Origin of the sequence: Actinokineospora sp. PR83 (genome assembly GCF_021056305.1) — a bacterium.
Lineage (GTDB): Bacteria > Actinomycetota > Actinomycetes > Mycobacteriales > Pseudonocardiaceae > Actinokineospora > Actinokineospora spheciospongiae.
Genome location: NZ_JAJCXD010000065.1, coordinates 1 through 56,683, shown reverse-complemented (window position 1 = coordinate 56,683; position 56,683 = coordinate 1). Strand labels below are relative to the sequence as shown.

Below are 56,683 nucleotides of genomic sequence, written 5' to 3'. Positions count from 1 at the left end.
GGGCGGGCGGTGGGTGAGCCGGACGCATTCCAGGTCAGCCGTGGTGGGGTGCGCGCGGTGGTGGTCGACGACCTGGCGCCGGGTGCCGAGGTCGGGCGGGCGCTGGTGCGCCACGCCGAGGAGCACTGTGCCGGGCTGCGCGGGCCGGGTGGGCGGGAGTTGCCGTCGACGGCGGTCGGGGTGGTGTGGGTGCGGCCCGGGGCCGATCCCACCTGGAGTCGGGACGACCGGCTCTACCAGGCGGTGAACGAGACCGGGTTGGCCGCGTTCACCAGCGGTGAGGCCCGGCACCTCAGCGCGTCCGCGGCGAACCGGATGGCGGGTGAGTTGGCCAAGCGGTTGCGCGCCTACCGGCGGTTGTCCGTCGAGCCCACCCCGCCCGCCCCGGAGCAGGGGGAGCTGCTCGACGGCGGCGCGGTGGTGTCGGACGTGGTGGATGCCGCGCGGGATCGGCCGTTCGAGAGCTGGTTGACGTTCCTGCACCCCTCCCAGCGCAGGCTGGTGACCCGCCGCTACAGCGGTCCGGCGCGGATCAGTGGGCCCGCCGGGACGGGCAAGACCGTGGTGGCGCTGCACCGGTTGCGCCACCTCGCCCGCAGGCACAGCGGGCCGTTGCTGTTCACCACGTTCGTGCGCACCCTGCCGGAGGTGCACGCGCGCGCCTTCCACACGCTGGCACCGGAACTCGACGGCCGGGTGGAGTTCACCAACCTGCACGCCTGGGCGGTGGAGTTCCTGCGCGCCCGGGGCACCGCCGTGCTGCTCCAGGGCAAGCTGGTCGACGCGGCATTCGCCCAGGCGTGGCTGCGGGAGCGGGTGCACCTCGAACCGGTCGAGCCCACCTCCGGCTACTGGCGCGACGAGTTGACGCAGGTGATCGGCGGGCGCGGGGTGGGCACCTTCGAGGAGTACCTGGCGGTGCCCAGGCGCGGGCGCCGCCTCCGCCTGACCGTGTCCCAGCGCGAGGCGGTCTGGCGCCTGCACGACCGCTACCGCGACGAGCTGGCCCGCCGGGGCGCCTGCGACTTCACCGACGTGATCACCCTGGCGGACCGCGAGGTCCGGCGCCGCCCACCGGAGCGCCCCTACGCCGCCGTGGTGGTCGACGAGGTGCAGGACCTCCCCCTGGTCGGCCTCCGCCTGCTGCACCGCCTGGCGGGCAACGGCCCCGACCGCCTGCTGCTGGTCGGCGACGGCCAGCAGCAGGTCTACCCCGGCGGCTGGCGGCTGTCGGAGGCGGGCATCCCCATCCTCGGCCGCGGCGAGGTGCTGCGCGTGAACTACCGCAACCGCACGGAGATCCTCGACTTCGCCCGCCGCATCGAGGCCACCGACACCATCGACGACCTCGACGGCGGCGCGGGCGTGGCCCTCCGCGACGCCGAGGCCGCCCACTCCCCCGGCGGGACGGTCACCACCTGGCGCGGCACCGACGCGGAACTGCCCGCGGCGCTCGTGGGCGCGGTGCGGGCGCTGCGGGTGGACCCGGACCGCACCGCCGTGATCGCCTTCGGCCGGGGGGCGGTGGCCCGCTGCCGCGCGGTCCTGGAGAGGGCGGGCATCGCGGTCACCCCGCTGGAGCGCTACACCGGCGAACCGGACGGCGCGGTGAAGGTGGGAACCGTGCTGCGCGCCAAGGGTTTGGACTTCCAAGCGGTCCTGGTGGTCAACACCGGCGAACCCCCGGACCGCGACGACGAGGGCGGTCGACTGAGCGAGCGGCGGAAGCTGGTCGCCGCCACCAGGGCCCGCGACCACCTGTGGTGGGCCACGGTCACCCCGAACACCTGACCCCGACGAGGACGAGCAGCTCCGACACGCGCGGCTTGCCCCCGAAACCAAGATCATGTCTGATTGCCCGATGGCCACCACCCGCATCCCGTTCCCCTCGGCGCGTCCGGTCTACCACGCCGTTGAACGCTGGCGGGACCACTGCCTCCTGGCCGACGGCACCCTCTTCCCCGAAACCGGCCTCTTCGCCGACGACGACATCGCCACCCTCGCCAACGGTGAGGCCCTGATCGGCGACTACGTCGAGCAACCGGACACCGGTCGGGGGGACTTCCTCACCAAGCTGCACGGCCAGCTCGCCGAATCCCCCTCCGGCACCGTCCGCCTCGCCGCCGAGCTGCTCTACGTGCACCTGCTCATCGCCAGGAGCAGCGCCGTGGGCGGGCAGCGCAAGCTGGAGCTGGTCAACTCGGTGCTGCACATGGCCGGTTTCACCGCGAAGATCCCCAAGGACCTGGCCGCGGCCCTGGACTCCGGTCTGATCAACCCCGGGCAGGGGTTCAACTCGCTGCGCTGGCGCCAGTTCGCCTACCTCGTCGAGGTGTTCACCGCGATCAAGCGCCTGCCCCGCGCCGAGCGGACCGCGACGCTCACCGACCCGGACGCCTTCGTCGCGTTCCTCGACGGCATCGACGACCAGAGCGCGTGGATCCAGCGGTACTCCCTGGAGCACCTGCTCTTCCCCGACACCTTCCAGCCGGTGGTCAGCCGCGATCACCGGCGGGCGATCCTGCAGCGCTGGCCGACGACCGGCGGCAGTGAGTCCCGCAGGCTGGCCGCCGTCAGCGACAGCCTGGCGCCGAACACCGTCTGGGCCGACCAGGGGTTCGTCAACCTCTACCGCGCACCCCACGTCTGGGAGTGGGGGGCGATCGGCGAACGGTGGAGGACGCTGTCGGCTTGGGCGGGCAGGCTGCTGGAAACGCCCGTTGTCGAGGCGGAACGCGCCGACAAGGTTGCGGCCGCCGCTGCGCTGCGGCAGGTCCGGGAGGGCATCGCGCAGGGGTCGACGACCTGGCTCGACGACCTGCGCAAGGCGTTCAAGCAGGCGAACGTGGTCGGCTGGCGCGACAGCGACACCTTCCTCGCCTGGTTGGCGGACGAGTCGCCCCAGGTGCTCCAGGAGCTGTGGACCGACCCCGGCCCGGAGTCGATCGACCGGTTCCGCGCCCGGGTGCCGAAGGCCGCGGCGGCGACCACCGGCGCGTTCCTCAGCATCGCGGCGTTCCTGCTGTCCGCGGTGGACGTGACCGGGTTCCCGCCGTGGCGGGCGATGGCGGTGTCGAGCGCCCTGACCCGCGTCGGCGCGGCCAAGCCGGAGCCGTCGGCCACCGACGGGGAGCGCTACCTGGTCTTCCTGGTTTTCCTGGACCAGGTGCGGGATCTGCTGGCCCGGTCGGGGAAGCCGCTGGCGGACCGGCTCGACGCGCAGGGCCTGGTGTGGGCGCTGGTGAACCACAACCCGCCCGCCGACTGGTCGCACACCCTGGCGGAGGGGTTCCTCGCCTGGCGCGATGGCAAGAAGACCGCCGTCGACCCGACGCAGGAGGAGATCCTGGTCGTCCCCCGGACGACGGTCGACGCGGTCACGGTCGCGGTCGAACCGGAGCACGACCTGGCCGATCTCGCTGCCGAGCTGTACCTGGACCAGGAATTCCTGGACGAGATCAACGTCCTGCTGAAGGACCGCGGGCAGGTCGTCTTCCAGGGGCCTCCGGGCACCGGGAAGACCTATGTGGCGAGGGAACTGGCCAAGTGGTTCACCGGGTCGCCGGATCGCGTCCACCTCGTCCAGTTCCACGCGTCCTACTCCTACGAGGACTTCGTCGAGGGCTACCGGCCCCGGGAGTCCGGCGGGTTCGTGCGGGTCGAGGGGCCGCTGCTGCGGCTGGCCGAGCAGGCGCGCGCGCACCAGGACGAGCGCTTCGTCCTGATCGTCGACGAGCTGAACCGGGCGAACGTGGCGCGGGTGTTCGGGGAGCTGTACTTCCTGCTGGAGTACCGGAAGGAACCGGCCAGGCTGCTCTACGGCGACACCGACTTCACCCTCCCGCCGAACCTGTACATCATCGCCACGATGAACACCGCGGACCGGTCGGTTGCGCTGCTCGACAGCGCCCTGCGCAGGCGCTTCTACTTCGTGGACTTCCTGCCGACCACGGCTCCGGTGTCCGGCGTGCTGCGCCGGTACCTGGCTGATCACCACCCGCAACTGGGGTGGGTGGCGGAGGTGGTGGACCAGGCCAACAAGCAACTCGACGACCCCGCGGTGGCGATCGGGCCCAGCCACTTCCTGCGGCCCGACCTGTCCGAGCAGTGGGTGCGGCGGGCGTGGAAGCACGCGGTGCTGCCGGTGCTGGCCGAGCACTTCCACGGGATGCCGGGGCGGCTGGCGGAGTTCGACCTGGACCGGTTGCGGGAGGAGGTGGACCCGGCCGGTGCGGACGCTGTCGCTGCGGGAGCGCAAGAGGACTGACCTCGACCTGACCGACGCCGAGATCGCTGTGCTGCGCGAGCGGTTCGGCTGCACGGTGGAGCGAGTGGCCGGGCGCTACCGGGTGACCCCCGGTGACAAGGTCGGGAGCTGGACCGGCGGCGGGCTGCACGTCGTCGTGCGGCCCAAGCTGGCGATCGCCCGGGTGCTGACCATGCTGGACTACACCGCGCGCGGCGGCCCGGCCGGGGACGAGCTGTCCGGGCTGGCCGAGCACGACCTGACCTCCGGCGTGGCCGCCCTCTACGCCCGGCTGTGCCACCGGGCCACCCGGCGCGGGGTCCTCTCGGGCTACCGGGAGGCGACCGACACCCTGCACACCGTGCGCGGCCGGGTGGACTTCGCCGCGCAGGTGCGGCGGGCCGCCCCCGGGCTGCCGCTGGCGGTCGACTACCAGGAGTTCGACACCGACGTACCGGAGAACCGGCTGCTGGTCGCCGGGTTGGAGGTGCTGCGGGCGGCGCCGGTCCACGTCCCCGAGGTGCGGCGGGACCTGCACGGCCTGCGGCTGCGGCTGGCCGACGTGCCGCCCGCGGCGGAGCTGTCACCGATCCGGTGGACGCGGCTCAACGAGCACTACCGGCCCGCGGTGGAACTGGCGCGGCTGCTGGTGGCGCACCGGTCGGTGGACCTGCGGCACGGGGGCACCGCCGCGCCCGCGTTCGTGCTGGACATGGGGAAGGTGTTCGAGGACTTCGTCCGGTGCGCGGTCCGGGTTTCCCTCGGCGTGGCGCCGGAAGACTTCCCCGACGGGGAGGACGGACCGCAGCAGACGCTCGACCAGGCCGGGAAGGTGGTGCTGAAGCCGGACCTGGGCCTCGTCGGGGGCGGCGGGCGCGAGTTCGTCGGAGAGGTCAAGTACAAGCGGGACACCGGCGCGGGTAAGGCGGACGACCGGTACCAACTGCTGGCCTACGCGGTGGCCACCGGTTTGCCGGAGGCGACACTGGTCTACGCGTGGGGGCCGCAGGACGTGGTGGAGCACCGGGTGCGCGGCCTGGACGTGACGCTGCACCTGCGGCACCTCGACCTGTCCGTGCCGGAGGCCGAGCTGTTCGCGCGCATCGACGCGCTCGCCGAGCACGTGCGCGGGTGTCGGCGGCGGGCAGGCGCACGATCGCGGGCATGAGGTCCACGGCGACAGTCGGCCTGGCGCGGCGGAGGCGCGGGGGGCGGAAGCCGTGGCCGAACCGGGTGCTGCGGCAGGCGCTCGCGCTGGAGGGGTGAGCGCCTGCCGCGGCCGGGGTGGGATCAGCCCCAGATCGACGTGACCCACTCGGGGTGGTCGATGAACGGGTTGCGGTTGTGCTGGTAGGTGTCGTAGATGACCTGGTTGCGCCGCTTCTCGAAGGCGTCCGGCGGGTCCTGGGCGTTCCACTGCTTGAGCACCGACAGCTTGCCGATGTTCGGGTTGCTGGTGTTGGAGGTGCTCTCGTTGACCTCCAGGTCGGCCCAGCCGTCGCCGCCCTCGTAGCGGACGGACATGTAGAAGATCATCCGGGCGACGTCGCCCTTGACCGCGTTGCGGGGTTCGAAGGAGTCGGCGTCGGTGTAGCTGCCGGAGGCCTCGGCGACGGGGGAGCCGCCGTTGTCGAAGTCCTTGTTGCCGCGGGTGGAGTTGACCGAGACGTCCTCGGGGCGCAGGTGGTGGACGTCGGTGCCGGGGCCGGTGGCGGTGCCGAAGTCGCCGTGGGACTTGGCCCAGACGTGCTCGCGGTTCCAGTCGTCGACGCCGCCGCCGTTGGTGGACTTGGACTGGGAGCGGCCGGAGTAGACCAGGATGACGTTGCCGCTGTTGTTCGGGTCCTGGTCGGTGTTCTTCAGCGCCGTCCACACCGCGTCGTAGCTGAGCTTGGTGACGCCGGTGCTGATGATGTTGTGCAGCGCCGACTCCAGCGCGGGGCCGGTCTTGCCCAGGGCGCTCGCGTAGTAGGTGCTGTCGTAGTCACCGCTGCCGCCGCCGGGGGCGCTGGTCGGTGGGGTGGTGGTGCTCGACGGCGGGGTGCTGCCGCCGACCGTGGCGAAGGCGGTGGTCGAGGTCAGGCCCGGGTGCGAGAAGTAGGCGCTCAGCGTGCCGGTGACGTCGATCTGCTTGCCCAGCAGGGAGGGGTTGGACTTGAGCCCGTAGCCGGAGCGGTGGGCGGTGGAGATCTGCACGTAGATCATCCGGGTGGTGCCGGTCTCGGCCGCGGTGTCGGCGATGGCCAGCGCGTAGTCCGAGGGGTAGTTCGACCGGACCACGGTGTTGGTGGCGGTCGGCTGCCCGACCACGTAGCCGCGGACGGTGGCGGTGCCGCCGCCCTGCTGCGCGATGGCCTGGGCGACGGTGAGCGGGGTGGCGGCGCCTGCGGCAGGGACCTGCAGCGCGACCATGGTGGTGAGGACGGCCACGAGGGCCGAGAACGTGGATAAGAGGGTCCAGCGGCGTTGTCGCACGGGCTTGGGTCCCTTCCCCGACGGCCGACCCACCGGGGTCGACACAAAGTGACTAAGCGTTCACGATCGAGTGAAGGCTGCCACGGGATAACGCTCTATGGCGTGAATTTGGCGCGGCGTTCCGGTGTCGATCAGCGAACCGGGTCGGAAAGGTCCACCCGGACCGGGCCACTCGGCCGAACCCGGTTCGGCAGGAGGGCGGACATGAAAGCGCGGCCCTGCCGTCGGGGGGTGGCAAGGCCGCACCCCCTACGTCGCTCGGGTGCGGGGCGGTGTTACCACCCGCGGCGTTCCCGTTCGACGAGTCCTGTCGGCACACCGGCCCCGGCGGGGGTGACCGCGCGTCGCGGCGGCGCACGCGGGAGGATGCAGCGGCAAGCACAACGAGGTATTGGAGCAGAACATGGCGCTGGAGAAGCCCGAGATCGACCGCCCCGACGGCCCGCCGCCCGCGGAGCTGGTGATCGAGGACATCACGGTCGGCGACGGCGACGAGGCGAAGGCGGGCCAGGTCGTCAGCGTGCACTACGCCGGGGTCGCGTTCTCCTCCGGCGAGGAGTTCGACGCCTCCTGGAACCGCGGCGAGGCCTTCCAGTTCCCGCTCGGCGCCGGTCGCGTCATCGGCGGCTGGGACCAGGGCGTGCAGGGGATGAAGGTCGGCGGGCGCCGCAAGCTGACCATCCCGCCGCACCTGGGCTACGGCGACCGGGGCGCGGGCACGGCCATCAAGCCGGGCGAGACGCTGATCTTCGTGGTGGACCTGCTCGGCGTCCGCTGAGCCGCGCGCTGGTGGGCAGGCTCAGGACCGGGCCAGGTCGAGGCGGTCCACCAGCGCCAGCACCGCGCCCGGGTCCTCGACGTGCGCGTTGTGCCCCAGGCCGGGCAGGGTGACCGGGTCGTCCACGAGCGCGGCGAGGTGGTCCACCGGGGACATCGGGTCGTGCTCCCCCGCCGCCAGCACCACCGGGCAGCGCGCCGCGCGCAGCAGCCCCACCGCGTCCGGGGCACCGACCGCGAACGCCCGCGGGTCGAACGCCGCCCGCCACCGGCCGTCCACCCGGACCACCGATCGCGGGTCCGCGCCCGGGCCCGGCAGCCCGGCCAGCTTCACCGCCCAGGACTCCGCCTCGGCGCGGGTGTCGAACGCGCGGGGCGGGCGGGCGGCGAGCGCGGCGGCCTTGGCCAGGTCGTCGCCGGTCCACTCGACCTTGATCCCGACGCCCACGACGCCTTCGACGTCGAGCCCGAACCAGCCGCTGGCCAGGGTCAGCGCCAGCACCCCGCCGAGCGAGTGCCCGACGACGACGTAGCGGCGGGTGGGGTCCACCTCGACCCCGGCGGCGAGGGCGCCGAAGGTGTAGCGGCGCAGGGGTTCCGCGCCGCCGTGCCCGGGCAGGTCGACCGCGACCGCGTCCCCCGGCCAGCGCTCGACGACACCGTCCCACACGGCCGCGGTGGCGCCGAGACCGTGCAACAGCAGCAGCGTGGGGTGGCCCATCGCGCCATGCTACTCAGCCGGGGGCGACGTGCTCCAGCCAGAAGTCCAGCAGCGCCGCGCCACCGTCGACCGCGATCCCGTTGTCGGGCAGCGGGTTGCGCCGGTGGACGAGCAGCAGAGGTCCGCAGTCAGCCCTGCTCCCGACCCGGGGTGATTTCGCGGTGGATGGCCGCGTGCAGCATGCCCAGGCCGCGGTCGAGGTCGGCGCGGGTGATGGTGAGCGGTGGGGTCACCTTGAGCACGGTGTCGCGGCGGCCGCAGGTCTCCAGGATCAGGCCGCGGTCGTAGCAGTCGCGTTGGATGCGCGCGGCGGCCTCGGGGGTCGGGGTGTCGACGCCGACGACCATGCCGCGGGCGCGGGTGGGCAGGCCCAGGGCCCGCACGTCGGCGGCGAAGCGGGCCATCCGGTCGCCGTGCAGGGCGAGGCGGGCCAGGAAGGCCGGGTCCTCCCACAGGTCGAGCGCGGCGGCCCCGGCGACGAAGGCGAGCTGGTTGCCGCGGAAGGTGCCGGTGTGCTCGCCGGGTTCCCACACGTCCAGCTCCGGGCGCAGCAGCAGCACCGAGATCGGCAGGCCCGCGCCGCCCAGCGACTTCGACAGGGTGATCGCGTCCGGCACGATCCCGGCGTGCTCGAAGCCGAAGAACCGGCCGGTGCGCCCGCAGCCCGCCTGGATCTCGTCGCACACCAGCGGCACACCTCTGGCTGCGGTCAGCTCCCGCAACGCGCGCAGCCAGTCCGCCGACGCCGGGTAGACGCCGCCGTCCATCTGCAGCGACTCGACCAGCACCGCGGCGGGCGGGCCCGCGCCGCCGCTGGGGTCGTCGATCAGGTGCGCGAGCACGGCCAGGGAGTCGAAGCGGCCGGTGGGGCCGTCCTCGTAGGGCAGGAACAGCGTGTCGCCGCCGAGGTGGTGCCCGCCGCGGGCGGCGCGGGAGCCGGTGACCGACAGCGAGCCGTGCGACATGCCGTGGAAGGCGCCGGTGAAGGCCACGACCTGGCGGCGGCCGGTGGCCTTGCGGGTGACCTTGAGCGCGGCCTCGACGGCGTCGGTGCCGGTGGGGCCGCAGAACTGGACCCGGTGGTCGAGGCCGCGCGGGGCCAGCACCACGTCGCGCAGCCGCCGCAGGAAGTGCCGCTTGGCGGTGGTGTGCAGGTCGAGGCCGTGCAGCAGGCCGCCGGAGTTCAGGTACTCGACGAGCCGAGCGACCATCCTCGGGTCGTTGTGCCCGTAGTTGAGCGCACCGGCGCCGCAGAAGAAGTCCAGGAACTCGCGGCCGTCCTCGGCGACGAGGGTGCTGCCGCGCGCCGAGGTGAACACGGCGGGGAACTTGCGGCAGTACAGCCGGACCCGCGACTCCACCTCGTCGAAGACCGACGAACCCGCCGACCCCACCTGCCCGGACTCCACTGCCGCAACGGTCATGCCCGGGGAACGTACTCCTGCCGCCACGGAAAGCGACGATCGGCTACCCAGAGATGCGACCGGCCGCACACCCGGGACGGGGTGCGCGGCCGGTGGGAGCAGCCGGGCGGGTCAGCAGCCGCCGCAGTTGTAGTAGGTGATGTCCCAGTGGTTGCTCTCCAGGTAGTAGATGTTGCCGCTGCCGGAGCGCCACTGGTTGCCGCCGATGGCGGTGAAGTTGCGCTGGATGTAGCCGGTGACGCAGGAGCTCAGGCTGATGTCGATCTTGTAGCCGTTGTAGTGGCTGTAGGTGCCGCTGGCGTGGCCGACCTCGGTGCCGCCGGTGATGTTGACCGCGCAGCCGCTGGCGCTCTTGAACGTCTGCCCGCCCTGCACGGTGGTGAGGTTGATCTGCTCGAACGAGGTGCAGGTGGAGTTCTGCCGGTCGCTGCAGTTGCCGCTGGAGGACCAGGTGATGCCGGAGGAGCGGAACCGGGAGGCGGCGTCGCTGTGGCTGAGCTTGGTGACCTGGATGGAGATCGGGGCGTCGGCCGGGGCGATCACCGGGTCGTGCTCGCCGCCGGTGGCCGACGCCGAGGCGAAGCCGGTACCGAGGGCGAGCGCGGCGACCGCGGAGGCGGCGACCGTGGCGAGGCGGAGCAGGGCAGTGCGCATGGGGACGGGTTCCTTCCGGTGGCAGCCGCCACCGGCCCGGGGGCGCCGGGCCGGGGTGGGGGCCTGCGACGAGGACAGGAGAGCGGGCCGCCGACGGCCCGGTGGTTCACGCGGGGTCCGGGTCAGCCGGTGCGTCGCTCCCAAGGCGGAAGCGTAATGCGCTCCCCCGGGCCCGCCCAGGGGTTCGGCCGGCTATTTTCCAACCGACCACCCCTATGTTTCGGAAGCTAAACCCCAACCGCCGTCCGCCGGTCCGCCCGTCGCCGGTCGAGCACGGCGACGACGAGCGCGAGGGCGATGAACGCCACCGCGCACCCCAGCGCGGTCGCAGCGGCGTGCGAGAAGCTGCCGGTGGCGGCGAGCACGGCGTGGAAGACGGTGCTGAGCACGGCCGTGCCGACGGCGGTGCCGATCCGCTGACCGGTCTGCAACAGCCCGCCCGCCACCCCCGCCATCCGGTTGGGCACCTCCGCCAGGGTGAGCGTGGTGTTCGGCGAGATCACCGCCCCACCCCCGATCCCGGCGACGAGCATCGGCAGGACCATCCACCACACCACGGCGGACCCACCCACCACCAGGGTGATCAGCGCGACCGCCCCCAACCCGACCGCCACCAGGCACAACCCGACGACGCTCAGCAGCCGCCCGAACCGCTCCACCAGCCGCCCGGCCACCGCGGACGACACCGCCGACCCGAGCGCGAACGGCGTCACGGCGAGACCGGACTGCAATGGCGTGAAGCCGAGCCCGGTCTGGAAGTAGAGCGCGAACACGAGCCAGATGCCGGTGAACCCGCAGAAGTACGCCAACCCCAGCCCCAACCCCGAGACGTAGCCGGGTGTCCCGGTGAACAACCGGGTGTCCATCAGCGGCGCCCGGTCCCGCCGCACCACCCGGTGCTCCCACCGCACGAACCCGTACCCCACCGCGAAGGCCACGGGGAACAGCCACCACAGCGAGGCGAAGCTGTCCGCCTCCACCAACGGGAACAGCAGCGCGAGCACGGCCAGCCCCAGCAACCCGGCGCCGACCACGTCGATGTCGGGCCGGTGCCGCCCGCGCACCTTCGGCAGCAACCGCGCCGCGAGCACCAGCGCCACCACCCCGATCGGCAGGTTCACGTAGAACACCCACCGCCAGCCACCGGGATCACCGAACAGCGCGAGGATCACCCCGCCCGCGATCGGCCCCACGGCCGTCGAGATCCCCACCGTGGCACCGAAGATCCCGAACGCCCGACCGCGCTCGGCACCGCGGAACAGGTCCTGGATCAACCCGGAGTTCTGCGGGGTCAGCAGCCCACCGGTGAACCCCTGGAGCAGCCGGGCCGCGACCAGCCACTCCAGACTCGGCGCCGCCCCGGCCAAGGCGCTGGTGAGCACGAACCCGGTGAGGGCGATGAGGAACATCCGCCTGCGCCCCAGCGCGTCCCCGAGCCGCCCACCGGCGACGAGCGACAGCCCGAAGGTCAGCGCGTACCCGGAGATGACCCACTGCACGGCGGAGGGCGAGGCCCCCAGGTCGGCCTGGATGGACGGCAGCGCCACGTTCACGATGCTCACGTCCAGCAGGCTCATGAACCCCGCCGCCTGCGTCACCGCGAGCGCCCGCCACCGCCGGGGGTCGGGCGCTTGGTCGTCATCCACCCACCACACCTACCCACTCCCCCGGGGCCCCACACCCCGGGGAGAGCCGGGCCACCCGGAAGCGCCGCCGCCCCACCAGCCGCCGGCCCAGTGGCCGGCCACGCCGAACCCACCGCGCGCAGCCACGAACCAGCCCGCCAACCGGCGACCTGGCGGCCCGCCACGCCCAACCCCACCATGCGCAGCCGCCAACCGCCCCACAACCGCCAGCCTGGCGGCCCGCCACACCGAGCCTCCCGGGCGCAGCGAAAACCGATCACCCGCGCAACCGCAGGCCCGGCTACGCCAATGCCCGGGTGGGTGGATGTGCTTGGGTGGGGGTAGCGATCATGTGCAAGCCTGCGTGGGCTGTGGGGCATCTCTTCAGCCCCACTCGGTCACACTGGGCGCATGATCGCTGTAGGGGCCCCGCCCAAGCAGATCCACCCACCCGGGCACCACCGACAAACGACCGGCCCTTGAAACCACGGCACGGCCGAGCAGATCCACCCATCCCGGCACCACCACCAAACGACCGGCGCTTTTGAGGTCCTACAGCGCCACAGGCTTCCCACTCGCAGCCGACCGGATCGCCGCCTCGATCGTCTCGGTCAGCACGATCGACTCGGCCACCGCGACCGGCGGCGGCCCGTCGCCGCGCACGCAGTCACGAACCCCGCGGTAGAACGCGAGGTAGTCGCCATCCACCGTGGGAACGACAGTCTCACCACCAGCAGTCATCAGAGTCCCCCACCGATCCTCCCCGTAGACCCCGAACCCCTCCGCGGTCGGCGGGGTGCCCGCCCGAGAAGCAGCCTCCTGCGGGTCCAGCCCCCAACACCGGTAACCCGCGGTCCCACCCGCCACGGCGAAGCGCGGTGTCACCGGCATGGTCACGTTGCTGGCCCGCAGGTACGACCGGACACCGCCCTCGTGGGTGAGCAGGATGGTGGCGTCCTCGGCGACCCGCACCTCCGGCCGCGGCGCCCGGGTCTCGGCGTACACGCTCACCGGGCGGCCGAACAGCACGATCGCCTGGTCGGCCAGGTGGGTGCCGAGGTCGTAGAGGATGTTGGCCATGTCGGCCGGGTCCGGGCTGGCGCGCCAGGCGGAGCGGACCGCCTTGGCGCCGCGCTCGAAGCGGGACTCGAACCGGCCCACCTCGCCCAGGGTGCCGTCCTCGACGAGCTTGCGCACGGTCAGGAAGTCGCCGTCCCAGCGGCGGTTCTGGAAGGCCGTCAGCATCTTCCCGGTCTGCTTGGCCAGCTCCCCCAGCGCCCGCACCCCGCGGGCGGTGGCGGCCACCGGCTTGTCCACCACGACGTGCAGTCCCGCCTCCAGCGCGGCGGTGGCCTGCTCGACGTGGAACCGGTTGGGCGAGGCGACGACGACCAGGTCGACGTCGCCCGCGTGCCGCCACAGCTCGTCGGCCGACGGGTGCACCACCACGTCCGGGTGGCGGTCGCGGGCGGTCGCGGCGCGCTCCGGGGCGCCGGTGACGACCGCGGTGACCCGCAGGCCGTCGACCGCGTCGACGAACGGGGCGTGGAAGGCGCTGCCCGCCAAGCCGTAGCCGATGACCGCCACCCTGGTCTCGTCCGCCATGGGTCCATCCTCCCGCCGCACCGGCACCGGCGACGCCCGCCGCGCCGCTAAGCCAAGTCCACCATGGTGCTCCGGCGGGGCGTGGGATTCTGCGCGGTACTGGGCGAGTCCTCCGACGCCAGGAGGTGGTTTCCCGCTTCCTTACGCCAGGGGCGGGCCGCCTGGTACACGCAGAGCATCGCCCACAGTTCCTGGGTCACCCCGTCGGGGTCCTGCGAGCGCAGGGTCACCGGGCCGGTCTCCAGGGTGTCGAACAGCGCCTCGAACCGCCACCGGCCGCGGTGCAGCGCGGCAAGCTCGGCCACCGGGGCCTGCTCAGGGTCGAGCAGCGTGGTCACCAGGACCGCGTCCGGCACCTCCAGCACCCGCACCGCCACCGACGAGGCCAGCGGGTCGTGGTCGGGGACCAGCCGGGACAGGAACGTCCCGTCCGGGAGGGGGTGCAGCCGGGGCAGCGGGACGGTCGGGCGCGGGCGCCAGAGCAGGTCGGCGCCGACCTCCGCGGCGGTGCGCCAGAGGTCCTGGGCGCGCGCGGGCAGGTGCGAGACGACCAGGGTGCCCGGGCCGAGCGCGTCGAGCGCGGACAGGCCGGGGTCGTCGGGGGCGGTGCCGACGCCGACGTCGACCAGCACCCCCCGCCCGGGTGAGGCGAGCACCGACAGCCGCACGTCCGGCCCGCCGAAGGCGGCGAGGTTGGCCGGGGTGTCGGCGACGGTGACGGCGCCGCCGTCGAGGGTGCACACCCGCAGCCCGCGCCAGCGCTCGTCGGCGGCCCGGCCGGAGCGCTCGTCGGCCGCGCGGTCGGCGAGCGCGCGGCCCTGCAGCAGCCTGCGCATCACCTCGGGGCCGAGCCGCTTGCGCGCCTTGGTGATCGAACCGGTGCTCGGCGCCGAGCGCTTGCCCAGCGGCACGCCCGCCCAGCGCATCCCCGCGGTGAGCCGGGCCAGCACCGCGTCGTAGCCCGCGCCGCCGAAGAGCCACAGCGCCAGGGTGAAGTAGACCATCGTGCGGGCGGGCAGCGACCGGGACCGTTGTTCGCGGACCCCGGCCGCGTCGATCGCGGCGTCGACCTCGGCGGGCGGGAACGCCTCGATCAGCATCCCGATCGCCACCCGGTCGGACAACCGGTCGCGCGCGGCTTTGGCCGCACGTGTCATTCCGCCCACCAATGGACCTCTCACCCGATGTTGCACCAGCGCACTAAGGAAGTAATGAACCTGTCGATCTTGTCGACCAGTGCGGCGACATGAATAGCATCGGGCACGGCCCCAGCGCCAGAGCCCCCGGGACGCAAAACGATTCGCCGCGTCCTACGCTCGTTTCACCCGGCCGCCGCCTGCGCGGCCGGGCGCGGTTTCCCCGGTTACCCCATTCGGCCCGGAAACCGATCTTCGAGCAGGAGTGCCGACATGTTCTCAATCACGCTGACCGCCCTGGTCGCCGCCCTCGCGGCCGCGATCCCGACCCCAGGCCCGGCCCCCGAGGCGCCGCAGACGCGGATCGCGCTCTCCGTCACCGACGCCGGGGGGCGCACCACCACCGCCGAGCTGCGCTGCGGTCCGACCGGGGGCAACCACCCCGCGGCGAACGCGGCCTGCGCGGCGTTGACCCAGGTGGAAGGAGATCTCTCCGCCCTGCAGGTGAACACCGCGCAGGCGTGCACGCTGGAGTACGCCCCGGTCCAGGCCACGGCCACCGGCCACTGGCGGGGGCGGCCGATCACCTTCGACCGCGCATTCCCCAACGCCTGCGCGCTCCTCGGCAGCACCGGCCCGGTGTTCGCGCTGACGCCGGACCCGACAGTACCCCAATCCGAAGTGGACGGTGCTTTCACGGCAATTTAACGCTCATCCCGTATTCACCTTATCGAGTGACACCGACCGGGTGACTGTGCGAAATCGAGGTTACAGTGGTGCGACATTTCCGGCAGTGATCATCGCCACTGTGCGGCCCGTTCCCACTTCCGGAAACCCGATCGTGGTCTCTTCGTCGATCATCCGCACATCCGGAACCCATTGCCTTTGCCGCCGCCCGGCCCCGGTGCTTTCCCGGGGCCGGGCGACCGGGCTCACAGGTGCCGCGCCCACCAGTCCAGGACGGCGGCGAAGCGCTGGGCGCGGTGGCGGGGCGAACCCGAGCGGGTCAGCTCGTGGCCCTCACCGGGGAAGAGGATCATCTCGGTCTCCACGCCGTTGCGGCGCAGCGCGACGAACATCCGCTGGGCCTGCTCCAGCGGGCAGCGCCAGTCCTGTTCGGAGTGGACGACCGCGAACGGGATGGTGATGGCGTCGGCGTAGGTCAGCGGGCTCTGCGCCGCCAGCGCCCCCGCCCCCGACCCGCAGTAGGCCTCGGCGAACCACCAGCCGATGTCGGACGAGCCGACGAACGACTCCCAGGAGTTGACCGCCCGCTCGCTCCACGCCGCGGTGAACCGCTCGCCGTGGTGGGCGGCCAGCCAACCGGTCATCCACCCGCCGTAGGACCCGCCCATCACCCCGACCCGGTCGGCGTCGAGGTCCGGGCGGTCCAGGACGGCGTCCAGCACGGCCAGCACGTCCACCGCGTCGACCGTGCCCATGGCGCCGATGATGGCCCGGCCGTGCCGCTCGCCGTAGCCCGCCGACCCGCGCGGGTTCGGCAGCACGACCGCGTAGCCCGCGTCGGCGTAGACCTGCGCCTCGTCGTAGAGGCCCCAGCCGTAGTACATGAACGGGCCGCCGTGCACGGCCAGCAGCACCGGGTGCGGGCCCTCCCCCTCGGGCAGCACCAGCCAGCCGTGGGTGGCGTAGCCGTCGGGCGCCGAGGCCTTGATCTCCACCACCGGCCGCAGCCCCTTCGCCCGCAGCGGGGCGCCGAAGTCGGTCAGCGTGCAGGTCTCGTCGCCGGTCACCAGCACCAGTTCGCCCGCGGTGTCCCAGGTGGACACCGTGCAGACGATCCGGTCGCCGTCGGCGGCGAAGCCCCGGACCACCGCCTGCTCACCCGCCAGCAGCGCCAGCTCCGACAGCGTGGCGCCGTCGGCGGCCACCGGGACCCGGCGCAGCTCGACCGCGCCCCGGTTGCGCACGCACACCAGCACCCCGCCCCCGGTGACCAGCGGGGCGGGCCCCTCGCAGTCCACGGTCTCCGGGTCGGTCAGCCTGCGCGGTTCGCCGGGGACGCCGTCCAGCCGCAGCGGCACCGCCCACACCCCGGTGTTGCGGGCCACCGCTTCGGTGCCGGGGAAGTCGTCGCCGAGGTAGACCACCATGCCCTCGGCCACGGCCAGCGGGTACTCCACCGTGCCCGCCGCCCTGGCCACCAGCACCGGCGCCCCGCCCTCCACCGGGACGGCGTAGATGTCGCGGCGCAGCGTGTCGGCCGCACCCCAGTCCCGCTTGGCCGCCACCACCAGGTGCTCGCCGGAGGGCGCCCAGGCGGGCCCGGACGGGTCGGCCAGGCCCTCGGTCAGCTTGACCGGCTCGCCGCCGTCGACGTCGACGACGAAGAGTTGCGGTGCCCGGTCCAGCAGGAAGCCCACGTCGTCGAACCGGTAGTCCAGGCGGGTGATCCGCCGCGGCGCCTCGTCGGCGGGGGCGGGGTACTCGGCGCCGTCGGGGGTGGCGGTGCCGTAGCGGCCCGCCTCGGGGACCCGGGCGGTGAACGCGATCCGCCGCGAGTCCGGCGACCACACCGGGGCGCCCGCGCCCATCGGCAGCGCGGTCAGCCTGCGCGCCTCGCCGCCGTCGACCGCGATGACGTGGAGCTGGGCGGGTGCGGTCGCCGACTCCGCGCGCAGGAACGCCACCGCCGCGCCGTCCGGCGACACCACCGGGGCGGTGTCGCGGAAGCCCTGGGTGAACGGGCGCACCGGGCCGCCGTCGAGTGCGACCCGGTGCAGACCGCCGCGGTAGGTGTTGTCCGCCAGGTCCGGCGCGGTCACCGAGACGAGCAGGAAGTCCCCGCTCAGCGCGGGTGTACCGGGCGTGGCCAGCAGTTCGATGTCCTCAGCACGCACCGCGACGACGTTACCCGACACCTGTCGTGGACCAGGACCGTCGGTTATTCCCAGTCGTCCACAGAAGTGGTGGTCAGCCCTGGTGCCGGGCGCTCTCCTCGGCACCGTCCTGGACCGGATCCCCGTCGCCGCCCTCGGCGGGCAACGGCGTGGGCTCGATCCCCTTGGCCTCGTCGCGCCTGCTCTTGATGATGCTGGCGACGGTGGTGATGGTCAGCACGCCGACGATGACGACCAGCGAGAACACGGTGCCGATCACCGGCACCGGCACCGGCTCGCCGCCGTTGATGAACGACAGCGAGTTGGTGTGCAGCGCCTCCAGCACCAGCTTCACGCCGATGAACGCGAGGATCACCGCGAGGCCGATGGGCAGGTAGACCAGCTTGCGCAGCAGCCCGCCGAGCAGGAAGTAGAGCTGCCGCAGGCCCATCAGCGCGAAGGCGTTGGCGGCGAAGACCAGGAACGGCTCCTGGGTGAGGCCGAAGATCGCCGGGATGGAGTCGACGGCGAAGAGCAGGTCGGCGGTGCCGATGGCGACCATGACGATGAACATCGGGGTGAAGAACCGCTTGCCGTCGAGCTTCACCGTGGTCGCGCCGCCGTGGTACTTGTCGGTGACCGGCAGGATGCGCCGCGCGAAGCGGGTCATCGCGTTCTCCTCGTACTCCTCGTCCTCGCCGAGGCCCTCGCGGGAGAGCTTGACGGCGGTGTAGATGAGGAAGATGCCGAAGATGTAGAAGACCCAGCTGAACCGGGCGATGGCCACGGCGCCGACGGCGATGAACACGCCGCGCATCACCAGCGCCAGCACGATCCCGACCAGCAGCACCTTGTGCTGGTGGATCTTCGGGACGGCGAAGGCGGACATGATGATCAGGAAGATGAACAGGTTGTCCACCGAGAGCGAGTACTCGGTGATGTAGCCGCTGAAGAACTCACCGGCGTAGGTGCCGCCCGAGAAGATCCACACGCCCGCCCCGAAGGCCACCGCGCAGGCGACGTAGAACGCCACCCACCGGCCCGCCTCACCCACGGTGACCTCGTGGGGCTTGCGGTCGACGATCACGAGGTCGATCGCGAGCAGGACGAGCAGGCCGCCGATGGTGGCGAGCCATACCCACAGGGGCACGAACATAGGTCATTTCCTCCGGTTTCGGGCACACGCCGTCACCGGAGGTCTCTTCCGCCGATGTGCCACCACGCGGGGGACACGTCGACCACCGACCCCGGGCCCCCCGCGGGAGGCCGTGCTGACGGAGCCGGTGCGAAGGAATACTCCCCTCCGACACATCTTGCCTGGGCGATTCTCCACGCAGGCACCTGAGAACACCACTCGGGGCGGGGCGCCGTTCGTCACATCCCGACCGGTGGAGCAACCTTCCGGGGTGGACGGTGCGCTCCGACACCGCGGCGGCGGCCATCCGTGGCGGGCGCCCACCCGCTGGGAGGTCTCTCAGGAACCGGCGGATACCGTCCGTGACGTGCCCAGGATCCCCCGCCTCCGCACGCGTCAGGTGGTCGTCGCCGCCGTCGTCCTCGTTCTCGCCGCAGCCGGCGTCGTCTGGCTGACCCGTGGCGACTCCGAGGCACCGGTGTCCACCAGGGACGCGTTCGTCGAGCTGCTCAGCGGTCCGAACCGGGATCAGCCGGTGAAGATCGACACCACCCTCTACCTGCCCGAGACCACGCCCGCCCCGGTGGTGATGGTGGCCCACGGCTTCGGCGGCAGCAAGGACAGCGTCGACGCCGACGCGCGCGAGTTCGCCCGCCGCGGCTTCGTCGCGCTCGCCTGGTCCGCCCGCGGCTTCGGCCGCAGCGAGGGCGAGATCGGCCTCAACGCGCGCGACTTCGAGGTCGCCGACGCGAGCGGGCTGGTGAGCTGGCTGGCCGGGCAGCCGGAGGTGAGCAAGACCGGTCCGGACGACCCGGTGGTCGGGGTGACCGGCGGCTCCTACGGCGGGGCGCTGTCGCTGCTGCTCGCGGGCACCGACAAGCGGGTCGACTCGCTGGCACCGGTGATCACCTACAACGACCTCGGCCAGGCGCTGCTGCCCAACTCCGCGACGACCGGGACCGCGGCGCAGTCCCCGGCGGCCAACCCGTACGCGGCCGACGGCGTGTTCAAGCGCTCCTGGGCGGGCATCTTCTTCTCCGCCGGGCTCGGCGGCGGTGCGGGCGGAGGGCTGGGCAACCCCGGTGCCGAGGCCACCGAACCCGGTTCCGAGGACGACGACTCCTCCGGCGGCGCGGTGGGCACCGCCGACCCGGCCGCCGGTGCCGCGGCGGCGACCCAACCCGACCCCGGCGCAGGCGCCGCGCGGGGCGGCTCCGGCGGAGCGCCGGAGGGCGACGCGTGCGGGCGGTTCACCGCCGCGGTGTGCGCCGCCTACGCCCAGGTCGCCACCACCGGCCGGGCCGACCAGCGGACGGTCGAGCTGCTGCGCTCGGTGTCCCCGGCGGCGGTGACCGGCGCCATCACCCAGCCGACGATGCTGGTGCAGGGCGAGCAGGACACCCTCTTCGGCCTCGACCAGGCCGACGCGAACGCCCGGCAGATCAGCGCGAACGGCGCCCCGGTCAAGGTCGTCTGGTACACCGGCGGGCACGACGGCGGCAGGCCGGGCGCGCAGCTGCGCGGGCAGATCGCCGACTGGTTCGACTTCCACCTGCGCGGTCGGGGCGCCGACCCCGGCACGGGTTTCGAGTACGCGGTCGAGGGCGCGCTGCGCGCCCAGGGCAGCCCGTCGGTGCGCACCGTGTCCACGGACGCCTACCCCGGTCTGACCGGTGGGCAGCCGACCACGCGCACCCGGCTGCCGATCTCCGGCCGGGAGCAGGTGGTGGTCAACCCGCCGGGCGGCAACCCGGCGTCGATCAGCGGCCTGCCCGGGTTCGGCTCGCTGCTCTCCGGTTCCTCCCGGCTGGCGGGCAGGCTCGCGGTCGACCTGCCCGGGCAGGTGGCCCGGTTCACCAGCGAACCGCAGACCCAGCAGCTTCTGGTCTCGGGCGCGAGCACGGTGCGGCTGCGCGTCGCCGCGCCCGCGGGCGCCCCGCCGTCACCGGACGGGGCGGTGCTGTTCGCCAAGCTCTACGACGTCGCCCCCGATGGCACCCGCACGCTGCCCGGCTCGGCGGTCTCGGCGTTCCGGGTGCCGTCGCTGCCCGCCGACGGGTCGCAGGCGGAGGTGACCGTGTCGCTGCCGGGCATCGTGCGCCCGGTCGAGGCCGACCACCGGGTGGAGCTGGCCGTGACCACCACCGACCAGGCGTACGCCACCCCGGCCGTGCCCGCGAGCTACACCATTTCCCTGGCCGAGGACGCGGCGCTGGCCGTGCCGGTGGTGGCGGGCACCCGCTCGTCGACCACCGTGCCGGTGTTCCCGCTGGTGGGCATCGGGGTGGTGCTGCTGGTCTGCGCGGCGGCCGTGGTCGGCGGCGCGGTGCGGCGCAAGCGGGCCGACCGGCTCGACCCGGAGCTGGCCGAGGTGCCGCTGGTGATCGAGAACCTGTCGAAGTCCTACCCGGGCGGGCTCAAGGCGGTCGACGACCTGTCGTTCACCGTGCGGCGCGGGCAGGTGCTGGGCCTGCTCGGGCCCAACGGGGCGGGCAAGACGACCACGCTGCGGATGCTGATGGGGCTCATCCAGCCCACCGCCGGGGAGATCCGGGTGTTCGGGCACAAGATCCGCTCCGGGGCGCCGGTGCTGTCGCGGATCGGCTCGTTCGTCGAGGGCGCGGGTTTCCTGCCGCACCTGTCCGGCCGGGCCAACCTGGAGCTGTACTGGGCGGCGACCGGTCGCCCGGTGGAGAAGGCGCACTTCGACGAGGCGCTGGACGTGGCCGGGCTCGGCGCCGCGGTCGAGCGCAAGGTGAAGACCTACAGCCAGGGGATGCGGCAGCGGCTGGCGATCGCGCAGGCGATGCTCGGCTTCCCGGACCTGATGGTGCTCGACGAGCCGACCAACGGGCTCGACCCGCCGCAGATCCACCAGATGCGCGAGGTGCTGCGGCGCTACGCGGCCACCGGGCGCACGGTCGTGGTGTCCTCGCACCTGCTCGCCGAGGTGGAGCAGACCTGCGACCACGTGGTGGTCATGCACCGGGGCCGGTTGGTGGCCTCCGGGAAGGTCGAGGACATCGTGGCGGGCGGCGGCGAGGCCACGTTCCGGGTCGACGACACCGCCACCGCCGCCGAGGCGCTGCGCGGGGTCACCGGGGTCAACGCGGTGACCGTCGAGGGCGAGCACCTGGTGCACGCCGACCTCGCCGACGGGGTGCCCCGCTCCACCGCGCTCGGGGCGCTGGTGCGCGCCGGGGTCGCGGTCGAGCAGGCCGGACCGAGGCGGCGCCTGGAAGACGCGTTCCTGCAGTTGGTCGGAGAGGAGTCGAGCGGATGAGCGGCGAGAGCGCGAACGGCCACGGGCCGGGGGCGAAGGCGGGCGCACCCGGCGGCTGGAAGGTGCCCGGGAGCAGGCCGGGCGAGTCGGTCACCACCGTCTACACCGACCCGGACGCCATCGACGGCCTGGCCAGGGCGGCCGAGGGCGAGTCGACCGGGTTCGACCCGGACGGCTCGGTCGAGGGCTTCCGCTCGACGCGGACGCTGCCGCTGCGGGTGGAGCTGCTGCGCCAGCTCAAGCGGCGGCGCACCCAACTGCTGCTGGGGTTCCTGGTCCTGCTGCCGTTCATCCTGTGGGCGGCGTTCGAGTTCGGCCAGGACTCCGGCAACCGGCGCTCCGGCGGGTTCGTCGACCTGGCGACCGCGAGCGCGCCGAACTTCGTGATCTTCGTGCTGTTCGCGGCGGGCAGCTTCCTGCTGCCGATGATCGTGGCGCTGTTCTTCGGCGACACGATCGCCTCGGAGGCGTCCTGGTCGAGCCTGAAGTACCTGCTGGCGATGCCGGTCCCCCGGCACCGGCTGCTGCGGCAGAAGGCGACCGCCTCGGCGCTGCTGTCGCTGCTGGCGCTGGTGCTGCTGCCCGCGGTGGCGCTGCTGGTCGGGGTCGTGTTCTACGGGACGGGGCAGGCGGTGAGCCCCACCGGGGACGCCATCTCGTTCGGGGACTCGATGCTGGCCCTGGGCGGGTCGGTCGGCTACATCGCGGTGAACCTGCTGTGGGTGGCGGCGCTGGCGCTGTTCCTGTCGGTGGCCACCGACGCGCCGCTCGGCGCGGTCGGCGGGGCGGTGCTGGTGTCGATCCTGTCGCAGATCCTCGACCAGATCACCGCGCTGGGCGGGCTGCGCGACTACCTGCCGACGCACTTCTCCTTCGCCTGGTCGGACCTGATCTCCACCGACATCGACTGGACGAACATGGCCGACGGCGCGTTCTCCGCCGTGGTGTACGCGGCGGTCTTCGGGCTGCTGGCCGCGCGCCGGTTCCGGATCAAGGACGTCACAAGCTGACCGGCGGCGGCCCGACCGGTGCGCGAACCGGTCGGGCCGCCGACCGCCGGATCGCGGGTGGGGAACGCATTCCCGATTCGGGTCACGCGCGGGCGGTCTGGGATGATCACCGCTGTGGACGACGTCGACTACTACGAGCTGCTCGGGGTGCGCAGGGACGCGTCGGCGGCGGAGGTCAAGTCGGCGTTCCGGGCCCTGGCCAAGGTCATGCACCCGGACGCGGGCGGCACGGCGGGCACGTTCCGGCTGCTGAAGTCGGCCTACGAGACGCTGTCGGACCCGGCCCGGCGCCGCGAGTACGACCGGGCCCCGGCCCCCGAGGTGCCCGCGCCCCGGCCGGAGGCCCGGCGCCGCACCCGCACCTCCTCGCCGCGACCGCGGTTCCGCGATGACCCCTCGTTCGTGCCCGACGGCTGCTCGGTGCCGCCGACGGCGCTGCCCTGGTGGCACCTGACCCGCCACCAGCCCAGGATCTCCGCCGGGCCGGGCCACGCGCCCGCGGTGGCGGCGGTCGCCGGGGTGCTGCTGCTGGCGAGCCCGCTGCTGGCGGTCGGGTCGATGTCGGCGGTGGTGCTGGTGTGCTGGCTGGGCCTGCTGGTGGCGGCGGTGGTCGCCGCGGTGCGGCTGGGGCGGGCGTACGCGCGGGTGGAGCGGGTGCGGGAGGCCGCGGCGGCCGAGTTCGGCGACCGCACCGAGTTCGGCGTGCCCGACCGCGAGCCGGTGGCCGAGCGGCTGACCGCCGAGCTGCTGGCCCGCTACCCGGGCAGGCTGCCCGGTGCCCGGCTGTTCCACGGCCTGTCCCGCCCCGGCTCGGTGTTCGCCGACGTCGAACACGCGGTCCTGTGTGGACATCGCTTGGTGCTGGTGGAGTCGAAGCTGTGGCTGCCCGGGCACTACGAACTCGACGCCGACGGTTCGGTGTGGCGCAACGACCACCCGTTCCGGGGTGGGCACAGCGCGCTCGCGGAGACCGTGGCGGCGTTCGCCGAGCTGCTGCCGGGGGTGGAGGTGCGCGGGGCGCTGCTGCTGTACCCGAGCAGGCAGGGCGCGGTGAGCGTGGACGGAACGGCGGTGGCCGGGGTGTCGCTGTCGGTGCCGGACGACTTCGTGCGCGTGGTCGGGGGCTGGCTGGCCGGGGACTGCGCCACAGTGGACCACCACGTGCTGCGGGTACTGCGCGACCGGGTCCCCTCCGAGGCCGCGGCGGTGTGAGGGGCCGCCGGTCAGCGCGGGTGTCCGGTCCTCAGTGGATGCCCAGGGCGGGGGCCAGGGGACCCAGGCCGGGGGCGGTGGCGGTGCGCTCCGCGGCAGCGCGGAGTTTCTTGCGATCCACTGTGGACAATTCTTCTGCGGTGGCCGCCAGCCTGCGCAGGCCCGCCTCGTCCAGGGTGGTGAGCAGGGGCAGGACGTCGGTGGCCAGGTCGTCGTCGGCGGTGATCGGGTGCAGGAAGGCGGGCAGGCGCGGGGTGGTGATCATGGCGAACAGCGCGGGGAAGTGGTCGTGGCTGTCGCTGTGCAGGGCGACGCGGACGAGGGAGTCCTCGTCCAGGGCGGTGACCACCGCGCGCAGGGTGTGGTCGGGGACGTCGCCGACGAAGCGGCCCATGGTGAGGAAGTCTCGGCGGCGGACCAGCTCGTGGGCCACCTCGACCACCCGGCCGGTGGGCAGGGTGCCCACGATCGGGCCCGCCCGGCGCGGGTCGAGGTGGGTGGCCACGTCGGCCAGGAAGGTGGTGCCGAGCCTGCCCGCCAGGTCCAGTGCCCGCTCCGGTTCCAGCACCGAGGCCACCCTGGCGCACATCACCGGGCCGAACGCCCGCTGCGCCACGCTCGCGGTGATCGCGTTGGGGACCAGCCTGCTGACTGCCGCGATCCGCTCGTAGGCGGCCCGGTTGGCGTCGAAGAGCACCTCGGTGGCGCGCTCGCGCACGGCCCGGACGTCGGCGGGCGGCACCCGCTCCAGGTAGCCGAACCGGGCCGGGTCCTCCCCCAGCAGGCGGGCCAGCTTGGCGACCTCGATGCGGGCGGTCACAGGTCCAGCGCCCGGCGGATGAGCCCGCGCAACACCTTGGGCAACTGCGCCAGCGAGGCCTCGGTGGACTCGTCCAGCTCGGCGCGCTGCCGACGGCGGGCCGAGTGCAGCGCGTCGGCCAGGTCGCGGACCGCGGCCTCGTCGAGCGCCTCCACCGACTCGGGCAGGCGCCCCCCGAACCGGGTCCGCAGCAACGCCACCGACTCGTCCACATCGACCTCCCGCGTCCCTGGACCGACCCACCCCGCACCCGCCGGGGTCACTGCACGCAGAACTCGTTGCCCTCCGGGTCGAGCAGCACGATCCAGTTCCCGATGTTCTCGTGGCGCTCGGCGACCAGGGTGGCACCCGCCTCGACCAGCCGCCGCGCGTGCGCGGTGACGCGCTCCCACCGGCCCTCGTCGCGCGGGCCGTCCACGTGCACGTCGAGGTGCACGCGGTTCTTGGCCGCCTTGTCCTCGGGCACCCGCTGGAACAGGACGCGGGGCCCGTCGCGGTCGGGGGCGACCACCGCGGCCAGGTCGCCCCAGCGCTCCGGTGGCATCCCGATCCGCTCGCCGAACTCCTCCCAGGTGGCGAAGCCGGGGGGCGGCGGCTCCAGCTCGTAGCCGAGCGCGAGCGCCCAGAACCCCGCCTGCCGCCCCGGGTCGAGCGCGTCGAACGTCACCTGGAAACCGAGTGCCACGAGCACCACCTCCGGCCCGCGATCCTACGGGCGGGGACCGACAGCGGGCGGGCGAACCAGGGTCCTAGGTCCCTGTCGGCGCCCCGGACCCGGGCATACCCTGCGAGACCCGGTACGCGAGCGGACGTGAGATCCAGGGATGCACGTATTCGTCACCCACGCCCGGCGTGATCTCCCGGCGATCACCCGGCTGCGCGCGGACCTGGAGAGCGGCGGTCACCGGGTGTGGTCCGACGGTGACGTCCTGGGGTCGCGGCGCGGCTGGGACGAGGTGCTGCGGCACGTGCGCGACTGCGCGGCGTTCGTCTTCGCGGTGTCCCCGGAGTCGGTGCGCTCCCCCGCGTGCCTGGCCGAACTGCGCTACGCGCGGGCGTTGCGGCGGCCGGTGCTGGCGGTGACGGTCCACCCGGTGCCCGCGGGCGGGGCGCCGGACGAGCTGGCCGGTGCCGCCACCGTCGACTGCTCCCGACCGTCGCCGCGGACCGCGGCGGCGTTGCGCGCGGCCGTCGACGCGCTGCCCTCGGCCCACCGGCTGCCGGAGGAGCCCGCGCTCCCGGCGGCGCCGACCACCACCGGACCGACCACGGCGAAATCGCCCCCCACGGAGCCGCCCGCCACGAGACCGGCCGCCGTCGGATCGACCGCGACGGCGTCCGCCGAACCGGTGCTCACCACCGCGACGATCACCGACTGCGAGGCGCTGCTCGACCGCGGGGCGCTGGACCGGCGCGCGCAGGCCGAGGTGCTGGCGGCGCTGCGGGCGCGGCTGGCCGACTCCGGCGAGCGGTCCGACGCGTGGCGACTGCTGGTGCGGCTGCGCCACACCGAACTGGAACCCGGGGTGGCCGAGGGCGTGGAGCAGGTGCTGGCCCCCGGCTGGCAGCCCGACCCGCGCGAGCACCACGAGGCCCGCTACTGGGACGGGCAGGCGTGGACCACGCTGGTGTGGCAGGGCGGGCGCGAGTTCACCGACCGCGGCAGGCCGCCGGAGGTGCCCGATCCGCCCCGGCGCCCCGAGCCGCCTGCCCCGACCCCGGCGGGCCGGGCCGTGCTGCGCCCCCGGCGCGCGCCCACCCCGGCCGAGCCGGAGGCACCCCGGCGCCGCAGGCGGTTGTCGGTGCTCGTGCCTGCCGGGGTGCTGGTGCTGGCCGCCGGGGTGACCGGGGGCGTGCTGCTCGACCGCGGTTTCGGGCCGGACGAGAGCATGGCCAACCGCACCGCCCGCAACTTCGTCGACGCGGTCAACACCCACGACCGGGGGACGGTCACCCAGTACGTGTGCAGCCGGGACCGCACCGCCAACGCCCACCTCTACGGCGCGTTCCTCGACACCGCCGACGTCACGCTGGAGAGCGTCGACGCGGCCGGGTCCGACCCGAGGTTCACCATTCTGGCGGCACGAACGGCGGGAACGGCGTCGGTGCGGTTGAGCATCCCGCTCGAGGTGGAGAATGGCGAATGGCGGGTATGCGACATCGGTAAGGCGCTGTCGGGCCGCTGACCGCGCGGAGTTGAAACATGCAGGTGTTCGTCAGCCACGCGTCCGCGGACCGCGACGCCGCCGCCCGGCTGCGCGCCGACCTGGCCCAGCTCGGCAGGCAGGTGGCGCTCGACCGCGGCGAGCCGGTGGGGGTGCGCTGGTGGGAGGGGGTGCTGCACCGACTCCGCCAGAGCGAGGTGTTCGTGCTGGTGCTGTCGCCGGACTCGGTGCGCAGCCCCGGGTGCCTGGCGCAGCTACGGTACGCGCTGGCCCTGCACCGGCCGGTCCTGCTGGTGCCCGCGCGCCCGGCCACCCCGCCCCCGGAGGTCACCGACGCCCCGGTGTTCGACCCGGCCGGGCTCGGCGCGGAGCGGGTGGCGAAGCTGCGGGTGGCGCTGCTGTCGCTGCCCACCACTCCCCCGCTGCCGGACCCGCTGCCCCCGGAGCCGCCGGTCCCCTACCTGGAACCGTTCCGCGACCGCCTCGCCGACCCGCGGCTCGGCGAGGCGGAACTGCGGTCGATCTTCCGCGAGCTGCGCTCCCGGCTGCGCGACGAGCAGGACCGGGCCGGGGTGTGGGCGCTGCTGGTGCTGCTGCGCGCCCGCCCGGACGTGCCCGCGGCGCAGGCCGCCGAGCTGGAGAAGGTCCTGGCCCCCGGCTGGCAACCCGACCCGGAGCACCGCGTCGACCGCCGCTACTGGGACGGGCAGGCGTGGACGACGCTGGTCCGGCACGAGGGCCGCGAGTTCAACGAGCGCCGCGTCCCGCCCCCGGAGGCCACCTGGGCGGGTGACGCCCCGGTCCGCCCCCGCCCGGGCACCCCGCCCCGGCCGCCCGGCCGCGGGCCCGCGGGCCACCGGCCCCTCGGCCGCAGGCGCTGGATCCGGGTGGGCGGCGCCGCCCTGCTGGTGGTCGCGGTCGTGGTGGCGGGCTTCCTGTGGTTCGGCGCCTCCACCACCGACCCCCGCGCGGTCGCCCGCCAGTTCGTCGACTCGGTCAACATCGGCGACACCGACGGGCTGTCGGCGGTGGCCTGCGAGAAGGTCCGCCCCACGGTCCGCGCCACCTTCCTCGGCGGCGGTTTCCACCTGACCCTGGAGAGCGTGGACCCCGGCGCCGAACCACCGACCTTCACCGTGCTGGCCACCGACGCGGCCACGGGCAGCTCCGACCGCCGCACCTTCCCCCTCATCCGCGAGGCCGGCGAGTGGCGCGTCTGCGTGTGAGCCGGGGTCGGGCAGGCGCCGACCGAGGTCAGCGCCTGCCCGAGCGGCGGGTGCGCAGGTAGTCGCCGACCACGGCGGAGCCGAGGCCGTCGATGTCGGGGTTGACCACCCGCCCGCCGCCGCGCCGGGCGACGATGTCGACGAACTCCGCCAGCCTCGGGTCCTCGCCGAGCATGAACACGGTGACCGAGGCACCCAGCTTGGCCAGGGCATCGACCTCCGCGAGCGTCTTGCGGAGGGTGCGCGGGGTGGGCGGGTAGTGGAACTCGGCCTCCCCGTCCGGTTCGAGGTGGGCGGTGGGTTCGCCGTCGGTGACCACCAGCACGACCGGTTTGGCGCCGGGGTGCCTGCGCAGGTGGCGGCCCGCCAGCAGCAGCGCGTGGTGCAGATTGGTGCCCTGCTCCCATACGCCCTCCAGCGCGGTCAGCTCGCCGATGTCGACGGTGGCGGCCTGCCTGCCGAAGGTGATCAGTTGCAGCTCGTCGGACCGGAACCGGGTGCTGATCAGCTGGTGCAGGGCCAGCGCGGTCCGCTTCATCGGCAGCCAGCGGTCGTCCTGGACCATCGACCACGACGTGTCGACGCACAGCGCGACCGCCGCGCGGGCCCGCTGCTCGGTCTCCACGACCTCCACGTCGGCCACCTCGATGCCGATGCGCGCCTCGCCCGCCGAGGCCGAGCGCAGCACCGCGTTGCGCAGCGTGCGGGAGACGTCCCAGGCCTCGGTGGAGCCGAACTCCCAGGGGCGGGTGGCGCCGGTGGGTTCCCCGGCGGCGCCCGCGTTGGCGGTGTCGCGCTCGCCCTTGCGCGAGCGCATGGCGCTGAGCACGTCCGACAGCGCGGTCTCCCCGAGGCGCCGCAGCGCCTTGGGCGACAGTTGCAGCGACCCGTCGGCGGCCCGTTCCAGCAGCCCGGCCCGGCGCATCTCGCGTTCCAGCTCCGAGAGCCTGCGCGCGTCCACCCCGGCCTCGTCGCCGAGCTGGCGCTGCAACGCCTCCAGGTCGATGTCCTCAAGGCGGGCGCCGGGGTAGGACTGGGAGAGCTGTTCGGCGAGCGCGTCGAGTTCGGCGAGGTCCTGCATGGCCTGGGCGCCCTCGCCCATGCCCAGCGGGTTGTTCCCGCGCATCCTGGCCGAGCCGGTCCAGTCCTCCCCCGGCCGCAGCGCGCGCAGGTTCGCGTCCAGTGTGGACACCTGCTCGGCCAGCCGGGGGTCGCCGAAGGCGTTGCCCATCAACTCCGAGAGTTCCGCGCGCTGTTCGGCGCTCATCGAGTTCATCATCCGCTGCGCCGCGGCGGAGCGGGCCGCGAGCGCATCGATGAGTTCCTCGACCGTGCGCGGGTTCTCCGGGAAGAACTCGCCGTGCTCGCGCATGAACGCCTGGAACCGCTCGTCGGTGTCGTCGCCGCGCAGGTGGGCCAGCAGCAGGTCGTTGAGGTCGGCCATCATCCTGCGGATGCGCTCGACGTCCTCGGGGGACATCTGCTCCAGGGCCTGCTTCATGCCCTGGAACCGCGACTCCATCAGGTCTTGGCCGAGCTTGTCGCGGATCTGCTCGTAGGCCGCCCGCGCCTCGTCGGACTGCCAGTCGTAGTTCGCCAGCTCGTTGACCGCGGCGGCGGTGCCCGCGGGCAGCGCGTCGAGCTGCGCCTCCCGGAACCGGGCGTCGTCGGACGGGTCCGGGAACAGCGCCCGCTTCTCCGCGCTCAGCGCGCGGTCGAGCAGTTCGCGGACCTCGGTGAGCGTGCCGTCGAGGTTGTGCCTGCGCTGGATCCGCGACCGCTGCTCCCACAGCCGCCGGGTCAGGTCGTCGAGGCCCCGGGTGCCCTCGGTGCCCCGGCGCAGCAGCTCCTCCAGCGCCGAGCGCGGTGAGGAGCCGTTCATCACGTCGCGGCCGAGCTGGTCGAGCGCGTCGCGCAGGTCGACCGGCGGTGCGAGCGGGTCGGGGCCGTCGTGCCAGGGGCCGTAGTTCCAGCGGTCGGAGGAGCCTGCGGGGTCGGCCGTCACGGTCCGTACACCGCCGCCCCGCCCGCGCCCTCGGAGTCCTTGGCCAGCTTGCGCCCGAGGTAGAGGTACTCCAGCGCCAGCTCCACCGCCATGGCGATCCGGCCGGGCGGGTCGGTCGGCTCGACGCCGAGCCGGGCGGCCACCTCGTGCAGCACCGGCAGCTCCGGCAGCGCGGAGAGCACCTCGCTGCCCGGCACCCGCTCACCGGTGGCCACCAGGTTCCCGTCGACCACGGCGTCGACCAGCGGGCGCAGGTCCAGCCCGGCGAAGCGGTCGCGGGCGGTCTCCGACACCGCGCGGCGCAGCAGGTGGGTCAGGTGCTCCTGCTCGCGGCCCTCCTCGCCGGACTCGAACTCCAGCTTGCCGCGCAGCACCGCGGGTACCGCCTCCAGGTCGATCGGCCGGGCCACCGCCGGGTCCTCGCCGATCAGCGCGGAGCGGCGCAGCGCGGCGGCGGCGACGGTCTCGGCGGCGGCCACGGCGAACCGGGCGGACACCCCGGAGCGCTGGTCGACCGCGGAGGAGTCGCGCAGGTTGCGCACGAACCGGGCCAGCGCCTCCAGCAGCGGCTCGCCCACCTCGGCGACCAGGTCGGCCTCCTGGCGGATGACCTCCACCTCGGCCGCCACCGTGGTCGGGTAGTGGGTGCGCACCTCGGCGCCGAAGCGGTCCTTGAGCGGGGTGATGATCCGGCCGCGGTTGGTGTAGTCCTCGGGGTTCGCGGTGGCGATGACCAGCACGTCCAGCGGCAGCCGCAGGGTGTAGCCGCGGACCTGGATGTCGCGCTCCTCCATCACGTTGAGCAGCGCCACCTGGATGCGCTCGGCCAGGTCGGGCAGCTCGTTGATGGTCACCACACCGCGGTGGGCGCGCGGCACCAGTCCGAAGTGGATGGTCTCGGGGTCGCCCAGGGTGCGGCCCTCGGCGACCTTGACCGGGTCGACGTCGCCGACCAGGTCGCCGACGGAGGTGTCCGGGGTGGCCAGCTTCTCGGTGTAGCGCTCGGAGCGGTGCCGCCAGGCCACCGGCAGGTCGTCGCCCAGCTCGGCGGCGAGCCGGATGGAGCGCGGGGTGATCGGCTCCAGCGGGTGTTCGCCCAGCTCGGAGCCTTCGATCACCGGGGTCCACTCGTCGAGCAGCCCGGCCAGGGTGCGGGCCAGGCGGGTCTTGCCCTGGCCGCGCTCGCCGAGCAGCACCACGTCGTGCCCGGCCAGCAGCGCCCGCTCGAGCTGGGGCAGCACGGTCTTGTCGAAGCCGAGGATGCCCGGCCACGGGTCGCGGCCCGCGCGCAGCGCGGCCAGCAGGTTCTCGCGGATCTCGGTCTTCACGCCCTTGGGCGCGTGCCCCTGCTCACGCAGCTCTCCGACGGTGCGGGGGAGGGCGGCGGGGGGCGTGTTCGCAACGGTCACCCCCGAAACGCTACGCACGATCGGCCGTCCGGTCGACGTGGAGCGCGCTCCAGGTTTCGATCAGCCCTGGTGGGCGCCCCCGTGCCCGGCGTGCGGCGCGTGCCGGGCCTCCTCGCGCACGGCCCGGTAGTGCACCCACTCGAAGGCGATCAGGACCACCAGCACCGCGGTCAGGACCGCCAGGGCGACCAGCACCGGGACCAGCCCCATCAGCGGGGTCAGGCCCACCAGCAGGGCCGCGGCGGCGAGGCGGTGCAGCTTGAACATGCGGTTGCACCGCCAGGAGACGGCCGCCTGGGCCAGCAGGTACAGCGCGGCGCCGCCGAACAACGCCCACAGCGGGGCGCCGTGCAGGTGGTCGGCGGGGCTGTGGCCGTCGGCGCCGCCGAGGTAGCCCAGCGCCTTCTTCAGCCCGAGGGCGAGCATGACCACGCCGACCACGATCGGCAGGTGCAGGTAGGTGAAGGCGGCGCGGGCCATCCGCGCGCGCTCGTGGCCGCTGACCGCGGCCAGCGCCCGCTCGGCGACCATCACGTGGGTGTCGAAGTAGGCCCACCACAGGCACGCCGCGATCGTCAGCCCGAGCACCGCCCCGCCGATGATCGGCCAGGAGATGGGCAGGTGGTTGACCCCGACGCCGATGGCCACGATCGACTCGCCCAGGGCGATGATGACGATCAGCCCGTGCCGCTCGACGAAGTGCGACGCGGAGTTGAGCCGCCAGCCGCGGGCACCGATGACCAGCGTGCCGCCGTAGTCGGCGACCACGGCGGCCACCCAGAGCAGGAGCTGGGCGGTGCCGCTGGTCTGCGCGGCGACGAGCAGCAGCACGGTCCCGGCGACCATGGTGGGGGCGAACCGGATGAGCTGGGCGCGCAGCCCGGCGTCGCCGTCGGCCGCGATCCAGAACAGCACCAGGTGCACCGCGCGCACCAGCAGGTAGCAGAACGCGAAGACCACCGGCCCGTCCAGGCCGCCCGGGATGTCGTCGAACGATTCCGGGATGGCGATGGCGATGCCGAACATGGCCGCCATCGCGCCCAGCATCGCCGTGCGGGCCAGCCCCTCGTCGGCCTTGACCAGGTTCGACAGCCACGAGTAGCAGACCCAGCACCACCAGACGACGGACAGGATCAGCGTCCCGCGCAGCAGCGCTCCCGCGCCGGGCTGGCCGCCGTCGCCGGTGTCCTCCGCCATCAGCGCGGTGACCTGGGTCAGCGCGAAGACGAAGACCAGGTCGAAGAAGAGTTCGAGCGTGGTCGCGGTGGAACTCTCCCGCACCCGCTCCACCCTCGGACGCGGCTGCCTGCCGGTACGCGGCTTGCTCATGGCGGCATGGTGGCACGCCGGCCTCCGGCCGGGCGACCCCGGCGGGGTGCGACCGGGTTTCGGCCCGATAGCTTCCGGGCATGGTGGTGCGTCTGCGGCTGCGCTGGGAACCGGTGCCTGCCGACTGGTCCGACGGGGTGCGGGCGGTGGTGCCGTTCGTCCGGTGGGTGCCGTGGTTCGCCGCGGCGCTCGGGGTGTTCTCGGTGGTGCTGCTGGTGCTGGGCCAGGTCCCGCCGGGGGTGTTCGGGGTGGTGTGCGCGGCGGTGATCGCGGTGCTGCCGGGGGTGGCGGCCGCGGTGGCGTTCCGCCGCGACCCGATCGCGGGCCGGGTCATCACCGCCGACGTCGACGACCGGTCGCTGCGGATGATGACCCTCGACGGCTCCGCCTACAGCGAGGTCGACCTCGCCGAGTTGGCCGACTGGGCCGAGACCGAGCGCAGCTTCGTGCTGAGCACCGGCGGCGGCGCGTTCCACGCGGTGCCCGGGCGCGCGTTCGGCAGCACCGAGGACATCGACGCGTTCCGCGCGCTGCTCGCCGCCACCCTGGGGCCGCGGGAGCGGAGCTGAGCGACGGGGCGGACCCGCGCCTCCCGGTCTCCCCGGCCGTCGCGTACCCTCGGTCCCCGTGTCAACTCCGAGTGCGACATTCGCGGTGTGGGTTTCGGCTTGGTTGAACGGATCCGCCGCAGCGGACGACGTCCTGGACGCCCTCGGGCACTGGGCCGAGCTGCACGACGTGGTGGCCGTCGGCCAGGGGACCGCCGAGTCGCTGGACGTGCCGACGCGCGGGCAGGCGGGTGGCCAGGTGGCCGCCCTGCTCGCGGCGGTGCGCCGCGCGGGCGTCACCGGCGGGCGCCTGGTGCTGCCGGTCCCCGGCGACGTGCGCGGCCTGGGTGGTCGCAGCGAGTTCGCGGGCACCGCCCTGCACGCCGGTGAGGCCGTCGTCCTGCACGGCGCCCCGCTGGGCCTGGTCCCCGAAACCGCCGCCGACGGCGTCCTGCGCTGGACCGCCTTCGACATCGGCGACGCCCCCGCCACCGAGCACCTGCCCCTGGGCGAGGCCGAGCACGAGCTGACCGGCGCCATGCGCGTCGCGGCGGGCGTGCTCACCGGCCTGGGCGTGGCCAAGCACCGCGCGGGCGTCCGCGACGAGATCACCGCCCGGGTGGCCCACCGCTCCGCCGCCCCGTGGCCCGAGGGCACCCCGCCGCGCGCGCTGCGGGTGCTGCAACGGGCCAACGAGGTCTCGGCGATCCTGGACCTGGCGGGCGAGGACGCCCCGGGCGGCGCCCTGTCGTCCTCCTCGGCCCGCCGCCGCGCCGAGGCCCTGCGCCCGCTGTCGGACGCGGTGCGCCTGGCCCGGCTGGCAGCGGTCGACGAGGCCGTCCGCGTCTTCTCCGACCGGCAGAGCAGCGACTCCGTCTGAGCCGCGGTCCGGGGCAACGCCCCACCTGTGCGCGCGGGACCAGCCGGAACCGGCCGAAGCGGCCGATTCCCCACCACCCCCTACCTGCGGCTGCCACAATGATCGATACCGACCGTTGTGGTGTGCTCGGGTGAGGAGTGTGGAATGGCGCAGCCGACCCAGGCAGGTCCGCGCAAGGCCCTGCTGGCGATCTCGATGGTCCTCGGCCTGCTGGTGCTCGTCGTCGCGGTGGTGACCGTGCGCAAGCTGGCCGAGCCGCCGGAGCCGCAGGGCGCGTGCGTGCCGCTGGAGGTCAGCGTCTCCACCGAGAAGGACGAGATCCTCGCCGAGATGGCCGACCGCTACAACGCCGCTGGCCGCCTCTTCGCCGACGACCGGTGCGCCACGGTGACCGCGCACGGCCTGACCTCCGGCACCTCCGCGGCTGCGCTGGCGCAGGGCTGGGACGCCGCGGGCACCGGGATGCCCGCGCCGCAGGTGTGGCTGCCGAGCACGTCGCTGTGGGAGCGCAAGATCAGCAGCGGGGGCAAGCCGAGCGTGGCGCTCAAGCCCGATTCCCCGTCGCTGATGTCGAGCCCGGTGGTGCTGGCCATGCCGAAGCCGATGGCGGACGTGCTGCTGGCGCAGTACCCGCGGCCGGGGTGGAACGACCTCATCCAGTTCTCGAAGAAGCCGTGGAAGGACTACGGGCACCCCGAGTGGGGCCAGTTCGTGCTGGGCCGGGACAACCCGCTGCTGTCCTCCTCGGGGCTGGGCGCGTCGCTGGCGACCTACCACGCCGCGGCGCTGGCGGTCACCGGCCGGGAGCTGACCGAGCAGTCGGTGGAGGACCCGGCGGTCGAGGCGGTCGTGCACGGGGTGGAGAGCTCCGTCGGCAGCTACGGCGACGACGCGGCGCTCTACGCGGAGAAGCTGTTCGAGGAGGACCAGAAGAAGGAGCCGGTCCCCTACATCAGCGCCATCGTGCTCCAGGAGCAGCTTGTGCACCTCTACAACGTGGGCGTGCCGAACGCGGACCCAGCCCGGTTGGCCAAGGTGGCCGATCCGGACGCGCAGGACCGGCCCACGCCGCCGAACCGGCCGCTGACCACGATCTACCCGAAGGACGGCACGGTCGTGTTCGACCACCCGTTCATCGTGCTGGCGGGTACCTCCGGGCTCCAGCGGGCCGCGGCGGAGGACTTCCGGGCGTTCCTCGGCGAGCCCGACCAGCTCGCCCGGTTCGCCGGGGCGGGGTTCCGGCTGCCGGTCGACGCGGACGGCAACCCGGCGCCGCCGACCGAGCAGTTGCGGCGGTCCCTGGGGGTGCCCGGCGACCAGGCGCTGACCCGGATCGAGACGCCGTCGCCTGCCCTGCTGGACAAGGTCGTCACCGGCTGGCAGAAGACGCGGCGCACCGCGCGGGTCCTGGTGGTGCTGGACGTGTCCGGGTCGATGAACGACCTGGCGGTGCCGGACCGGCCGGGGTCCCCGGAGGGGAAGCTGACCAAGCTGGAGCTGCTCAAACCGGCGGTCACCAAGGCACTGGACCTGCTCGGGGACAACGACCAGGTGGGCCTGTGGACGTTCTCCACCGGGTACCGCGAGGTGCTGCCGATGTCGCGGGTGGGTGACGTCCGACCGCAGTTGGGGCAGGCGATCGCCGGCCTGACCGCGGTGGGCAACACCGACCTCTACAACACGGTCAACGCCGCGCAGGCGCAGATGGCGCAGAGCATCAACCCCGACTCCATCAACGCGATCGTGCTGCTGTCGGACGGGGCGAACCACCCGGCGAACCCGCAGGCGCGCGCGGACATGCTGGGCAGGGTCAACGCCGAGCTGAACGAGACCTCGGTGCGGATCTACACCATCCCCTACGGCGCCGACGCCGACCGCACCACCATGGTCGACATCGCCGACGCCACCCGGGCGGTGTCCTACGACGCGCAGCAGCAGCCGCTGGAGATCGACAAGGTGTTCGCCAGCGCGTTCAGCAACCTGTAGAGGAGCAGTCGGTGATCTCCAGCAGGCACACCCCCGCCCTGGTCGGTGCGGGGGTGCTCGGGGTCGCCGGTCTGGTCGCGACCGCGCTGGTGCTGCCGCCGGGACTGGCGGTGGCGGCGGTGGTCGCGCTGTCGGTGGGGGTCGGGGTGCTGTGCGCCGGGGTGGTGCTGGGGTTCTGGTGGGTGCTCGACACCGCGTCGGCGCCGGAACCCGGGGCGCGCGTGGAGGGGGCGCCGGTGCTGCTGCTGCGCCGGGTGTGCGCGGCGGCGGCGGAGGTGCGGGTGCACGCGGTGCGCCGGGCCGAGGTCGGCGACCTGGTGGGGTTGTCGTCGGAGGTGGTGGAGGAGGTGTACTCCGTGGCCAGGGCGGCCCGGGTCGAAACCGGCAGGCGCTTCGACGAGGACGTGGACCTGCTGGACCGGGCGGCGCGCGCGGTGGAGGACGTGGTGCGGTTCCTCGACAGCGAACCGGTCACCACGGCCCCGGCGCGCACCGAGCTGACCGGCCTGCTGACCCGGCTCCGCGAGCGGCCGGGGCGCCCCGGCCCCGATCAGTCCACTGCGGACTGAACCGGTCCCTCGGAGCCGCCCGGCGAACCCGAAGACCGCCGACCGGCTGAGAAGTGCCCGGGTGGACGGATGTGCTCGGCGAACGACCACCCCCGAAACCGCCAGCCCGGCGAGCAAACGCCCGGGTGGGTGGATGCGCTCGGCGATGACCACCCTTGCAACCGCCGGCCTGGCTACCCAACTGCTCAGGTGGATGGAAGCGCTCGGCGGCAACCACCCTCGCAACCGCCGGCCTGGCTACGCCCCTGCCCGGGTGGGTGGATGTGTTTGGGTGGGGGTGGTGATCATGTGCAAGCCTGCCTGGGCGGTGGGGCATCCCTTCAGCCCCACCCTGTCACGCCGGGCCACATGATCGCCGTAGGGGCCCCGGCCAAGCACATCCACCCAGCCGGACACCCCCACCACACTGGCAATCAGCTCACGGGGCGGCGGACCGGTTCGCAGCAGGCGATCGCGCACGGGGCGCCGTTGCGGGTGCAGCCGCCGACCGGGAAGTCCGACAGCTTGCGCGCCTCGGCCCCGGCCAGGTGCTCGCGGACGAGTTCCACCACCAGCTCGGCGAAGCGGGGGTCGCCGTTCGGGGTGGCGGCGCGGGCGAAGGCCATGCCCAGCTCCTCGGCCTTCTCCTTGGCCTCGGTGTCGAGGTCCCAGACGACCTCCAGGTGGTCGCTGACGAACCCGACCGGGCACACCAGCACCGCGCGCACCCCGTCGGCGTGCAGCGCCTCGACGTGGTCGACCACGTCGGGCTCCAGCCACGGGATGCGCGGTGGACCAGAGCGCGACTGCCACACCACGTCGAACCCGTCGGCGCCCACCTCGGCGGCCACCAGCCGGGCGGCCTCGGCGACTTGCCGGGAGTAGCGGCGACCGCCCTCCTCCGGGGGGCCCGCGGCGCGGTCGGCGGAGTCGGGCACCGAGTGCGCGGTGAAGACCAGCCGGTACCCCTCGGGCAGGTCGGCGGCGGCGGCGCGCACGGCGTCGGCGAAGGCGGAGACGAACAGGGGGTGGTCGAAGAAGTGGCGCAGCTTGACCAGGTCGGGTGCGTCGTCGCCGACCGACTCGCGGGCGCGGGCGATGTCCTCGTCGTACTGGCGGCAGGCCGAGTAGCCGCCGTAGGCGCTGGTGGGGAACACCAGCGCGGAGCGGACGCCGTCGGCGGCCATCTTCGCGACGGTGTCCTCAACCATGGGGTGCCAGTTGCGGTTGCCGAAGTACACCGGCAGGTCGATCCCGGCGGCGGCCAGTTCGGCGCGGACGGCGTCCATCGCCTCCCGGTTGAGCCGGTTGATCGGCGACACGCCGCCGAAGTGCTGGTAGTGCTGTTCCACCTCGTCGAGGCGCTCCGGCGGGACCCCGCGCCCCCGGGTGACGTTCTCCAGGAACGGGCGGACGTCGGCCGGGGACTCGGGGCCGCCGAAGGACAGCCACAGCAACGCGTCGGTCATGTGCGCAGTTCTAGCTCACATGCCGGTGGCGTGCACGCCGCCGTCGACCCACACCATCGACCCGGTGGTGGCGGGCAGCCAGTCCGACAGCAGCGCGCAGACCGACTTGGCGACCGGGGTGGCGTCGTTGACGTCCCAGCCCAGCGGGGCGCGCTCGCCCCAGGCGTCCTCCAGCTCCTTGAAGCCGGGGATGGACTTGGCGGCCATGGTGCGCACCGGTCCGGCGGCGACCAGGTTCACCCGGACGCCCTTGGGGCCCAGCTCGCGGGCCAGGTAGCGGTTGGCGGACTCGAACGCGGCCTTCGCCACGCCCATCCAGTTGTAGGCAGGCCAGGCGACGCGGGCGTCGAAGTCCAGGCCGACGATGGACGAGCCGGGGCTCAGCAGCGGCAGGGTGGCCACCGCCAGCGACTTCAGCGAGTACGCCGAGACCTCCAGCGCGACCGCGACGTCCTTCCACGGGGCGTCCAGGAACGGGGCGCCCAGGCAGGACTGCGGGGCGAACCCGATCGCGTGCACCACCCCGTCGAGGCCGTCGACGTGCTCGCGCACCGCGTCGGCGAGACCCGCGAGCTGCTCGTCGTTCTGCACGTCGAGTTCGATGACCGGGGCGGGCTTGGGCAGGCGGGTGGCGATCCGCTGCACCAGGCTCATCCGGCCGAACCCGGTGAGCACGACCTCCGCGCCCTGCTCCTGGGCCGCCTTGGCGACGTGGAACGCGATGGACGCGTCGGTGATCACACCGGTGATCAGCAGCCGCTTGCCTTCGAGCAGACCGGTCATGGCCGGGAGTCCTCCTGGAACGGTGTTACGGGACGGGGTGGTGCTCAGTGGCCCATGCCGAGGCCGCCGTCGACCGGCAGCACCGCGCCGGTGATGTAGCCCGCGGCGGGCGAGGCGAGGAACGTCACCGCGGCGGCGACCTCCTCGGGCTGGGCGTAGCGCCCGGCCGGGACCGAGGCGAGGATCTGCTTGCGCCGGTCCTCGGTGAGCGTCTCGGTCATGTCGGTGGCCACGAAGCCGGGGGCCACGACGTTGGCGGTGATGTTGCGCGAGCCCAGCTCCCGGGAGATGGAGCGGGCCATGCCGACCATGCCCGCCTTGCTGGCCGCGTAGTTGACCTGCCCGGGCGAGCCCATCAGGCCCACGACGGAGGAGATGTAGACGATGCGCCCGGAGCGGGCCCGGAGCATGTTGCGGGTGGCGCGCTTGGTCACCCGGAACGCACCGGTCAGGTTGGCGTCGAGGACGCGGGTGAACTGCTCCTCGTCCATGCGCATGAGCAGCGTGTCGTCGGTGATGCCCGCGTTGGCCACCAGTACCTCGACCGGCCCGTGCTCGGCCTCGACCTCGGTGAACGCGGCGTCGACCGCGGCGGAGTCGGTGACGTCGCACTTCACGCCGAACAGCCCCTCCGGGGCGCCCGAGCCGCGGTGGGTGATGGCCACCCGGTCGCCCTGGGCGGCGAAGGCCCTGGCGATGGCCAGCCCGATGCCGCGGTTGCCGCCGGTGACCAGCACCGAGCGACCGCCGGAATTGTTGGAACCGTCCATCTGTCTTCCCCTTGCGCCCCTCGACATCATCCGCCGTGAGGCTAGCGGCCTTCGCTGACGTCTGACTGGTGACCCCGCTGAGGTCGCACGGCCTTCCCGCCTGGACGCGGTCGTCCGAGGTGGTCCCCCGGTCAGGGCAGGCGTTGGCCGATGACCAGGGAGCCCGCCGCGGACAGCAGGGCCAGCAGGGTGCCGAGGATGAGCCACGGCCTGCTCGCGTCGGCCTGCTTGATCTCGTAGCCGATCTGCTCGCCGAGGGTGTCGTAGACCTTGCGCAACTGGTCGGCGGTGGCGGCCCGGTAGAAGTCGCCGCCGGAGAGTTGGGCGATCTCCTCCATGGCCGCGTCGTCCACGGCGACCGACTGGGGGCGGCCCTCGATCTCGACGGTGCCGTCGGCGGTGCCGAAGGAGATGGTGGTGATCGGGATCTTCTTGTCCGCCGCCGCCCTGGCCGCGGTGAACGAGCCGCGCGGGTCGTCCTCGGACTCGGTGGGGATGGTCTGCTTGCCGTCGGACATCAGCACGATGCGCGCCGGCGGTGGGCCCTCCGGTCCGCCGACGACGGAGGAGAAGCCCTCGATCGACTGGAGCGCGGCGAAGATCGCCTCGCCGGTGGCGGTGGACTGGGCCAGCTTGAGGTTGTCGATCGACCTGGCCACGCCCGCCCGGTCGGTGGTCGGGGCGACCAGCACGGTGGCGGTGCCCGCGAAGGTGATCAGCCCCAGGTTCACCCCTGGGGTCAGGCCCTCGGCGAAGGACTTCGCGGCGACCTTGGCCGCCTCCAGCCGGGTCGGGGCGACGTCGGTGGCCTCCATCGACAGCGACACGTCGATGACGAGCACCACGGTGGCCCGGTTGCGCGGCACCTTCTGCTCGGCGGTCGGCCCGGCCATCGCCACGGTCAGCAGCACCAGCGCCAGGATCAACACCACCGCGGGCGCGTGCCGGGTGAGGCCCTGCCGCTTGGGGGCGACGCGTTCGAGCAGTTCCAGGTTGGTGAAGCGCAGGGTGCGCCTGCGCAGCGCCTTCTGCACCAGCACGTACCCGGCGGCCAGCGCGGCCACGGCGAGCAGCACCAGGAACCACCACGGCGAGGTGAACCCGCTCAGGCTCATGCCGCACCCCCCGACCAGCGGCGCTTGCGGGAGACGACGAAGCGCACGGTGTCGGCGATCCAGTCCGAGTCGGTGCGCAGCACCAGGTGCCCGCTGCCCGCCCGGCGGATGCCGGAGGCCACCTCGGCGCGGTGCTCGGCGGCGGCGGCGGCGAACTCCTTGCGCAGCAGCGGCGAGGCGGTCACCTCGCGCTGGCGCCCGGTCTCCGGGTCGGCGAGCACGACGGTGCCCACGTCCGGCAGTTCGACGTCGCGCGGGTCGACGATCTCCACCGAGATCAGTTCGTGGCGCAGCGACAGCGCGCGCAGCGGTCGCTGCCAGTCGGTGTCGCCGAGGAAGTCGGAGACCACCACGGCCAGACCGCGCCTGCGCGGGGGCCTGCGCAGCTGCTCGACCGCGCCGGCCAGGTCGCCGCGCACTCCCTCGGGGGCGCGCTGGACCTGGGCGACCTTGCGGACCAGGCCGCGGGCGTGGGCGAGGCCGCCGCGGGCGGGGACGCGGACCAGTTCGGCGCCGGTGGAGATGAGCGCGCCGATGCGGTTGCCGCCGCCGCGGGTCAGGTGGGCGATGGCGGCGACGGTGGCCACGGCCAGGTCGCGCTTCTCGCAGGCGGCGGTGCCGAAGTCCAGGCTGGCGGACAGGTCGACCACCAGCCAGGTCTCCAGTTCGCGGTCGGCCACGGTCTCGCGGATGTGCGGGGTCGTGGTGCGCGCGGTGACCGCCCAGTCCATCCGGCGCACGTCGTCGCCGGGGGCGTAGGGGCGGGCCTCGCCGGGCTCGGAGCCGGGTCCGGGGACCAAGCCGAGGTGGTTGCCCTGGAGCAGGCCGTCGAGCCTGCGCCGGACGTCGATCTCCAGCAGGCGCAGGCCCGCTTCCATCCGGTCGCCGCGCAGCACCGGCGGCGCCCAGTCCGGCCGGGGGGTCCCGGAGTCCTCGGGGCCTGCCCCGCGGTTCCCAGAGGAAGCCACTACCTACCCGCCACCCCGGCGGGCACGCCGTTCTGCGGCCGGGCCGAGACCTGCGGCAGCGGCACGGTCTGCAGCACCCGGGAGATCATGTGCTCGATCGGCACGCCGTCGGCGAGGGCGTCGTAGGACAGGACCAGGCGGTGGCGCAGCACGTCGGGCACCACGTCGACCACGTCCTGGGGCAGCACGTAGTCGCGCCCGCGGACCAAGGCCAGGGCGCGCGCGGAGGCGACGATGCCGAGGCTGGCGCGCGGGGAGGCGCCGTAGGCGATCCAGCCCGCGACGTCGGTGAGGCCGTGCTCGGCCGGGGTGCGGGTGGCCAGGACCAGGCGCACGGTGTAGTCGACGAGCGCGTGGTGGACGAACACCGACGAAGCCACGCCTTGCAGGCGCTTGAGTTCCTCGGGGGTGAGCACCTGCTGCGGCTGCGGCGGCGCGACGCCCATCCGGTAGACGATCTCGCGCTCCTCCTCGACCGTCGGGTACTCCACCAGGATCTTGAACAGGAAGCGGTCGCGCTGCGCCTCGGGCAGCGGGTAGACGCCCTCGTTCTCGATGGGGTTCTGGGTGGCGAGCACCAGGAACGGGTCGGGCATGGGGAAGGTCTGGCCGCCGATGGACACGTGCCGCTCGGCCATCACCTCCAGCATCGCCGACTGGACCTTGGCGGGGGCGCGGTTGATCTCGTCGGCGAGCACGAAGTTGGCCACGACCGGGCCCAGCTCGACGTCGAAGCGCTCTTGGCCCTGCCGGTAGATGCGGGTGCCGAGGATGTCGGCGGGCACCAGGTCGGGGGTGAACTGCACGCGGGAGAACGAGCCGCCGACGACCTTGGCGAAGGTCTCCACCGCGAGGGTCTTGGCCACGCCGGGCACGCCCTCCAGCAGCAGGTGCCCCTTGGCCAGCAGTCCGACGAGCATCCGCTCGACCAGCCGGTCCTGCCCGACGATGACGCGCTTGACCTCGAACACGGTCCGCTCGAGCAGCTGGGCGTCCCGCGCGGGCGTCGCCGCGGACGACTCGCTCGTGAACTCGGCCTGACCGGGCTCGGTCACCGGCATCCTCCTTATGGACGGTCATCCCACCGAGGTCCAGCAAACCCGACGAGCGGTGAGAGCGCTGTGAACTCCGTCCCCCGCGCCGGGGCTTCAACCCCCGAACCGGCGCAGGTCCTCCGGTGTGTCGATGTCGGCGGCGGCGCCACCGGGGTCGGGCACCCGCGCGGCGGTGAGGCCGCCGAGCACCCGGCGCAGCGACATCCCGGCGCCACCGGCGGGAACGGCGGCGCGCAGCACCCCGAGCCGCCACGCGCTGAGCAGCCACTGCTCGCGCCCGGCACCGTCCACGAGCACCGCCCCGCACTCCCCCACCTCGGCCACCAGCCGCGCCACGATCGTGTGATCCACCGCGGGCAGGTCGGCGGCGAGGAGCACGGTGACGGTGTGCTCGGGCAGGTCGGCCAGCACGTCGAGGGCGGCCCGCAGCGCGGCCACCGGCCCGCCGCCGGGCGGGTCCTCCCGCGTCCACTCCACCGGCCGGGGCAGCTCGCGCTCCGGTCCGACGACCACGGTCCGCGCGCCGTCGACGGCGGTCACGGCCCGGTCCAGCAGCGACCGCCCGGCCACGACCAGCCCCGGTTTGTCGACCCCGCCGAGCCTGCTGCCGGACCCGCCCGCCAGCACGACCGCGGCGCGGGTGTCCGGAGAGGACGACCCGCCCAGGGCGGTGACCGTGCCCGCGGCGCCGTCCACCCGGACCCGGGTGCCGGTCGCCAGCCGGGTCGTGGCGTCGCCGCAGCCGACCACGGCCGGGATGCCCAGTTCCCTGGCGACGATCGCGGCGTGCGACAGCGGGGCGCCGACGTCGGTGACGACCGCCGCCGCCCGGGAGAACAGCGGGGTCCAGCCGATGTTCGTCACCGACGTCACCAGCACCTCCCCCGGCCGCAGCGCCGCTCCTTGCTCTACAGTGGACAGCACGCGCACCGGTCCCTCCGCGATCCCGCCGGAACCGGGGAGCCCGGTGACGTCCGGGCCACCTGGACCCGGGTCCCGCTGAGCCGAATCCCGTTGCGCCGCCCACGAAACCGGGTCGAACCGGCCGCGCAGCACCGTCGGGTACGGCGGGAGCGCGCGGTAGCGGTCGTAGGCCACGCGCCGCCCCGGCACGGCCGCGAACGGTGTCGGGTCGCCGTCGAGGACGGCCAGCAGTTCCGGCAGGGGCAGGAAGAACACGTCGTCGCCGCGCCCGGTCAGCTCCCCCGCCCGCACCCAGAAGGCGCGCAGCACCGAGAACACCCGCACCATCTCCGACCGCGCCAGCTCCCGCCCGCGCGCCGCCGCAGCCGCTTTCGCCAGGGGGCGCCGCAGTGCCCGCTCCGCGCCGGGGTGTCGGGCCCACACCCGGGCGCGGGCCTCGGCCTGGGCGCGCAGCCGTTCCTCCGGGTCGCCCTCGGCGGTGGCCAGGGCGCGGTCGAGCCAGTCCGGGTCCTCGGCCGGGCGCGGCGCGGACAGCTCGAACTCGTCGGCGCAGCGGTGGCCCCACGCGTCGAGGTAGGTGGCGCGGTCGAGGCGCCCCGCGCGCAGCCGGGCCAGGCCCAGCGCCGGGCCGAGGCTGACCAGTTCGTCGGAGTCGGTGTGCAGACCGGTGGCGAGGACCGCGGCGTCGTCGTCGCCGACCCGGGCGCGCAGCCTGGCGTGCACCGCGCCGGGTCCGCCCTGCCGGGCGCCCGCGTCGAAGGTGCGGCAGGTGCGCAACAGCAGGTCGTGGCCTTCGGCGTGCCACAGCCCGACCAGGGCGGCCGGGGTCGGGGCGGCGGCGATCCGCTCGCGGAGCCGGGCGCAGCGGGCGGGGTTCGCGGCCACCAGCGCGGGCAACCGACGCCGGTAGCGGACCGATTCGACGCCCGCCACCGCCGCCGTCCGCAGCGCGGCGCGCAGCAGCGCCGGTCGCGCCATCGGCAGCGGCGGGACGTCGGCGGGGATCGGGCCCAGGGTCTGCGCCATGGCCTTGCGGGCGACCCGGCCGAGGCCGAGCGCGCCCGCGACGGCCAGGGCGGCGCTGAGGTTGAGGTAGAACCGGCCGCCGACGATGCCGTTCACCGGGTGCCCGCCGACCGGGGGCGGGGCCAGGGTGCGCACCACCGACCAGGTGGCCGGGGTCATCACCCCGGGCACGGCCTCGCCCAGGTTGGCGCAGGTCCACAGGTAGTCGCCGCGGACGGTGTCGTTCCACTCGCGGGCTTCGGCGGCGCCGCCGGTGACCGGCCGGGCCTGCAGGATGGCGAAACCGCCTCGGTGCCGTGCCCACTCGACGTCGGACGGGCCGAACCGCTCGTGGACCACGGCACCGAGGGCGGCCAGCTCGGCGGTCTGCGCCTCGGTCAGCACCGGGGCGCGGCGCAACCGGTCCGGCACCGGCTCCACCGCGGTCCCGCCGGGGACGCGCACCGTGCGCAGCGCCTTGTCGCCGATGACCCGACGGGGCCGCGGCCCGCCGACGACGTAGGTGTCCGGGGTGGTCGAGCCGTCGACCACCGATTCGCCCAGTCCCCAGCCCGCGTTCACGACCACGCCGTCCGCCCCGGTCACCGGGTCGACAGTGAACAGCACCCCGGCCGACTCGGCGTCGACGAGTTCCTGGACCACCACGGCCATCTCGGCGTGGTCGATCCCGGCCCGCTCCCGGTAGGCCGCGGCCCGCGCGGAGCCCAGCGACGCCCAGCACCGCTCGACCGCCGCGAACACCTCCCCGGCCCCTTCGACCCCCAGGAAGGTGTCGTGCTGACCGGCGAACGACAGCCCGGGCAGGTCCTCCGCGGTCGCCGACGAGCGCACGGCCACGGCGGGCGACCCGAGCCCCGCGTACGCGGCGGCGACCGCGGCCCGGATCTCTGCGACCGCGGCCGGGTCGGTCCGGCGGCGGAAGGCGGCGGTGGTGACGACGAACCCGGCGGGGACCGGAACCCCGGCCCGCGCCAGTGCCGTCAGCGCCCGCGCCTTGCCCCCGACCTCGACCGACCCGACTTCCTCCGACAGCGGTACGACCAGTGGTTCCCCCATACCGCCCAGTGTCCCGGGATCAGGCGTTCTCGACCACCAGGGCGGGGTAGTCGGTGTAGCCGCGCTCGTCGCCGCCGTAGAAGGTGGCCCCGTCGGCGGGGTTGAACGGGCCGCCCGCGGCCAGTCGGGCGGGCAGGTCCGGGTTGGCCAGGAAGAGCTGCCCGAAGGTGATGACGTCGGCAACGCCCTCGGTGACCAGCGCCAGCGCGTCGGGACCGGTGAAGCCGCCGGGGGTGGCCGGGTTGAGCAGCAGCACGCCGCCGAAGCGCTCGCGCAGGTCCAGGGTCAGGTCGCGCTGCCCGGGGGCCTCCCCCACGTGCAGGTACGCCAGGCCCAGCGGGACCAGGGCGTCGACCAGCGCGGTGTAGGTCTCGACGTGGCCGTCCTCGACGATGTCGTTGTACGGGTTGGTCGGGGAGATCCGCAGGCCCACCCGGTCGGCACCGATCGCGGCGGTGACCGCCCGCGCGACCTCGACCACGAGCCGGATCCGCCCCTCGACCGAACCGCCCCACTCGTCGGTGCGCAGGTTGGCGTTGGTGGAGAGGAACTGGTGCAGCAGGTAGCCGTTGGCGCCGTGCAGTTCCACGCCGTCGAAGCCCGCGGCGACGGCGTTGCGGGCCGCGTCGGCGAACCCGGCGATGGTCTCGGCGATGCCGTCGCTGTCCAGCTCGACCGGCGCCTCGAACGTCTGCGGCCCCGCGGCGGTGTAGACCTGCCCGGCCGCGGCGACCGGGGACGCGCCGACCGGGTGCAGGCCGTCGGGCAGCAGGCTGGCGTGGCCGATCCGGCCGGTGTGCATGAGCTGGGCGAAGATCACCCCGCCGCGGGCGTGCACCGCGTCGGTGACCGCGCGCCAGGCTTCGACCTGCTGCTCGGAGTGCAGGCCGGGGGTGTCGGGGTAGCCCTGGCCGACGACGGTGGGCTGGATGCCCTCGGTGATGATCAGGCCCGCGCTCGCGCGCTGCGCGTAGTACTCGGCGGTCGCGGCGGTGGGGCTGTTGCCGGGGCCGTAGGCGCGGCTGCGGGTCATGGGGGCCATGGCGATCCGGTTGGCGAGGGTGCGGTCCGCGAGGTCGATGGGGTCGAAGGCGGTGCTCATGGTGGGTCCTCCACAGTGCGATCGATTTACCTGACCGAACAGGAAAATGTCTCCGCGTCTTCCCCCATGCGCTCATTTATGAGCCACCTCACCAGGTGTTGACAAGCCTTCCCAGCATGTGGCAGTTCCCTGTCCGAACAGCTAAAGTCGGTCCATGACCCAGGACCCGCAGCGCCCGGCGGGCGCGTCGCTGCCCGCGGCGGCGCGCGGCGGACCGATCAGCCACGCCATCTTCCGCGTGGCCCGGCTGCACCGGATGCTGGCCGGGCGGCTGCTGCGCCAGGTCGGCCTGCACCCCGGCCAGGAGACCCTGCTGATGCACCTGTGGGAGGCAGGCCCGCAGCGGCAGACCGACCTGATGGCGGTGCTGGGCTCGGACTCGGCCACGGTCACCCGCACCGTGCAGCGGTTGGAGCAGGCCGGTTTCGTCCGCCGCGGCCCGTGGCCGGGCGACCGCCGGGCCACCCTGGTCGAGTCCACCCCGGCGGGCAACGCGCTGCGCGCGCGGGTGGAGGAGAGCTGGCGGGAACTGGAGCGGATCACCGTCGCGGACATGGGCGCGGCCGAGCGGGACACGGCGCTGGCGGCGCTGACCCGCCTGGAGGAGAACCTGCTCGCGGAGTGCCCGGAGAACCGCCGCTGAGCCGCGCGCCCGATCACACCGAACCCCACCGACGCAGCGACAACCGGCCACCCTGCAGCCGCCGGCCGGGCACCACCCACCACAACCGACAGGGCATAGGGCCTGTCCTCAAAGCCGACCGCCTGAAAACCGCAGGCCCGGCTACGCCCCTGCCCGGGTGGGTGGATGTGTTTGGCCGGGGGTGGCGATCATGTGCAAGCCTGCTGGGGCTGTGGGGCATCTCTTCAGCCCCACTCGGTCACACTGGGCGCATGATCGCCGTAGGGGCCCCGGCCAAGCACATCCACCCAGCCGGGCACACTGGCAAAATCCCGGGCTTTGAGGACACGGCCTAGGGCTGCGGCTGCCCGGTCAGGCGGTCGACCAGGGCCACGACCAGGGCGTGGCGCTGTTCCGGGGTGAACAGGTCGGGGAGCGTGAGGCGCTCCAGGATCAGCCAGTTCAGGGCCAGCCACAGCGACACCACCGCGGTCGAGTCGCCGGGGAGACCGGACTGCTCGTGGTAACCGGTGTTCGCGTCGAGGTCGGCCCGGACGCGCCGGGTCAGCACCTCCCGCAGCTCGGGTCGGCGGGTCGCCTCCAGGCGCAGTTCCAGCAGGGCCAGGAAGCCCGCCGGGAACGCGGCCACCCGCTCCACCACCTCGTGCATCAGCTCGGCGAGCTTCGCCCGGTCGCGCGGTCCGGCCAGTCCCGCGGCGAGCACCGCTTCGTCGGGGACCAGCCGTTCGTACACGCGCTCCCCCGCCTGGGTGAGGATTTCCTCGCGGTTGGCGAAGTAGTTGGACGCCGTGCCCGCGGGCACCCCCGCCCGCCGGTCGACCGACCGGAACGTCAGGCCCCGCGCACCGTCGTCCGCCAACACCTCGATCGCGGCGTCGAGCAGCGCCGCCCTCCGCTCCGGGTTGCGTCGCACCTTGAAACCACTCCATCCGTAGTGCTAACGTTCAAACCACTACAGGCAAAGTACTACAGCCGGAGTTGATCCGGCGGATGCGAGGCCCAGTGCGCGAGCTCGTCTACTTCGTCGCCGTGTCCATCGACGGCTTCATCGAGGGCCCCGGCGGCGAGACCGACTTCTACCCCGAGGCGCCGGACATGGTCGACCACCTCCACACCCGGTTCCCGGAAACCACACCCACTCACATGCGCGCTCCCCTCGGCCTCGACGGGGTGGCCAACCAGCGGTTCAGCTCCGTGGTGATGGGGCGCGGCACCTACCGGCCCGCGCTGGAGGCGGGCATCACCAGCCCGTACGCGCACCTGCGCCAGCACGTGGTCTCCCGGTCCCTGCCGGAGATCGCCGACCCGACCGTCGACCTGGTCCCCGGCGACCCGCTCGGACTCGTGCGCGGGCTCAAGGCCGAGACCACTCCCGGCGACATCTGGCTGTGCGGCGGCGCCGACCTGGCGGGCCAACTCCTGCCGGAGATCGACGAACTGGTCATCAAGCGGTACCCGGTCCTCGCGGGCGACGGGAAGCCCCTCTTCACCGGACCGTTCCGGCCCCGCCCGTTCGCCCCCGTGGAAACGCTGACCTTCAGCCACGGCGGGACCATCACCACCTACCGACCGGCCTAGAATTCCCGGCGTGCGCAGGGTGATCGTGACCGGCATGACCGGTGCGGGCAAGACGACGCTGGCGACCGCCCTCGCCCACCGCCTCGGCCTGCCGTTCACCGAACTGGACACCCTCGCCTACGAACCGGGCTGGGTCGAGCGCGCGGCATACCGGACCGACGTGGAACGGCTCGCCCGCACCGGGGAGTGGGTCGTCGACTCCTACGGCGCACCACCGGTCCGCGACCTGCTGTGGTCGCGCGCCGACACGGTCGTGTGGCTGGACTACGCGCGCGGACTGGTCACCCGCCGGGCGTTCGTCCGCTCACTGCGCCGCAGCCTGCGCCGCGAACGGATCTTCAACGGCAACGTCGAGCGCTGGCGGGAGTGGCTGAGCCCGGACCACCCCGCCCGCTCGGCCTGGTCCGGCCACCCCGCCAGGCGCACCTACCTCGCGGCCAGGATCGCCGAAGACCGACACGCGCACGTGGACGTGGTCCACCTGTGCACCCCGACCGAGGCGACCGCCTGGCTGGCGACCGTGAACCCGATCGGGGCCCAGGGCGAATAGCGGTCCACAAGAGACCGCCCGGCGGAGGGCGAAAAACCCCGTGGGAGCGGGCTCAGTCGGCCACGAGCCGGGCGGCGAGGCCGGGGGCGAGGCGGTGCACGGCCAGCAGCACACCGACCCCGCCCACCCGGACCACCGACCGGCCGCGGCGCACCCCGCCCAGGATCCCGTCGGCCGCCGCCCCCGCGCTGATCTTGCGGGAGCCGCGCCCCTCGGTCATCGCGGTGTCGACCAGCGGGAGCATCGCGTCGACCACCCGCACGTGCGGGGCGTCGACGGCGAGCTGGTGGCGCAGCCCGGCGCTGAAGGCGATCAGCCCGGCCTTGGCCGCGCAGTAGACCGGCGCGGACCGCTTCGGGACCACGCCCAGCGCCGAGGTGACGTTGACGATCGTCGCCGAGGGGGCGGCGGCGAGGGCGGGCAGCAGCCGGGCGGTGAGCCGCAGCGGCCCGGCCAGGTCGGCGCCCAGTTCGGCGGCGATGTCGGCGGCGAGGGCGTCGCGGTCGGCGCTCGCCCAGGAGCGGTCGAGTTGCACGGCGGCGTTGTTGACCAGCAGGTCGAGCCCCCCGAGCGCGAGGGCGGTGGCGGCGAGCCGGTCGACCGACACCGGGTCGGCGAGGTCGGCGACGGTGGTGCGCAGGCCGGGCAGCATCCGCTCGGCCAGGGCGAGCCGGTCGGCGTCGCGACCGCAGACCAGGACGGTGACGCCGTCGGCGACGAGCCGTTCGGCCAGGGCGAAGCCGACGCCGGTGCCGCCGCCGGTGATCAGCGCGGCGCTCACCCGGCGGCCTCGTGCCCGTCCTCGACGGCGAGGACCAGTTCGTCGAGGTGGAAGTAGGGCACGGTGAACAGCGGCGAGTCGCGCAGTTCCTCGACGACCAGGTAGTAGTCGGCGAGGTCGGTGGTGGTGAACAGGAGGACGTCGCTGCACCGCGCGCTGAACGCCTCGGCGTCGAAGAACCGCGCGGTGGTCCTCGGGTGCCTGCGCAGCGCGGCGCCCAGCGTCTTGTCGGCGACCGCCGCGCGTTCGGGCCTGCTCAGCCGCAGCCACGCGGGCAGTGCGGTGATCAGCATGAACGCCGTGTACTCGGTTTCTGTAGCAGTTGTTACATCCATGGCGGCGACCGTAGATGTAACAACTGCTACAGTCAAGGCCGTGGCCCGCCTCCCCGACACCGCCCGCCGCGCCGAGCTGATCGCCGCCACCCTCGACGACCTGGCCGCGCACGGCCTGGCCGAGTTCACCCTGCGCGGCCTCGCCGAGCGCCTGGGCACCAGTGCCCGGATGCTGGTGCACTACTTCGGCAGCCGCGACCGGCTGCTGGCCGCCGCCTTCGCCGAGCACCGCAGCCGGGTGCTCGCCCAGCTCGACGCCGCCGCCGAGCAGGACCTGCGCACCGCCGCCGCGGCGGCCTGGTCCTCGATGACCACCGACCGCGCGCACTTCACGGTGATGTACCAACTCCTGACCGCCGCCCTCACCGAGGACCACCCGGCCGCCCGGACCGCCGTCACCGCCTGGGTCGACTACGCCGCGACCCTGCTGCCCGACCACGACCCGGCCACCGCCACCGCCCTGGCCTCCGGCCTCAAAGGACTCCTGCTCGACCGCATGGTCACCGGCGACCACGCCCGCTGCGACGCCGCGGCGGCCCTGCTGATCGACCGCCTGCTCAGCTGAGGTCGGCCAGCGCCGCGTCGACCTCGGCCAGCAGCCTGGCCTTCGGGCGCGCGCCGACGATCGCCCGGACCGGCGCGCCACCGGCGAACACCAGCACGGTCGGCAGGGACATGACCCGGTGGTCGCGGGCCGTGGTGGGGTTCTCGTCGGCGTTGACCTTGCGGATGGTCAGGTCGGGCCGGGTCGCGGCGATCTCGGCCAGCACCGGGGCCATCATGTGGCACGGCCCGCACCACTGCGCCCAGAACTCGACCAGGACCGGTCCGTCGCGGTGCAGGACCTCCTCGGCGAAGGTGGAGTCGGTCACGGCGGCAACGGTGTTCGCGGTCGTCACGGGTTCTCCTCGAAGTGGTGGGGTGGCACGCTCGCGGCGTACCCGGTGGTGACGCGGCAGGGCCCGGGTTCCCGCGCCAGCGCGTCGGCGAGCTTGGCCACCAGGCCCGCCCGCACGGCGCCGAGCCGCTCCAGGCAGTCGTCGACCTCGGCGAGGCGGCGGCGGTAGACCTCGACCGAGTCGGCGCAGTCGTCGCCCGCCCCGTGCCCGGCCCGCAGGCAGGCCACGAACGGGCGCGTGTCGTCCAGGCTGAGCCCGGCCGCCTGCAACGCCAGGATCTCGCTGACCAGGCGCGCGTCGTCCTCGTCGTAGTCGCGGTAGCCGTTGGCCGTGCGCCGGGCCCGGCCCAGCAACCCCTGCGACTCGTAGAACCGCAGGGCCCGCGTCGTCGTCCCGGTCCGCTTCGCCAACTCCCCGATGCGCATGCCGGGAACGCTAAACCTTGCCGCCCACGTCAAGGCAAGCGTTGTCCCGCCGGGTCCGGTCGACCTCGGGCGTGTGCGCCTCGGCCCACTCCCGCAGCGCGGCCGGCAGGGTCGCCGACGGCATCTCCTGCGACACCCCGGCACCCGGCGCCGCAGGCAGGCGAAGCGCACCTCGTCCTGGTCGCCCGGCGCCTGCACCGGGTGCGCGGGTCGGTCTTGATGAGCCGGACTCACCGGCTCAGGGTGGTCTCCCGCTCCATGTGCGAGAGCTTCTCGGGGTTGCGCACGGCGTAGAGCCCGGTGATGAGGCCGTCCTCGACGCGCACCGCCACCACGGTGTCGATCTCCCCGCCGAGCCGGACGACCAGTGCCGGGTACCCGTTGACCTGCGCCTGCCGCAGCGACACCGCGTCGGCCAGCCTGCCGAGGCCCCCGATCAGCAGCCGGGCCACCTTGTCCGCCCCCACCACCGGCCGCGCAATCGCTTGCTTGACCCCGCCCCCGTCGCCCAGGAGGACGACGTCCGGCGCCAGGACGTCGAGCAGGCGTTGCAGGTCACCGGTTTCCGCAGCCTGTCGGAACGCCTCCAGCGCCTCCCGCGTCTCGGCCGCGGACACGACCCCGCGCGGCCTGCGCGCCGCCACGTGCGCCCGCGCCCGGTGCGCGATCTGCCGCACCGCGGCCGGGTTCTTGTCGACCGCCTCGGCGATCTCGTCGTAGGCCAGGCCGAACACCTCGCGCAGCACGAACACCGCCCGCTCGGTCGGCGCGAGCGTCTCCAGCACCAGCAGCACCGCCATCGACACGCTGTCGGCCAGTTCGACGTCCTCGGCCACGTCGGGCGCGGTCAACAGCGGCTCGGGCAACCACGACCCGACGTAGGACTCCTTGCGGCGGCCGAGCACGCGCAACCGGGCAAGCGCCTGCCGGGTGGTGATCCGCACCAGGTAGGCCCGCCGGTCCCGCACCGAGTCGAGGTCGACCCCCACCCACCGTAACCAGGTCTCCTGCAACACGTCCTCCGCGTCCGCCGCCACCCCCAACACCTCGTAGGCGACGGTGAAGAGCAGGTTGCGGTGAGCGAGGAACACCTCGGTGGCGAGGTCGGCCCGGTCGTCGGATGGGGCCTGCGCCGCGCCTGCCATGGGGAACTCCTCTTCGCGCTCGACTGTGTCCCCCACCAGATGCCGCACCCGCCCGTTGTGTGACACCCGGAGGCCGACCCGGCCATGGCGTGCATCACACACCCACGCTGTCACACGAACCGCCTCGCGGTCATCTTGTGCCCGACCGACACGACACCACGAGCGAGGACACCCCCATGGACACCCGATTCGACCTGTTCGGCAACGAGCTCGCCCTCAGGTTCGCCAAGCGGTTCGCCAACGCGGGCCAGGTGATCCACTCCTCCACCCTGCCGAAGTCCACCCAGGAACTGGTGTCCCTGCGCGCCAGCCAGATCAACGGCTGCGGCTGGTGCATCGACATGCACACCAGGGAAGCCGTGGCCGACGGGGAATCGGCGGTCCGGCTCAACCTGGTCGCCGCCTGGCGCGAGGCCACCGTCTTCACCGAGGCCGAGCAAGCCGCCCTGGCCTTGGCCGAAGAAGGCACCCGCCTCGCCGACGCCCACCCGGGCGTCTCCGACGAAACCTGGGCCCAGGTCCGCGAGCACTACGACGACGACCAGATCGCCGCGCTGGTCGCGCTGGTGGCCCTGATCAACGCGGCCAACCGGCTCGCCGTGATCGTGCACCAGCGGGGCGGCTCCTACGAGCCCGGCATGTTCGCCGCCGCACTCGCCTGATCGACCCCGCGTCCCGGCCCGGACCCCCGACCCGGACCGGGACGCGCTCACTCGACCGTCGAGAAGACGGAAAAGCCCACCTTGTTGGGCTTCGGATTCCATGCCACGCTGATCTTCTCCGACCTGCGGTTCCCCACTGTCCCACGGCGATGTCGCACGAGATCGACCTGGATCGGCCGCACTCCCCAGCCGGAACGGACGCGCCGGGAGAGTTCCCGCTCCCCGGTAGGGCGCGGTGGTTCTCCTGCGACGCGAGGCCGTGGTGCCGCGGCCTGGCACAGCTCCCGCCCGCGCCCGAATGGAGCCCTCCATGACCCCGATCCCGACCTCGGCCCCCCGCCGCCTGCCCCGCGTCCTCGCCGTTGCGGTCGGCCTCGCGCTCGTGGCGACCGCCGCGGCAGTCCCGCACGCGGAGGCCGACGAGCTGCGGCAGGTCCTGTTCGTGGGCAACAACTGGGACGGCACGGCCGACGTGGTCGAGTCCACCGGCGGCTACGCCCGGATCGGCCGGGTCGACGTCGTCCCGGACCGGGAGGAGCGGATGCGGGAGATCACGCTTAACCCGATCAAGCTCGCGTTCTTCCTCGGCGTCCGCTTCGGCCCCGGCGAGGGGCACGACCAATTGGTCGACGACCTCTACAGCACCCGGACGGCCGGTCGCTGGTGGCCTCGCGCCCCAGCTTCGCCGACGTGGTCTCGATCGATCTGGCCACCGACCGGGTCAACTGGCGCTTCCCGGTCTCCGGCTTCCGCGCCGACCACATGGCGGTCTCGCCGGACGGGCGCGCGGTGGCGGTCTCGGCGTCGATGTCGACATCGACATCGAACACCGTGCACGTGCTCGACATCCACACCGGCAAGCAACTCGGGTCGTTCCCCACCGGGGACAAGCCGCACGAGAACGTGTTCACCGACGGCGGCAGGCTGCTGTGGAACATGTCCATCGGCGAGGTCGTCAACGGCTTCGACGACCCCGCGCTGGACTGGGCCAAGGGCGACCGCCGCATCACGGTCGTGGACACGAGCACCTTCCAGCGGGTCGAGGTGATCGACATGCGGGAGCGGCTGGACGCCTTCGGCCACCGCGGGGTCACCGACGCGGTGCGGCCGGTGGCCTTCACCCCGGACGAGTCCACGCTCTACTTCCAGGTGTCGTTCTTCAACGGCTTCTACGAGTACGACGTGGCCGCCGACCGGATCACTCGGGTCAAGACCCTGCCCACGGGCCATGGTACCAACCCCGACCGCACGACCTGGGTCAACGACTCCCGCCACCACGGCATGACCATGAACCCCCGGGGTGACAAACTCTGCGTCGCCGGGACGGTGGACGAGTACGCCACCGTCGTGGACCGCACCACCCTCACCGAGGGGCCGCTCGTCCCCGCCGCCAAACCCTACTGGGCCACGGTCAACGGCGACGGGACCGCCTGTGTGATCTCCGAGAGCGCCGCCGACCAGATCACCGCCATCGACTTCGCGACCGGCCGGAAGATCACCTCCGTGCCCGCGGGGGACCACCCCCAGCGCATCCGCGTCGGCCACGTCACCGCGGGGTGGACGGCCCCGGCACCGGACTGAGGGTTCGACCGGGGACACCGGGCACGGCCGGACCCCGGTGCCGCTCACGACCGGCCGTGCGGCGCTCCGGCGCGGTGGTCATCCTCGTGCCCGCGGTGGTCGAGCGCAAGGGCGTCTGCCAGCAGTTCCCGGATCTCCGAGGCCAGGGCGTGCCCCCGCCGCGCTGGGCGAGGGCCAAGGCAGCGCCCAGCTCGTCGGTCCCGCGCCGCACGTCGCCCACCGCCAGCAGCAGGTCACCGAGGTCGCGGCGGGTGGTGGCCTCGTCGGGTCCGTCACCGATCCGGCCGGTGATGAGCGCACCGCGCTCCAGCGCCTCGACGGCGGCCTCCTCCCGACCGGTGTCCGCCCACACCGGCGCGAGCAGGCGCAGGGCGCTCGCGGTGCCGCGGTCGAAGCCCGCCGCCTCGGGCAGGACGAGGCACCGCTCGAAGTGGACCTCGGCCCGAGCGGTGTCGCCGGTCCGGCGCACCAGCATCCCGGGGTTCTCGTGCGCTGCGGCCTCGGCCGCCGGGTTGCCCAGCTCGGCGACGATGCCCAGGCCGCGTTCCCCGCACTCGATCGCGGAGCTGAGGTCCCCCTGCACCTCGAACAGGTGGCACAGGTTGGTCAGGCACATCGCCTGCCTCGGGCGGTGCCCCAGCGCGGTGAACCGGGAGTGCCCGCACTCGACCAGCCTGATCGCCTCGGCCAGCCCGGCACCGGTCCGGTCGCGCGCCTGGCGCGAGGCCACCGTCTTGCCCGGCCGCTCGTCGAACGT

The 56,683-nt window shown here is 73.7% G+C and carries 49 protein-coding genes and 2 pseudogenes (1 of these 51 cut by a window edge); 20 read left to right on the top strand and 31 right to left on the bottom strand.

Features of this window, described 5'->3' with window-relative positions:
- From L6E12_RS21740 to L6E12_RS21730, 3 genes are all read left to right on the top strand, one after another.
- Nucleotides 1–1,791, top strand: partial view of a UvrD-helicase domain-containing protein gene (locus L6E12_RS21740; RefSeq protein ID WP_236229769.1) — the 3' portion only. It extends 117 nt beyond the left edge of the window; 1,791 of the gene's 1,908 nt are visible here — the last part of the coding sequence; the start codon falls outside the window, past its left edge; it ends in the stop codon at nt 1,789–1,791.
- A gap of 70 nt (nt 1,792–1,861) precedes the next feature.
- Nucleotides 1,862–4,267 (top strand): McrB family protein, encoded by a 2,406-nt coding sequence (locus L6E12_RS21735; protein ID WP_236229768.1) that lies wholly within the window; start codon nt 1,862–1,864, stop codon nt 4,265–4,267.
- Nucleotides 4,230–5,414: an McrC family protein gene (locus L6E12_RS21730; protein WP_236229767.1), complete on the top strand. Its 1,185-nt coding sequence runs from the start codon at nt 4,230–4,232 to the stop codon at nt 5,412–5,414. Before L6E12_RS21735 ends, L6E12_RS21730 begins: the two co-directional genes overlap by 38 nt.
- 122 nt (nt 5,415–5,536) lie before the next feature.
- Here the strand turns inward: L6E12_RS21730 and L6E12_RS21725 are convergent, their stop codons facing one another.
- Both L6E12_RS21725 and L6E12_RS35775 read right to left on the bottom strand, forming a co-directional pair.
- A complete protein-coding gene (locus L6E12_RS21725) occupies nt 5,537–6,328 on the bottom strand; it encodes an endonuclease I family protein (protein WP_374201926.1) in 792 nt (263 codons plus the stop codon).
- Nucleotides 6,317–6,658: pseudogene (locus L6E12_RS35775) on the bottom strand (DUF6359 domain-containing protein); the annotation flags it as partial. The gene L6E12_RS21725 and the pseudogene L6E12_RS35775, both read right to left, overlap by 12 nt.
- A gap of 466 nt (nt 6,659–7,124) precedes the next feature.
- On the opposite strand from L6E12_RS35775, the gene L6E12_RS21720 reads away from it, so the two are divergent.
- The gene (locus L6E12_RS21720; protein WP_236229765.1) at nt 7,125–7,499 is read left to right on the top strand and encodes an FKBP-type peptidyl-prolyl cis-trans isomerase; all 375 of its coding nucleotides are present in this window, start codon (nt 7,125–7,127) and stop codon (nt 7,497–7,499) included.
- 21 nt (nt 7,500–7,520) lie between these two features.
- Here the strand turns inward: L6E12_RS21720 and L6E12_RS21715 are convergent, their stop codons facing one another.
- The 6 genes from L6E12_RS21715 to L6E12_RS21690 form a co-directional block, all read right to left on the bottom strand.
- Nucleotides 7,521–8,219, bottom strand: a complete 699-nt coding sequence (locus tag L6E12_RS21715; RefSeq protein WP_236229764.1) for an alpha/beta fold hydrolase — start codon at nt 8,217–8,219, stop codon at nt 7,521–7,523.
- A gap of 128 nt (nt 8,220–8,347) precedes the next feature.
- Nucleotides 8,348–9,643 (bottom strand): diaminobutyrate--2-oxoglutarate transaminase, encoded by a 1,296-nt coding sequence (locus L6E12_RS21710; protein ID WP_236229763.1) that lies wholly within the window; start codon nt 9,641–9,643, stop codon nt 8,348–8,350.
- 111 nt (nt 9,644–9,754) lie between these two features.
- Nucleotides 9,755–10,297: a hypothetical protein gene (locus L6E12_RS21705; protein WP_236229762.1), complete on the bottom strand. Its 543-nt coding sequence runs from the start codon at nt 10,295–10,297 to the stop codon at nt 9,755–9,757.
- Between the two features lie 227 nt (nt 10,298–10,524).
- The gene (locus tag L6E12_RS21700) at nt 10,525–11,943 is read right to left on the bottom strand and encodes an MFS transporter (protein WP_236229761.1); all 1,419 of its coding nucleotides are present in this window, start codon (nt 11,941–11,943) and stop codon (nt 10,525–10,527) included.
- 531 nt (nt 11,944–12,474) lie between these two features.
- Nucleotides 12,475–13,527: a Gfo/Idh/MocA family oxidoreductase gene (locus L6E12_RS21695; RefSeq protein ID WP_236229760.1), complete on the bottom strand. Its 1,053-nt coding sequence runs from the start codon at nt 13,525–13,527 to the stop codon at nt 12,475–12,477.
- 47 nt (nt 13,528–13,574) lie between these two features.
- Complete coding sequence (locus tag L6E12_RS21690) at nt 13,575–14,684, bottom strand: transposase domain-containing protein (RefSeq protein WP_236229759.1); 1,110 nt, start codon at nt 14,682–14,684, stop codon at nt 13,575–13,577.
- Between the two features lie 252 nt (nt 14,685–14,936).
- Here L6E12_RS21690 and L6E12_RS21685 point away from each other — a divergent pair, with 252 nt between their 5' ends.
- On the top strand, nt 14,937–15,371 hold the full coding sequence (locus L6E12_RS21685) for an SSI family serine proteinase inhibitor (protein ID WP_236229758.1): 435 nt from the start codon (nt 14,937–14,939) through the stop codon (nt 15,369–15,371).
- A gap of 224 nt (nt 15,372–15,595) precedes the next feature.
- Here L6E12_RS21685 and L6E12_RS21680 read toward each other — a convergent pair whose 3' ends face one another.
- Both L6E12_RS21680 and L6E12_RS21675 read right to left on the bottom strand, forming a co-directional pair.
- The gene (locus tag L6E12_RS21680; RefSeq protein WP_236229757.1) at nt 15,596–17,524 is read right to left on the bottom strand and encodes a S9 family peptidase; all 1,929 of its coding nucleotides are present in this window, start codon (nt 17,522–17,524) and stop codon (nt 15,596–15,598) included.
- Nucleotides 17,525–17,597: 73 nt separating this feature from the next.
- Nucleotides 17,598–18,659: a TerC family protein gene (locus L6E12_RS21675; protein ID WP_236229756.1), complete on the bottom strand. Its 1,062-nt coding sequence runs from the start codon at nt 18,657–18,659 to the stop codon at nt 17,598–17,600.
- Nucleotides 18,660–19,005: 346 nt separating this feature from the next.
- On the opposite strand from L6E12_RS21675, the gene L6E12_RS21670 reads away from it, so the two are divergent.
- The 3 genes from L6E12_RS21670 to L6E12_RS21660 all read left to right on the top strand — a co-directional run bounded on the left by L6E12_RS21670 (nt 19,006) and on the right by L6E12_RS21660 (nt 24,143).
- Entirely contained in the window at nt 19,006–21,921 is a 2,916-nt protein-coding gene (locus L6E12_RS21670; RefSeq protein ID WP_236229755.1) for an alpha/beta fold hydrolase, read from the top strand.
- A complete protein-coding gene (locus L6E12_RS21665) occupies nt 21,918–22,931 on the top strand; it encodes an ABC transporter permease (RefSeq protein WP_236229754.1) in 1,014 nt (337 codons plus the stop codon). Before L6E12_RS21670 ends, L6E12_RS21665 begins: the two co-directional genes overlap by 4 nt.
- 102 nt (nt 22,932–23,033) lie before the next feature.
- Nucleotides 23,034–24,143, top strand: a complete 1,110-nt coding sequence (locus tag L6E12_RS21660; RefSeq protein WP_236229753.1) for a J domain-containing protein — start codon at nt 23,034–23,036, stop codon at nt 24,141–24,143.
- 31 nt (nt 24,144–24,174) lie between these two features.
- Here the strand turns inward: L6E12_RS21660 and L6E12_RS21655 are convergent, their stop codons facing one another.
- Genes L6E12_RS21655 through L6E12_RS21645 form a run of 3 tightly spaced genes read right to left on the bottom strand, consistent with a single transcriptional unit; the run spans nt 24,175 to nt 25,648 of the window.
- Nucleotides 24,175–24,963, bottom strand: a complete 789-nt coding sequence (locus L6E12_RS21655; RefSeq protein WP_236229752.1) for a hypothetical protein — start codon at nt 24,961–24,963, stop codon at nt 24,175–24,177.
- Nucleotides 24,960–25,175, bottom strand: a complete 216-nt coding sequence (locus L6E12_RS21650; protein ID WP_236229751.1) for a hypothetical protein — start codon at nt 25,173–25,175, stop codon at nt 24,960–24,962. Before L6E12_RS21650 ends, L6E12_RS21655 begins: the two co-directional genes overlap by 4 nt.
- Before the next feature lie 47 nt (nt 25,176–25,222).
- Nucleotides 25,223–25,648, bottom strand: a complete 426-nt coding sequence (locus L6E12_RS21645) for a VOC family protein (RefSeq protein ID WP_236229750.1) — start codon at nt 25,646–25,648, stop codon at nt 25,223–25,225.
- Nucleotides 25,649–25,787: 139 nt separating this feature from the next.
- Between L6E12_RS21645 and L6E12_RS21640 the strand changes: the two genes are divergently transcribed.
- On the top strand, nt 25,788–27,149 hold the full coding sequence (locus L6E12_RS21640; RefSeq protein ID WP_236229749.1) for a TIR domain-containing protein: 1,362 nt from the start codon (nt 25,788–25,790) through the stop codon (nt 27,147–27,149).
- Between the two features lie 17 nt (nt 27,150–27,166).
- Nucleotides 27,167–28,354: a toll/interleukin-1 receptor domain-containing protein gene (locus L6E12_RS21635; RefSeq protein WP_236229748.1), complete on the top strand. Its 1,188-nt coding sequence runs from the start codon at nt 27,167–27,169 to the stop codon at nt 28,352–28,354.
- Between the two features lie 28 nt (nt 28,355–28,382).
- On the opposite strand, the gene L6E12_RS21630 is transcribed toward L6E12_RS21635, so the two are convergent.
- The 3 genes from L6E12_RS21630 to L6E12_RS21620 are packed head-to-tail and all read right to left on the bottom strand — an operon-like array spanning nt 28,383 to nt 33,097.
- Nucleotides 28,383–30,359 (bottom strand): VWA domain-containing protein, encoded by a 1,977-nt coding sequence (locus L6E12_RS21630; protein ID WP_236229747.1) that lies wholly within the window; start codon nt 30,357–30,359, stop codon nt 28,383–28,385.
- Nucleotides 30,356–31,768 carry a sigma 54-interacting transcriptional regulator gene (locus L6E12_RS21625; protein ID WP_374201923.1) on the bottom strand — a complete coding sequence of 471 codons (1,413 nt, stop codon included), beginning with the start codon at nt 31,766–31,768 and terminating at the stop codon, nt 30,356–30,358. Before L6E12_RS21625 ends, L6E12_RS21630 begins: the two co-directional genes overlap by 4 nt.
- A 60-nt stretch (nt 31,769–31,828) precedes the next feature.
- The gene (locus L6E12_RS21620; RefSeq protein ID WP_236229746.1) at nt 31,829–33,097 is read right to left on the bottom strand and encodes a low temperature requirement protein A; all 1,269 of its coding nucleotides are present in this window, start codon (nt 33,095–33,097) and stop codon (nt 31,829–31,831) included.
- 80 nt (nt 33,098–33,177) lie between these two features.
- Here L6E12_RS21620 and L6E12_RS21615 point away from each other — a divergent pair, with 80 nt between their 5' ends.
- The 4 genes from L6E12_RS21615 (at nt 33,178) to L6E12_RS21600 (ending at nt 37,080) form a co-directional block, all read left to right on the top strand.
- A complete protein-coding gene (locus L6E12_RS21615) occupies nt 33,178–33,666 on the top strand; it encodes a YcxB family protein (RefSeq protein ID WP_236229745.1) in 489 nt (162 codons plus the stop codon).
- A gap of 58 nt (nt 33,667–33,724) precedes the next feature.
- The gene (locus L6E12_RS21610; RefSeq protein ID WP_236229744.1) at nt 33,725–34,525 is read left to right on the top strand and encodes a hypothetical protein; all 801 of its coding nucleotides are present in this window, start codon (nt 33,725–33,727) and stop codon (nt 34,523–34,525) included.
- Between the two features lie 144 nt (nt 34,526–34,669).
- On the top strand, nt 34,670–36,511 hold the full coding sequence (locus L6E12_RS21605; RefSeq protein WP_236229743.1) for a VWA domain-containing protein: 1,842 nt from the start codon (nt 34,670–34,672) through the stop codon (nt 36,509–36,511).
- Nucleotides 36,512–36,522: 11 nt separating this feature from the next.
- Nucleotides 36,523–37,080 (top strand): hypothetical protein, encoded by a 558-nt coding sequence (locus tag L6E12_RS21600; RefSeq protein WP_236229869.1) that lies wholly within the window; start codon nt 36,523–36,525, stop codon nt 37,078–37,080.
- A gap of 413 nt (nt 37,081–37,493) precedes the next feature.
- On the opposite strand, the gene L6E12_RS21595 is transcribed toward L6E12_RS21600, so the two are convergent.
- The 8 genes from L6E12_RS21595 to L6E12_RS21555 all read right to left on the bottom strand — a co-directional run bounded on the left by L6E12_RS21595 (nt 37,494) and on the right by L6E12_RS21555 (nt 47,327).
- A complete protein-coding gene (locus L6E12_RS21595) occupies nt 37,494–38,528 on the bottom strand; it encodes a ferrochelatase (RefSeq protein WP_236229742.1) in 1,035 nt (344 codons plus the stop codon).
- 15 nt (nt 38,529–38,543) lie between these two features.
- Nucleotides 38,544–39,311: an enoyl-ACP reductase FabI gene (gene fabI / locus L6E12_RS21590; protein ID WP_236229741.1), complete on the bottom strand. Its 768-nt coding sequence runs from the start codon at nt 39,309–39,311 to the stop codon at nt 38,544–38,546.
- Nucleotides 39,312–39,355: 44 nt separating this feature from the next.
- The gene (gene fabG / locus L6E12_RS21585; RefSeq protein WP_236229740.1) at nt 39,356–40,081 is read right to left on the bottom strand and encodes a 3-oxoacyl-[acyl-carrier-protein] reductase; all 726 of its coding nucleotides are present in this window, start codon (nt 40,079–40,081) and stop codon (nt 39,356–39,358) included.
- 131 nt (nt 40,082–40,212) lie between these two features.
- Entirely contained in the window at nt 40,213–41,196 is a 984-nt protein-coding gene (locus L6E12_RS21580; protein WP_236229739.1) for a VWA domain-containing protein, read from the bottom strand.
- Entirely contained in the window at nt 41,193–42,074 is an 882-nt protein-coding gene (locus tag L6E12_RS21575; RefSeq protein WP_236229855.1) for a DUF58 domain-containing protein, read from the bottom strand. Before L6E12_RS21575 ends, L6E12_RS21580 begins: the two co-directional genes overlap by 4 nt.
- 89 nt (nt 42,075–42,163) lie before the next feature.
- Nucleotides 42,164–43,225, bottom strand: coding sequence for a MoxR family ATPase (locus L6E12_RS21570; RefSeq protein WP_236229738.1), 1,062 nt, complete (start codon nt 43,223–43,225; stop codon nt 42,164–42,166).
- 87 nt (nt 43,226–43,312) lie between these two features.
- Entirely contained in the window at nt 43,313–46,225 is a 2,913-nt protein-coding gene (locus L6E12_RS21560; protein WP_308075113.1) for a PEP/pyruvate-binding domain-containing protein, read from the bottom strand.
- A 19-nt stretch (nt 46,226–46,244) separates the two neighbouring features.
- The gene (locus L6E12_RS21555) at nt 46,245–47,327 is read right to left on the bottom strand and encodes an alkene reductase (RefSeq protein WP_236229737.1); all 1,083 of its coding nucleotides are present in this window, start codon (nt 47,325–47,327) and stop codon (nt 46,245–46,247) included.
- A 154-nt stretch (nt 47,328–47,481) separates the two neighbouring features.
- Here L6E12_RS21555 and L6E12_RS21550 point away from each other — a divergent pair, with 154 nt between their 5' ends.
- Nucleotides 47,482–47,970: a MarR family winged helix-turn-helix transcriptional regulator gene (locus L6E12_RS21550; RefSeq protein WP_236229736.1), complete on the top strand. Its 489-nt coding sequence runs from the start codon at nt 47,482–47,484 to the stop codon at nt 47,968–47,970.
- A 331-nt stretch (nt 47,971–48,301) separates the two neighbouring features.
- Here the strand turns inward: L6E12_RS21550 and L6E12_RS21545 are convergent, their stop codons facing one another.
- The gene (locus L6E12_RS21545) at nt 48,302–48,883 is read right to left on the bottom strand and encodes a TetR/AcrR family transcriptional regulator (protein ID WP_236229735.1); all 582 of its coding nucleotides are present in this window, start codon (nt 48,881–48,883) and stop codon (nt 48,302–48,304) included.
- 89 nt (nt 48,884–48,972) lie between these two features.
- On the opposite strand from L6E12_RS21545, the gene L6E12_RS21540 reads away from it, so the two are divergent.
- Nucleotides 48,973–49,548 carry a dihydrofolate reductase family protein gene (locus L6E12_RS21540; RefSeq protein WP_236229734.1) on the top strand — a complete coding sequence of 192 codons (576 nt, stop codon included), beginning with the start codon at nt 48,973–48,975 and terminating at the stop codon, nt 49,546–49,548.
- A gap of 10 nt (nt 49,549–49,558) precedes the next feature.
- Complete coding sequence (locus L6E12_RS21535) at nt 49,559–50,098, top strand: AAA family ATPase (RefSeq protein ID WP_236229733.1); 540 nt, start codon at nt 49,559–49,561, stop codon at nt 50,096–50,098.
- A gap of 52 nt (nt 50,099–50,150) precedes the next feature.
- Here L6E12_RS21535 and L6E12_RS21530 read toward each other — a convergent pair whose 3' ends face one another.
- Together L6E12_RS21530 and L6E12_RS21525 are read right to left on the bottom strand one after the other, a co-directional pair.
- Nucleotides 50,151–50,879: an SDR family NAD(P)-dependent oxidoreductase gene (locus L6E12_RS21530; RefSeq protein WP_236229732.1), complete on the bottom strand. Its 729-nt coding sequence runs from the start codon at nt 50,877–50,879 to the stop codon at nt 50,151–50,153.
- Complete coding sequence (locus tag L6E12_RS21525; protein ID WP_236229731.1) at nt 50,876–51,214, bottom strand: darcynin family protein; 339 nt, start codon at nt 51,212–51,214, stop codon at nt 50,876–50,878. The genes L6E12_RS21530 and L6E12_RS21525 overlap by 4 nt, the downstream gene beginning before the upstream one ends.
- A 40-nt stretch (nt 51,215–51,254) precedes the next feature.
- Between L6E12_RS21525 and L6E12_RS21520 the strand changes: the two genes are divergently transcribed.
- Nucleotides 51,255–51,779, top strand: a complete 525-nt coding sequence (locus L6E12_RS21520) for a TetR family transcriptional regulator (protein ID WP_236229730.1) — start codon at nt 51,255–51,257, stop codon at nt 51,777–51,779.
- Here the strand turns inward: L6E12_RS21520 and trxA are convergent.
- The 3 genes from trxA to L6E12_RS21505 form a co-directional block, all read right to left on the bottom strand.
- Entirely contained in the window at nt 51,772–52,113 is a 342-nt protein-coding gene (trxA, locus tag L6E12_RS21515) for a thioredoxin (RefSeq protein ID WP_236229729.1), read from the bottom strand. The genes L6E12_RS21520 and trxA overlap by 8 nt on opposite strands.
- Complete coding sequence (locus tag L6E12_RS21510; protein ID WP_236229728.1) at nt 52,110–52,538, bottom strand: MerR family transcriptional regulator; 429 nt, start codon at nt 52,536–52,538, stop codon at nt 52,110–52,112. The genes trxA and L6E12_RS21510 overlap by 4 nt, the downstream gene beginning before the upstream one ends.
- A 230-nt stretch (nt 52,539–52,768) precedes the next feature.
- Nucleotides 52,769–53,683, bottom strand: coding sequence for an RNA polymerase sigma-70 factor (locus L6E12_RS21505; RefSeq protein WP_236229853.1), 915 nt, complete (start codon nt 53,681–53,683; stop codon nt 52,769–52,771).
- A gap of 176 nt (nt 53,684–53,859) precedes the next feature.
- Between L6E12_RS21505 and L6E12_RS21500 the strand changes: the two genes are divergently transcribed.
- Both L6E12_RS21500 and L6E12_RS21495 read left to right on the top strand, forming a co-directional pair.
- Nucleotides 53,860–54,345, top strand: a complete 486-nt coding sequence (locus L6E12_RS21500; protein ID WP_236229727.1) for a carboxymuconolactone decarboxylase family protein — start codon at nt 53,860–53,862, stop codon at nt 54,343–54,345.
- Nucleotides 54,346–54,655: 310 nt separating this feature from the next.
- A pseudogene (locus L6E12_RS21495) lies at nt 54,656–55,926 on the top strand (YncE family protein).
- Here the strand turns inward: L6E12_RS21495 and L6E12_RS21490 are convergent.
- On the bottom strand, nt 55,892–56,683 hold a 792-nt coding region (locus L6E12_RS21490; protein WP_236229725.1), incomplete at its 5' end, for a tetratricopeptide repeat protein. The pseudogene L6E12_RS21495 and the gene L6E12_RS21490 overlap by 35 nt on opposite strands.

What these genes read in the sequence shown, in the direction of transcription:
- L6E12_RS21735 (WP_236229768.1), top strand. Translation starts at nt 1,862, where the DNA reads ATGGCCACCACCCGCATCCCGTTCCCCTCGGCGCGTCCGGTCTACCAC.
- L6E12_RS21720 (WP_236229765.1), top strand. Translation starts at nt 7,125, where the DNA reads ATGGCGCTGGAGAAGCCCGAGATCGACCGCCCCGACGGCCCGCCGCCC.
- L6E12_RS21715 (WP_236229764.1), bottom strand. Translation starts at nt 8,219, where the DNA reads ATGGGCCACCCCACGCTGCTGCTGTTGCACGGTCTCGGCGCCACCGCG.
- L6E12_RS21710 (WP_236229763.1), bottom strand. Translation starts at nt 9,643, where the DNA reads ATGACCGTTGCGGCAGTGGAGTCCGGGCAGGTGGGGTCGGCGGGTTCG.
- L6E12_RS21705 (WP_236229762.1), bottom strand. Translation starts at nt 10,297, where the DNA reads ATGCGCACTGCCCTGCTCCGCCTCGCCACGGTCGCCGCCTCCGCGGTC.
- L6E12_RS21695 (WP_236229760.1), bottom strand. Translation starts at nt 13,527, where the DNA reads ATGGCGGACGAGACCAGGGTGGCGGTCATCGGCTACGGCTTGGCGGGC.
- L6E12_RS21690 (WP_236229759.1), bottom strand. Translation starts at nt 14,684, where the DNA reads ATGACACGTGCGGCCAAAGCCGCGCGCGACCGGTTGTCCGACCGGGTG.
- L6E12_RS21685 (WP_236229758.1), top strand. Translation starts at nt 14,937, where the DNA reads ATGTTCTCAATCACGCTGACCGCCCTGGTCGCCGCCCTCGCGGCCGCG.
- L6E12_RS21675 (WP_236229756.1), bottom strand. Translation starts at nt 18,659, where the DNA reads ATGTTCGTGCCCCTGTGGGTATGGCTCGCCACCATCGGCGGCCTGCTC.
- L6E12_RS21665 (WP_236229754.1), top strand. Translation starts at nt 21,918, where the DNA reads ATGAGCGGCGAGAGCGCGAACGGCCACGGGCCGGGGGCGAAGGCGGGC.
- L6E12_RS21660 (WP_236229753.1), top strand. Translation starts at nt 23,034, where the DNA reads ATGATCACCGCTGTGGACGACGTCGACTACTACGAGCTGCTCGGGGTG.
- L6E12_RS21640 (WP_236229749.1), top strand. Translation starts at nt 25,788, where the DNA reads ATGCACGTATTCGTCACCCACGCCCGGCGTGATCTCCCGGCGATCACC.
- L6E12_RS21635 (WP_236229748.1), top strand. Translation starts at nt 27,167, where the DNA reads ATGCAGGTGTTCGTCAGCCACGCGTCCGCGGACCGCGACGCCGCCGCC.
- L6E12_RS21620 (WP_236229746.1), bottom strand. Translation starts at nt 33,097, where the DNA reads ATGAGCAAGCCGCGTACCGGCAGGCAGCCGCGTCCGAGGGTGGAGCGG.
- L6E12_RS21615 (WP_236229745.1), top strand. Translation starts at nt 33,178, where the DNA reads ATGGTGGTGCGTCTGCGGCTGCGCTGGGAACCGGTGCCTGCCGACTGG.
- L6E12_RS21605 (WP_236229743.1), top strand. Translation starts at nt 34,670, where the DNA reads ATGGCGCAGCCGACCCAGGCAGGTCCGCGCAAGGCCCTGCTGGCGATC.
- L6E12_RS21595 (WP_236229742.1), bottom strand. Translation starts at nt 38,528, where the DNA reads ATGACCGACGCGTTGCTGTGGCTGTCCTTCGGCGGCCCCGAGTCCCCG.
- fabI (WP_236229741.1), bottom strand. Translation starts at nt 39,311, where the DNA reads ATGACCGGTCTGCTCGAAGGCAAGCGGCTGCTGATCACCGGTGTGATC.
- fabG (WP_236229740.1), bottom strand. Translation starts at nt 40,081, where the DNA reads ATGGACGGTTCCAACAATTCCGGCGGTCGCTCGGTGCTGGTCACCGGC.
- L6E12_RS21580 (WP_236229739.1), bottom strand. Translation starts at nt 41,196, where the DNA reads ATGAGCCTGAGCGGGTTCACCTCGCCGTGGTGGTTCCTGGTGCTGCTC.
- L6E12_RS21575 (WP_236229855.1), bottom strand. Translation starts at nt 42,074, where the DNA reads ATGGAAGCGGGCCTGCGCCTGCTGGAGATCGACGTCCGGCGCAGGCTC.
- L6E12_RS21570 (WP_236229738.1), bottom strand. Translation starts at nt 43,225, where the DNA reads ATGCCGGTGACCGAGCCCGGTCAGGCCGAGTTCACGAGCGAGTCGTCC.
- L6E12_RS21560 (WP_308075113.1), bottom strand. Translation starts at nt 46,225, where the DNA reads ATGGGGGAACCACTGGTCGTACCGCTGTCGGAGGAAGTCGGGTCGGTC.
- L6E12_RS21555 (WP_236229737.1), bottom strand. Translation starts at nt 47,327, where the DNA reads ATGAGCACCGCCTTCGACCCCATCGACCTCGCGGACCGCACCCTCGCC.
- L6E12_RS21550 (WP_236229736.1), top strand. Translation starts at nt 47,482, where the DNA reads ATGACCCAGGACCCGCAGCGCCCGGCGGGCGCGTCGCTGCCCGCGGCG.
- L6E12_RS21525 (WP_236229731.1), bottom strand. Translation starts at nt 51,214, where the DNA reads ATGGATGTAACAACTGCTACAGAAACCGAGTACACGGCGTTCATGCTG.
- L6E12_RS21510 (WP_236229728.1), bottom strand. Translation starts at nt 52,538, where the DNA reads ATGCGCATCGGGGAGTTGGCGAAGCGGACCGGGACGACGACGCGGGCC.
- L6E12_RS21505 (WP_236229853.1), bottom strand. Translation starts at nt 53,683, where the DNA reads ATGGCAGGCGCGGCGCAGGCCCCATCCGACGACCGGGCCGACCTCGCC.
- L6E12_RS21500 (WP_236229727.1), top strand. Translation starts at nt 53,860, where the DNA reads ATGGACACCCGATTCGACCTGTTCGGCAACGAGCTCGCCCTCAGGTTC.